General features: G+C 57.6%; 54 protein-coding genes and 1 other annotated feature (2 of these 55 cut by a window edge). Of the genes, 33 read left to right on the forward strand and 21 right to left on the reverse strand.

The features are described from left to right. The 3 genes in view from dnaN to gyrB are tightly spaced (at most 28 nt apart) and all read left to right on the forward strand, a layout consistent with a single transcriptional unit that may run on beyond the window. Window positions 1–57: the 3' end of a DNA polymerase III subunit beta gene (gene dnaN / locus ACMGGX_RS09830; protein WP_063440113.1), read on the forward strand. It extends 1044 nt beyond the left edge of the window; 57 of the gene's 1101 nt are visible here — the last part of the coding sequence; its start codon lies off the left edge, out of view; the stop codon is at window positions 55–57. Then, window positions 57–1130: a DNA replication/repair protein RecF gene (gene recF, locus ACMGGX_RS09835; protein WP_023309805.1), complete on the forward strand. Its 1074-nt coding sequence runs from the start codon at window positions 57–59 to the stop codon at window positions 1128–1130. The genes dnaN and recF overlap by 1 nt, the downstream gene beginning before the upstream one ends. Before the next feature lie 28 nt (window positions 1131–1158). Beyond that, on the forward strand, window positions 1159–3570 hold the full coding sequence (gyrB, locus tag ACMGGX_RS09840) for a DNA topoisomerase (ATP-hydrolyzing) subunit B (protein ID WP_181594078.1): 2412 nt from the start codon (window positions 1159–1161) through the stop codon (window positions 3568–3570). Window positions 3571–3604: 34 nt separating this feature from the next. Here the strand turns inward: gyrB and ACMGGX_RS09845 are convergent, their stop codons facing one another. Then, window positions 3605–4540, reverse strand: coding sequence for a LysR family transcriptional regulator (locus ACMGGX_RS09845; RefSeq protein WP_348562061.1), 936 nt, complete (start codon window positions 4538–4540; stop codon window positions 3605–3607). Between the two features lie 110 nt (window positions 4541–4650). On the opposite strand from ACMGGX_RS09845, the gene ACMGGX_RS09850 reads away from it, so the two are divergent. The 8 genes from ACMGGX_RS09850 to ACMGGX_RS09885 all read left to right on the forward strand — a co-directional run bounded on the left by ACMGGX_RS09850 (window position 4651) and on the right by ACMGGX_RS09885 (window position 12837). After that, window positions 4651–5676 (forward strand): NAD(P)-dependent alcohol dehydrogenase, encoded by a 1026-nt coding sequence (locus ACMGGX_RS09850; RefSeq protein WP_348562062.1) that lies wholly within the window; start codon window positions 4651–4653, stop codon window positions 5674–5676. A 114-nt stretch (window positions 5677–5790) separates the two neighbouring features. Then, window positions 5791–6603, forward strand: a complete 813-nt coding sequence (yidA, locus tag ACMGGX_RS09855) for a sugar-phosphatase (RefSeq protein WP_023309809.1) — start codon at window positions 5791–5793, stop codon at window positions 6601–6603. A 226-nt stretch (window positions 6604–6829) separates the two neighbouring features. Then, window positions 6830–7519, forward strand: a complete 690-nt coding sequence (gene dgoR, locus ACMGGX_RS09860) for a D-galactonate utilization transcriptional regulator DgoR (protein ID WP_003861109.1) — start codon at window positions 6830–6832, stop codon at window positions 7517–7519. Further along, window positions 7516–8394: a 2-dehydro-3-deoxygalactonokinase gene (locus ACMGGX_RS09865; RefSeq protein WP_348562063.1), complete on the forward strand. Its 879-nt coding sequence runs from the start codon at window positions 7516–7518 to the stop codon at window positions 8392–8394. Before dgoR ends, ACMGGX_RS09865 begins: the two co-directional genes overlap by 4 nt. Continuing rightward, entirely contained in the window at window positions 8378–8995 is a 618-nt protein-coding gene (locus tag ACMGGX_RS09870) for a 2-dehydro-3-deoxy-6-phosphogalactonate aldolase (RefSeq protein ID WP_325760662.1), read from the forward strand. Before ACMGGX_RS09865 ends, ACMGGX_RS09870 begins: the two co-directional genes overlap by 17 nt. Then, the gene (dgoD, locus tag ACMGGX_RS09875) at window positions 8992–10140 is read left to right on the forward strand and encodes a galactonate dehydratase (protein WP_126797243.1); all 1149 of its coding nucleotides are present in this window, start codon (window positions 8992–8994) and stop codon (window positions 10138–10140) included. The genes ACMGGX_RS09870 and dgoD overlap by 4 nt, the downstream gene beginning before the upstream one ends. 78 nt (window positions 10141–10218) lie before the next feature. Beyond that, a complete protein-coding gene (locus tag ACMGGX_RS09880; protein WP_348562064.1) occupies window positions 10219–11556 on the forward strand; it encodes an MFS transporter in 1338 nt (445 codons plus the stop codon). Window positions 11557–11607: 51 nt separating this feature from the next. After that, window positions 11608–12837, forward strand: a complete 1230-nt coding sequence (locus tag ACMGGX_RS09885; RefSeq protein WP_420298314.1) for a DUF3748 domain-containing protein — start codon at window positions 11608–11610, stop codon at window positions 12835–12837. Here ACMGGX_RS09885 and ACMGGX_RS09890 read toward each other — a convergent pair. Further along, window positions 12834–13166: a YceK/YidQ family lipoprotein gene (locus tag ACMGGX_RS09890; RefSeq protein WP_032662055.1), complete on the reverse strand. Its 333-nt coding sequence runs from the start codon at window positions 13164–13166 to the stop codon at window positions 12834–12836. The two genes, ACMGGX_RS09885 and ACMGGX_RS09890, sit on opposite strands and share 4 nt — an antisense overlap. 248 nt (window positions 13167–13414) lie before the next feature. Then, window positions 13415–13486, forward strand: a sequence feature (ROSE (Repression Of Heat Shock gene Expression) occurs in the 5'-region of heat shock genes and acts as an RNA thermometer to modulate expression.). Here ACMGGX_RS09890 and ibpA point away from each other — a divergent pair. From ibpA to ACMGGX_RS09905, 3 genes are all read left to right on the forward strand, one after another. After that, window positions 13480–13890: a small heat shock chaperone IbpA gene (ibpA, locus tag ACMGGX_RS09895; RefSeq protein WP_008500162.1), complete on the forward strand. Its 411-nt coding sequence runs from the start codon at window positions 13480–13482 to the stop codon at window positions 13888–13890. (Overlaps the previous feature by 7 nt.) Before the next feature lie 136 nt (window positions 13891–14026). Then, window positions 14027–14455, forward strand: a complete 429-nt coding sequence (gene ibpB / locus ACMGGX_RS09900; protein ID WP_032662053.1) for a small heat shock chaperone IbpB — start codon at window positions 14027–14029, stop codon at window positions 14453–14455. A 172-nt stretch (window positions 14456–14627) separates the two neighbouring features. Continuing rightward, window positions 14628–16289, forward strand: a complete 1662-nt coding sequence (locus tag ACMGGX_RS09905) for a putative transporter (protein ID WP_039260365.1) — start codon at window positions 14628–14630, stop codon at window positions 16287–16289. Here ACMGGX_RS09905 and ACMGGX_RS09910 read toward each other — a convergent pair. After that, window positions 16269–17003 carry a GntR family transcriptional regulator gene (locus tag ACMGGX_RS09910; RefSeq protein WP_348562066.1) on the reverse strand — a complete coding sequence of 245 codons (735 nt, stop codon included), beginning with the start codon at window positions 17001–17003 and terminating at the stop codon, window positions 16269–16271. The two genes, ACMGGX_RS09905 and ACMGGX_RS09910, sit on opposite strands and share 21 nt — an antisense overlap. Before the next feature lie 221 nt (window positions 17004–17224). On the opposite strand from ACMGGX_RS09910, the gene ACMGGX_RS09915 reads away from it, so the two are divergent. The 4 genes from ACMGGX_RS09915 to ACMGGX_RS09930 all read left to right on the forward strand — a co-directional run bounded on the left by ACMGGX_RS09915 (window position 17225) and on the right by ACMGGX_RS09930 (window position 20943). After that, window positions 17225–18847: an alpha-glucoside-specific PTS transporter subunit IIBC gene (locus tag ACMGGX_RS09915; RefSeq protein WP_420298315.1), complete on the forward strand. Its 1623-nt coding sequence runs from the start codon at window positions 17225–17227 to the stop codon at window positions 18845–18847. Beyond that, a complete protein-coding gene (locus ACMGGX_RS09920; protein ID WP_223535373.1) occupies window positions 18844–20166 on the forward strand; it encodes a 6-phospho-alpha-glucosidase in 1323 nt (440 codons plus the stop codon). The genes ACMGGX_RS09915 and ACMGGX_RS09920 overlap by 4 nt, the downstream gene beginning before the upstream one ends. Window positions 20167–20258: 92 nt before the next feature. Beyond that, a complete protein-coding gene (locus tag ACMGGX_RS09925; RefSeq protein ID WP_023309821.1) occupies window positions 20259–20606 on the forward strand; it encodes a YidH family protein in 348 nt (115 codons plus the stop codon). Next, window positions 20596–20943, forward strand: coding sequence for a DUF202 domain-containing protein (locus tag ACMGGX_RS09930; RefSeq protein ID WP_047059222.1), 348 nt, complete (start codon window positions 20596–20598; stop codon window positions 20941–20943). Before ACMGGX_RS09925 ends, ACMGGX_RS09930 begins: the two co-directional genes overlap by 11 nt. An 82-nt stretch (window positions 20944–21025) precedes the next feature. On the opposite strand, the gene dsdA is transcribed toward ACMGGX_RS09930, so the two are convergent. Both dsdA and dsdX read right to left on the reverse strand, forming a co-directional pair. Beyond that, window positions 21026–22312: a D-serine ammonia-lyase gene (gene dsdA / locus ACMGGX_RS09935; protein ID WP_420298316.1), complete on the reverse strand. Its 1287-nt coding sequence runs from the start codon at window positions 22310–22312 to the stop codon at window positions 21026–21028. A 17-nt stretch (window positions 22313–22329) separates the two neighbouring features. Continuing rightward, entirely contained in the window at window positions 22330–23667 is a 1338-nt protein-coding gene (gene dsdX, locus ACMGGX_RS09940; protein ID WP_023309824.1) for a D-serine transporter DsdX, read from the reverse strand. A 204-nt stretch (window positions 23668–23871) separates the two neighbouring features. Between dsdX and dsdC the strand changes: the two genes are divergently transcribed. Together dsdC and ACMGGX_RS09950 are read left to right on the forward strand one after the other, a co-directional pair. Beyond that, entirely contained in the window at window positions 23872–24798 is a 927-nt protein-coding gene (dsdC, locus tag ACMGGX_RS09945) for a DNA-binding transcriptional regulator DsdC (protein WP_069303447.1), read from the forward strand. Between the two features lie 84 nt (window positions 24799–24882). Further along, the gene (locus ACMGGX_RS09950; protein WP_348562070.1) at window positions 24883–25971 is read left to right on the forward strand and encodes a cellulase family glycosylhydrolase; all 1089 of its coding nucleotides are present in this window, start codon (window positions 24883–24885) and stop codon (window positions 25969–25971) included. Here ACMGGX_RS09950 and emrD read toward each other — a convergent pair. The 4 genes from emrD to tisB form a co-directional block, all read right to left on the reverse strand. After that, on the reverse strand, window positions 25874–27058 hold the full coding sequence (gene emrD / locus ACMGGX_RS09955) for a multidrug efflux MFS transporter EmrD (protein WP_181594087.1): 1185 nt from the start codon (window positions 27056–27058) through the stop codon (window positions 25874–25876). The two genes, ACMGGX_RS09950 and emrD, sit on opposite strands and share 98 nt — an antisense overlap. Before the next feature lie 175 nt (window positions 27059–27233). Beyond that, window positions 27234–28067, reverse strand: coding sequence for an EamA family transporter (locus tag ACMGGX_RS09960; protein WP_420298317.1), 834 nt, complete (start codon window positions 28065–28067; stop codon window positions 27234–27236). 62 nt (window positions 28068–28129) lie between these two features. After that, the gene (locus ACMGGX_RS09965; RefSeq protein ID WP_420298318.1) at window positions 28130–28576 is read right to left on the reverse strand and encodes a GNAT family N-acetyltransferase; all 447 of its coding nucleotides are present in this window, start codon (window positions 28574–28576) and stop codon (window positions 28130–28132) included. Window positions 28577–28640: 64 nt separating this feature from the next. After that, on the reverse strand, window positions 28641–28730 hold the full coding sequence (gene tisB, locus ACMGGX_RS09970) for a type I toxin-antitoxin system toxin TisB (RefSeq protein ID WP_023309830.1): 90 nt from the start codon (window positions 28728–28730) through the stop codon (window positions 28641–28643). Between the two features lie 719 nt (window positions 28731–29449). Between tisB and ACMGGX_RS09975 the strand changes: the two genes are divergently transcribed. From ACMGGX_RS09975 to ACMGGX_RS10020, 10 genes are all read left to right on the forward strand, one after another. Further along, window positions 29450–30163 (forward strand): hypothetical protein, encoded by a 714-nt coding sequence (locus ACMGGX_RS09975; RefSeq protein ID WP_420298319.1) that lies wholly within the window; start codon window positions 29450–29452, stop codon window positions 30161–30163. Between the two features lie 195 nt (window positions 30164–30358). Next, entirely contained in the window at window positions 30359–30838 is a 480-nt protein-coding gene (locus tag ACMGGX_RS09980) for an Hcp family type VI secretion system effector (RefSeq protein WP_420298320.1), read from the forward strand. A gap of 107 nt (window positions 30839–30945) precedes the next feature. Further along, window positions 30946–31044: an ilvB operon leader peptide IvbL gene (gene ivbL, locus ACMGGX_RS09985; protein WP_057979964.1), complete on the forward strand. Its 99-nt coding sequence runs from the start codon at window positions 30946–30948 to the stop codon at window positions 31042–31044. Window positions 31045–31150: 106 nt separating this feature from the next. Beyond that, the gene (gene ilvB, locus ACMGGX_RS09990) at window positions 31151–32839 is read left to right on the forward strand and encodes an acetolactate synthase large subunit (RefSeq protein ID WP_047743262.1); all 1689 of its coding nucleotides are present in this window, start codon (window positions 31151–31153) and stop codon (window positions 32837–32839) included. A 3-nt stretch (window positions 32840–32842) separates the two neighbouring features. Beyond that, window positions 32843–33130 (forward strand): acetolactate synthase small subunit, encoded by a 288-nt coding sequence (gene ilvN / locus ACMGGX_RS09995; protein WP_006808802.1) that lies wholly within the window; start codon window positions 32843–32845, stop codon window positions 33128–33130. Between the two features lie 100 nt (window positions 33131–33230). Then, window positions 33231–33824 carry a transcriptional regulator UhpA gene (gene uhpA / locus ACMGGX_RS10000; protein ID WP_014881931.1) on the forward strand — a complete coding sequence of 198 codons (594 nt, stop codon included), beginning with the start codon at window positions 33231–33233 and terminating at the stop codon, window positions 33822–33824. Then, entirely contained in the window at window positions 33821–35326 is a 1506-nt protein-coding gene (gene uhpB, locus ACMGGX_RS10005) for a signal transduction histidine-protein kinase/phosphatase UhpB (RefSeq protein WP_252047458.1), read from the forward strand. The genes uhpA and uhpB overlap by 4 nt, the downstream gene beginning before the upstream one ends. Beyond that, window positions 35319–36638, forward strand: coding sequence for an MFS transporter (locus ACMGGX_RS10010; RefSeq protein ID WP_420298321.1), 1320 nt, complete (start codon window positions 35319–35321; stop codon window positions 36636–36638). The genes uhpB and ACMGGX_RS10010 overlap by 8 nt, the downstream gene beginning before the upstream one ends. 140 nt (window positions 36639–36778) lie before the next feature. Next, on the forward strand, window positions 36779–38170 hold the full coding sequence (gene uhpT / locus ACMGGX_RS10015; RefSeq protein ID WP_023333957.1) for a hexose-6-phosphate:phosphate antiporter: 1392 nt from the start codon (window positions 36779–36781) through the stop codon (window positions 38168–38170). Window positions 38171–38348: 178 nt separating this feature from the next. Then, window positions 38349–38801, forward strand: coding sequence for a DUF1198 domain-containing protein (locus ACMGGX_RS10020; protein ID WP_021242696.1), 453 nt, complete (start codon window positions 38349–38351; stop codon window positions 38799–38801). Here ACMGGX_RS10020 and ACMGGX_RS10025 read toward each other — a convergent pair. Further along, window positions 38798–39718 (reverse strand): LysR family transcriptional regulator, encoded by a 921-nt coding sequence (locus ACMGGX_RS10025; protein WP_420298322.1) that lies wholly within the window; start codon window positions 39716–39718, stop codon window positions 38798–38800. The genes ACMGGX_RS10020 and ACMGGX_RS10025 overlap by 4 nt on opposite strands. Before the next feature lie 336 nt (window positions 39719–40054). On the opposite strand from ACMGGX_RS10025, the gene ACMGGX_RS10030 reads away from it, so the two are divergent. Next, complete coding sequence (locus tag ACMGGX_RS10030; RefSeq protein ID WP_420298323.1) at window positions 40055–41275, forward strand: MFS transporter; 1221 nt, start codon at window positions 40055–40057, stop codon at window positions 41273–41275. A 92-nt stretch (window positions 41276–41367) separates the two neighbouring features. Here ACMGGX_RS10030 and ACMGGX_RS10035 read toward each other — a convergent pair whose 3' ends face one another. Next, window positions 41368–42366: an aldo/keto reductase gene (locus ACMGGX_RS10035; protein ID WP_420298324.1), complete on the reverse strand. Its 999-nt coding sequence runs from the start codon at window positions 42364–42366 to the stop codon at window positions 41368–41370. Between the two features lie 207 nt (window positions 42367–42573). On the opposite strand from ACMGGX_RS10035, the gene nepI reads away from it, so the two are divergent. After that, window positions 42574–43764 carry a purine ribonucleoside efflux pump NepI gene (nepI, locus tag ACMGGX_RS10040; RefSeq protein WP_348562077.1) on the forward strand — a complete coding sequence of 397 codons (1191 nt, stop codon included), beginning with the start codon at window positions 42574–42576 and terminating at the stop codon, window positions 43762–43764. 114 nt (window positions 43765–43878) lie between these two features. Here the strand turns inward: nepI and ACMGGX_RS10045 are convergent, their stop codons facing one another. The 6 genes from ACMGGX_RS10045 to ACMGGX_RS10070 all read right to left on the reverse strand — a co-directional run bounded on the left by ACMGGX_RS10045 (window position 43879) and on the right by ACMGGX_RS10070 (window position 49788). Beyond that, window positions 43879–44784 (reverse strand): EamA family transporter, encoded by a 906-nt coding sequence (locus tag ACMGGX_RS10045; RefSeq protein ID WP_348562078.1) that lies wholly within the window; start codon window positions 44782–44784, stop codon window positions 43879–43881. Between the two features lie 134 nt (window positions 44785–44918). After that, window positions 44919–46298 (reverse strand): carbohydrate porin, encoded by a 1380-nt coding sequence (locus tag ACMGGX_RS10050; protein ID WP_063438947.1) that lies wholly within the window; start codon window positions 46296–46298, stop codon window positions 44919–44921. Between the two features lie 136 nt (window positions 46299–46434). After that, window positions 46435–46737, reverse strand: a complete 303-nt coding sequence (locus ACMGGX_RS10055) for a PTS lactose/cellobiose transporter subunit IIA (RefSeq protein WP_029741865.1) — start codon at window positions 46735–46737, stop codon at window positions 46435–46437. 5 nt (window positions 46738–46742) lie between these two features. Next, window positions 46743–48119: a glycoside hydrolase family 1 protein gene (locus ACMGGX_RS10060; protein WP_420298325.1), complete on the reverse strand. Its 1377-nt coding sequence runs from the start codon at window positions 48117–48119 to the stop codon at window positions 46743–46745. Between the two features lie 17 nt (window positions 48120–48136). Beyond that, window positions 48137–49462, reverse strand: coding sequence for a PTS sugar transporter subunit IIC (locus tag ACMGGX_RS10065; protein ID WP_023309840.1), 1326 nt, complete (start codon window positions 49460–49462; stop codon window positions 48137–48139). Window positions 49463–49473: 11 nt separating this feature from the next. After that, window positions 49474–49788: a PTS sugar transporter subunit IIB gene (locus tag ACMGGX_RS10070; RefSeq protein WP_014830072.1), complete on the reverse strand. Its 315-nt coding sequence runs from the start codon at window positions 49786–49788 to the stop codon at window positions 49474–49476. Between the two features lie 293 nt (window positions 49789–50081). Here ACMGGX_RS10070 and ACMGGX_RS10075 point away from each other — a divergent pair, with 293 nt between their 5' ends. Continuing rightward, window positions 50082–51032, forward strand: a complete 951-nt coding sequence (locus ACMGGX_RS10075; RefSeq protein ID WP_063438949.1) for a LacI family DNA-binding transcriptional regulator — start codon at window positions 50082–50084, stop codon at window positions 51030–51032. 47 nt (window positions 51033–51079) lie between these two features. Here the strand turns inward: ACMGGX_RS10075 and ACMGGX_RS10080 are convergent, their stop codons facing one another. The 4 genes from ACMGGX_RS10080 to ACMGGX_RS10095 all read right to left on the reverse strand — a co-directional run. Next, a complete protein-coding gene (locus tag ACMGGX_RS10080) occupies window positions 51080–51376 on the reverse strand; it encodes a YicS family protein (RefSeq protein WP_420298326.1) in 297 nt (98 codons plus the stop codon). A 120-nt stretch (window positions 51377–51496) separates the two neighbouring features. Further along, a complete protein-coding gene (locus ACMGGX_RS10085; RefSeq protein WP_420298327.1) occupies window positions 51497–52861 on the reverse strand; it encodes an efflux transporter outer membrane subunit in 1365 nt (454 codons plus the stop codon). Further along, window positions 52861–55971, reverse strand: a complete 3111-nt coding sequence (locus ACMGGX_RS10090; protein WP_420298328.1) for an efflux RND transporter permease subunit — start codon at window positions 55969–55971, stop codon at window positions 52861–52863. Before ACMGGX_RS10090 ends, ACMGGX_RS10085 begins: the two co-directional genes overlap by 1 nt. Then, window positions 55971–56350 carry the final stretch of an efflux RND transporter periplasmic adaptor subunit gene (locus ACMGGX_RS10095; RefSeq protein WP_045354681.1) on the reverse strand. It continues 742 nt past the right edge of the window, so 380 of the gene's 1122 nt are visible here — the last part of the coding sequence; the start codon falls outside the window, past its right edge; its stop codon occupies window positions 55971–55973. The genes ACMGGX_RS10090 and ACMGGX_RS10095 overlap by 1 nt, the downstream gene beginning before the upstream one ends.

The raw sequence follows: 56350 nt of genomic DNA on the forward strand, positions 1-56350 counted from the left end.
ATTGAAGATGCCGCATCACAGTCGGCTGCTTATGTTGTCATGCCAATGAGACTGTAATGTCGCTCACCCGTCTGTTGATCCGCGACTTTCGCAATATCGAAAGCGCGGATCTCGCTTTATCCCCTGGCTTTAACTTCCTGGTTGGCGCAAACGGCAGCGGCAAAACCAGCGTGCTTGAGGCCATCTATACGCTCGGCCACGGTCGGGCGTTTCGCAGCTTGCAGATTGGTCGCGTCATTCGCCACGAGCAGGAATCCTTTGTCCTGCACGGGCGTTTGCAGGGGGCGGAGCGGGAAACCGCCATCGGCCTGACCAAAGACAAGCAGGGCGACAGCAAGGTGCGCATCGACGGCACCGACGGCCATAAAGTGGCGGAGCTGGCGCTGCTGATGCCAATGCAGCTGATTACGCCGGAGGGGTTTACTTTACTCAACGGCGGCCCCAAATACAGAAGAGCATTCCTCGACTGGGGATGCTTTCACAACGAAGCCGGTTTCTTTAACGCCTGGAGCAACCTGAAGCGTCTGCTCAAGCAGCGTAACGCCGCGCTGCGCCAGGTTACCCGTTACGCCCAGCTGCGTCCGTGGGACATGGAGTTAATCCCTCTCGCGGAACAAATCAGCAACTGGCGTGCCGAATACAGCGCAGGTATCGCCGAAGACATGGCCGACACTTGCAAACAGTTTTTACCCGAGTTCTCTCTCACCTTCTCCTTCCAGCGCGGCTGGGAGAAAGAGACGGATTATGCCGAGGTGTTAGAGAGAAGCTTCGAGCGCGACCGCATGTTGACCTACACCGCGCACGGCCCGCACAAGGCGGATTTCCGCATTCGTGCCGACGGTGCACCGGTGGAAGACACGCTGTCGCGCGGGCAGCTCAAGCTCCTGATGTGTGCGCTGCGCCTGGCACAGGGAGAGTTTCTCACCCGTGAGAGCGGAAGACGCTGCCTGTACCTGATAGATGATTTTGCCTCGGAACTTGACGACGCGCGGCGCGGGCTACTTGCCAGCCGCTTAAAAGCCACGCAGTCGCAGGTTTTCGTCAGCGCCATTAGCGCTGAACACGTTATAGACATGTCGGACGAAAATTCGAAGATGTTTACCGTGGAAAAGGGTAAAATAACGGATTAACCCAAGTTGAAATGAGCGAGAAACGTTGATGTCGAATTCTTATGACTCCTCCAGTATCAAAGTCCTGAAAGGGCTGGATGCGGTGCGTAAGCGCCCGGGTATGTATATCGGCGACACGGATGACGGCACCGGTCTGCACCACATGGTATTCGAGGTGGTAGATAACGCTATCGACGAAGCGCTCGCGGGTCACTGTAAAGACATCGTGGTCACCATCCATGCGGACAACTCCGTCTCCGTCACCGATGATGGTCGCGGCATCCCAACCGGTATTCACCCGGAAGAGGGCGTCTCTGCTGCGGAAGTGATCATGACCGTGCTGCACGCAGGCGGTAAGTTCGACGATAACTCCTATAAAGTTTCCGGCGGCCTGCACGGCGTAGGCGTCTCCGTGGTTAACGCCCTGTCGCAGAAGCTGGAGCTGGTTATCCAGCGCGAAGGCAAAATCCACCGTCAGCTCTATACGCACGGCGTGCCGCAGGCACCGCTGGCCGTTACTGGCGATACCGACAAAACCGGTACCATGGTGCGTTTCTGGCCGAGCCTCGAAACCTTCACCAACGTCACCGAATTCGAGTACGACATTCTGGCGAAACGCCTGCGTGAACTGTCGTTCCTGAACTCCGGCGTCTCTATCCGCCTGCGCGACAAGCGTGACGGCAAAGAAGACCACTTCCACTACGAAGGTGGTATCAAAGCGTTCGTTGAGTATCTGAACAAGAACAAAACGCCTATTCACCCGAATATCTTCTATTTCTCCACCGAGAAAGACGGTATCGGCGTGGAAGTGGCGCTGCAGTGGAACGACGGTTTCCAGGAAAACATCTACTGCTTCACCAACAACATTCCACAGCGTGACGGCGGTACGCACCTTGCAGGCTTCCGTGCGGCGATGACCCGTACCCTGAACGCCTACATGGACAAAGAAGGCTACAGCAAGAAAGCGAAAGTCAGCGCCACCGGTGACGACGCCCGTGAAGGCCTGATTGCAGTTGTCTCCGTGAAGGTGCCGGATCCGAAGTTCTCCTCACAGACCAAAGACAAGCTGGTCTCTTCCGAGGTGAAATCGGCGGTTGAACAGCAGATGAACGAACTGCTGAGCGAATACCTGCTGGAAAACCCGTCCGACGCGAAAATCGTGGTGGGTAAAATTATCGATGCGGCGCGTGCCCGTGAAGCGGCGCGTAAAGCCCGTGAAATGACCCGTCGTAAAGGCGCGCTGGATCTCGCAGGCCTGCCGGGCAAACTGGCTGACTGCCAGGAACGCGACCCGGCGCTGTCCGAACTGTACCTCGTGGAAGGGGACTCCGCGGGCGGTTCTGCGAAGCAGGGCCGTAACCGTAAGAACCAGGCTATCCTGCCGCTGAAGGGTAAAATCCTCAACGTTGAGAAAGCCCGTTTCGACAAGATGCTCTCTTCTCAGGAAGTGGCGACCCTCATCACCGCGCTGGGCTGCGGCATCGGCCGTGATGAGTATAACCCGGACAAACTGCGTTACCACAGCATCATCATCATGACCGATGCGGACGTCGACGGCTCGCACATTCGTACGCTGCTGTTGACCTTCTTCTATCGTCAGATGCCTGAAATCGTTGAGCGTGGCCACGTCTACATTGCACAGCCGCCGCTGTACAAGGTGAAGAAAGGCAAGCAGGAACAGTACATTAAAGACGACGAAGCGATGGATCAGTACCAAATCGCGATCGCCCTTGATGGCGCGACCCTGCATGCGAACTCGCACGCCCCTGCATTGGCCGGCGAGCCGCTGGAGCGTCTGGTGTCCGAATTCAACGCCACGCAGAAAATGATTACGCGTATGGAACGCCGTTATCCGAAAACGCTGCTGAAGGAGCTGGTTTATCAGCCGACCCTGACCGAAGCCGATCTGAGCAACGAGCAGACCGTAACCCGCTGGGTGAACGCCCTGGTGACCGATCTCAACGAGAAAGAGCAGCACGGCAGCATGTGGAAATGCGATATTCAGCAGAACGCCGATAAGCAGTTCGAGCCTATTATTCGCGTGCGTACCCACGGCGTTGATACCGACTACCCGCTGGAGCACGAGTTTGTGACCGGTCCGGAATACCGCCGTATCTGCACGCTCGGCGAGACGCTGCGTGGCCTGATCGAAGACGATGCATTCATCGAACGTGGCGAACGTCGTCAGCCGGTAGCCAGCTTCGAGCAGGCGCTGGACTGGCTGGTGAAAGAGTCTCGTCGTGGTCTTGCGATCCAGCGCTATAAAGGTCTGGGTGAAATGAACCCGGAGCAGCTGTGGGAAACTACCATGGATCCGGAAAGCCGCCGCATGCTGCGCGTTACCGTTAAAGACGCGATTGCTGCAGACCAGCTGTTCACGACCCTGATGGGCGATGCGGTTGAACCACGTCGTGCCTTCATCGAAGAGAACGCCCTGAAAGCGGCGAATATCGATATCTAATCGACGTTATACCGCACGATAACTGGCCGCGCTTTTAGCGCGGCTTTTTTGTGAGCGCAGGCATATCCAGCGACATCACGGACGGTAAACGGCTCGCCAGCGTATCTATCGCTATTCTTACCCTCAGCGGCAGATGCGGCGTCTGCTGCCACACGGCATGAACGTTGAAATGCACATCCGGTGCCTGCTTTAAGAGCGGGACGAGTTTACCCTGGTGAATATCTTTGACGACCATCCAGCAGGGCAGCCATGCAATGCCGTGTCCGGCCAGCGCAGCGTCGCAGATCGCCTGCAAATCATCCATATTGAGCGACGATCGGGGCGTAAAGGTGTGCGACGTTCCTTCGTTATCCATCAGCTGCCAGGATAACACTCTGCCTGCGCTCAAATAGTTAATGGCCGTATGCTGGGATAAATCATTAACGCTTTGTGGCTGGCCTTTCTTCAGCAGATACTCCGGCGCGGCGCACAGCACCATGCGGTGTTCTCCCAGCTTTCTGGCGACCAGCACGCTGCTGTCCTGAAGCGTGCCGTTACGCACCGCCATATCAAACCCTTCCTCGACCAGATCCACCACGCGGTCGCTGAATGACATTTCCAGCTCAAGCCCGGGGTGTTCCTGAGCCAGCGCTATCAGCAGCGGGGCGACACACTGGCGACCAAACAGCACCGGCATGGAAATGCGCAGGCGACCGCTGACCTGCTGTTTCCCCGTTTCAAGCAGCGATTCCGCACTCCGAATCTCCTCCAGCGCGCGCAGGCAGCGTTCATAAAAAAGGGCGCCGTTATCGGTCAGACTCTGACTGCGGGTGGTGCGCTGAAAAAGACGTACCCCCAGCCGTTGTTCAAGGCGAGCGATGCTTTTTCCGACCGCCGAGCGTGACAAATGCAGACGAATGGCGGCCTGCGCAAAACTTCCCGCCTCAACGGCGGCCACAAAAACAGGAATATCCTTCAGCGTATCGGTCATGGATTGTATCTATTGTGGCGTCAATAAAGAGAAAACTTATCGCCACTGGCGACCTTTAGTCAACGGTAGACTGTCAGGACTAAAGCTCATCTGATGGCAGGAGAAATAAAATGACAGAGACAATGCAACGCTGGTCCATGGATGCTCTCGGGCGCGAGAACCTCAAGCTGACTCAGGCGCCCGTCCCACAGCCGGGCCCGGGTGAAGTGCGCGTAAGGGTGAATGCCGTTGCGCTTAACTATCGCGATAAAATGGTTGTTGAAGGCACAATGCCCATCCCGCTTTCCTTCCCGTTTACCCCAGCGTCTGACATGGCGGGCGTGGTGGACAGCATCGGTGAAGGCGTTACGCGCTTCCAGCCCGGCGCGCGCGTCATCTCAACCTTCTTCCCTGAGTGGATCGACGGTAAGCCGCAGGCGGACGCGCGCAATCTGCCCTATAAAACGTCCGGCGGATACTTTCAGGGCATGCTGTCCGAGTATGTGATTGTGAATGAAGGCGCGCTGGTGGCCTCCCCGGAGACTCTGGATGACGCCGAGGCCAGCACGCTGCCCTGCGCAGGGCTCACCGCCTGGTTTGCGCTGGTGGAGCGCGGCCAGCTGCGCGCCGGGCAATCGGTGCTGGTGCAGGGCACGGGCGGCGTGGCGATATTCGCCCTGCAAATCGCAAAAGCGCACGGGGCGGAGGTTTTTGTCACCTCGGGGAGTGATGAAAAACTGGAGCTGGCCAAAAAGCTGGGAGCCAGCCAGGGCATCAACCGTCTGAAAGGCGACTGGGCGGAAAACACGCTGGCGCTCACGCAGGATCGCGGCATCGACCATATTATTGAAACCGTAGGCGGAGAGAACCTGAAGCATTCCCTGCGCGCCGTTGCCGTTCACGGACGTATCTCCGTCATTGGCGTGCTGGCCGGGACGGAGATTACGCTCTCTGCTGGCGAACTGCTGCTGAAATCACCCGTCATTCAGGGGATTGGCGTGGGGCACCGCCGGGCGCTGGAAGATTTTGTCCGCGCAGTTGACGTCACGGGGCTGAAGCCGGTGATCGAGCATCGCTACCGTTTTAACGAGCTTGAACAGGCGTTTGAACACCTCGATCGCGGCGCGTTCGGTAAAATAGTTCTCACCCGCGAGTAAGCCTTTGTTCCCCGGGATAAGCGTAAAAGGGGGCTTTTGTTGCGCAATGTAGCTCTATTTTTGTGGGCTTAATCGCGTTAGCATGAGGCAGCACTCATTTATTCCGGGGAACTCATGGCTATCAAACTCATTGCAATCGACATGGACGGCACGCTGCTGCTGCCAGACCACACCATTTCTCCAGCCGTTAAAAACGCGATCGCCGCGGCGCGCGCAAAGGGCGTGAATGTGGTCCTGACCACGGGGCGTCCGTATGCGGGCGTACACAGCTACCTGAAAGAGCTGCACATGAATCAGCCGGGCGACTACTGCATCACCTATAACGGCGCGCTGGTGCAGAAAGCCGCTGACGGCAGTACGGTTGCGCAAACCGCGCTGAGCTACGATGACTATCTGTTCCTGGAAAAACTATCCCGTGAAGTGGGTTCCCACTTCCACGCGCTCGATCGCAATACGCTCTATACCGCCAACCGCGATATCAGCTACTACACGGTACATGAATCCTACGTTGCGACCATTCCGCTGGTGTTCTGTGAAGCGGAGAAAATGGACCCGGCGACGCAGTTCCTGAAAGTGATGATGATCGACGAGCCGGAGATCCTGGATAAAGCGATTGCGCGCATTCCGGCGGAGGTAAAAGAGAAGTATACCGTGCTGAAAAGTGCGCCGTACTTCCTCGAAATCCTCGATAAACGCGTCAATAAAGGCACCGGTGTCAAATCACTGGCCGATGCGCTGGGCATTAAACAGGAAGAGATCATGGCGCTGGGCGACCAGGAAAATGACATCGCGATGATCGAATTCGCCGGTATGGGCGTGGCGATGGATAACGCCATTCCATCCGTGAAAGAAGTTGCCAACTTCGTGACCAAATCCAACCTGGAAGACGGCGTTGCCTACGCGATCGAGAAGTTTGTGCTGCAGTAACGCTTATTTTTAATCATCAGCCTCGGTTATCAACCGGGGCTTTTTTTTGCGCTGAATTTATTGGGTTGTTCTTTTTGTGATCTTGATTGTAGTACAACATTAAATGATTGTACTACATTACAGCCATGGCAAAGACGAACTCCCTCACGTTTGTACTGCAAAAGTGAGGTGAAATTCAGCGGTCGCGGTAAAGTAGTGATGGACATACAGAGCACAAGGACTCTCCATGACACTCAATAAAACCGATCGCATCGTCATCACGCTGGGCACCCAGATTGTGGGTGGCAAATACGTTCCCGGTTCGCCGCTGCCGGCAGAGGCCGAACTGTGTGAGGAGTTTGAAACCTCGCGCAACATCATCCGGGAAGTATTCCGCTCGCTGATGGCGAAGCGGCTGATTGAAATGAAGCGCTATCGCGGCGCGTTTGTTGCCCCGCGTAACCAGTGGAACTATCTCGATACCGACGTGCTGCAGTGGGTGCTGGAAAATGACTACGACCCGCGGCTTATCGGCGCGATGAGCGAAGTCCGAAACCTGGTTGAACCGGCCATCGCCCGCTGGGCGGCGGAACGCGCAACTTCCGGCGATTTGGCCCAGATCGAGTCGGCTTTAAACGACATGATCGCCAATAACCAGAACCGGGAGGCGTTTAACGAGGCAGATATTCGCTACCACGAAGCGGTGCTGCAGTCGGTGCATAACCCGGTATTACAGCAGCTTAGCGTAGCGATCAGCTCGCTACAGCGAGCAGTATTTGAACGTACCTGGATGGGCGATGAGGCCAACATGCCGAAAACGCTCCAGGAACATAAAGCGCTGTTCGATGCGATACGGCATCAGGACGGCGATGCGGCAGAGCAGGCGGCACTTACCATGATTGCCAGCTCGACACGAAGGCTGAAGGAAATCACATGACATCTCGCTACATCGCAATTGACTGGGGATCGACCAATCTGCGCGCCTGGCTGTATCAGGGCGAGCAGTGCCTGGAAAGCAGGCAATCAGAAGCAGGCGTGACGCGCCTGAACGGTAAATCCCCCGAGGCGGTGTTAGCAGAGGTCACACAACGCTGGCGCGACAGCGCCACGCCGGTAGTGATGGCGGGTATGGTAGGCAGCAACGTAGGGTGGAAAATCGCCCCTTATTTGCCGGTTCCCGCCCATTTCTCGGCGATTGGCGAGCAGTTAACGTCCGTTGGCGACAATATCTGGATTATTCCCGGCTTGTGCGTTTCTCGCGACGACAACCACAACGTGATGCGCGGCGAAGAGACGCAGCTGCTTGGCGCGCGCGCGCTTTCTCCTTCTTCTGTCTACGTCATGCCCGGAACGCACTGCAAGTGGGTCCAGGCTGACGCTGAGCAAATCCACGACTTTCGCACCGTGATGACCGGCGAGCTGCACCATTTGCTGCTCAACCATTCGCTGGTCGGGGCCGGTTTGCCGGAGCAGGAAGCCTCGGCAGAGGCGTTTGCTGCCGGGCTTGAACGTGGGATCGCTTCTCCTGATGTTTTGCCGCACCTTTTTGAGGTTCGCGCCTCGCACGTGCTGGGAAATCTCCCTCGCGAGCAGGTCAGCGAGTTTCTTTCCGGCCTGCTGATTGGCGCTGAGGTTGCCAGCATGCGTGATTTCATCGCGCACGAGCAGGCCATCACCATTGTCGCAGGCGCATCGCTGACGTCGCGCTACGAGCAGGCGTTTCGCGCCGTGGGGCGCGATGTTTCAACGCTATCCGGCGACACGGCATTTCAGGCAGGAATAAGGAGCATCGCTCATGCAGTGGCAAACTGATCTTCCCCTTATCGCAATTTTGCGCGGTATCACGCCCGATGAGGCGTTAGCCCACGTCGGCGCGGTTATTGACGCCGGGTTCGACGCGGTGGAAATCCCGCTTAACTCTCCCGAGTGGGAAAAAAGCATTCCGGCCGTGGTGAAGGCCTTTGGTGATAAGGCGCTGATTGGCGCAGGCACCGTGTTACAGCCTGAGCAGGTGGATCGGCTGGCTAAGATGGGCTGCGGGCTTATCGTCACGCCCAATATTCAGCCTGAGGTGATCCGCCGTGCGGTGGGGCACGGCATGACCGTCTGCCCGGGCTGCGCCACCGCCACGGAGGCCTTTACTGCTCTCGAAGCAGGCGCACAGTCGCTCAAAATTTTCCCGTCATCGGCTTTTGGTCCGGACTACATCAAAGCGCTGAAAGCGGTATTGCCCGCCAGCGTGCCGGTCTTTGCCGTGGGCGGCGTAACGCCAGAAAACCTGGGCCAGTGGATGAGCGCTGGCTGTGTGGGCGCAGGGCTGGGCAGCGATCTTTATCGTGCCGGACAGTCCGTTGAACGTACCGCACAGCAGGCGGCAGCATTTGTGAAAGCGTATCGAGAGGCAGTGAAATGAAAATAACCAAACTCACCACGTACCGTTTACCCCCGCGCTGGATGTTCCTGAAAATCGAAACCGATGAAGGGGTTGTGGGCTGGGGCGAACCGGTGATTGAAGGGCGGGCGCGTACCGTAGAAGCGGCAGTGCACGAGCTGGGGGAATACCTGATTGGTCAGGATCCGGCGCGCATTAACGACCTTTGGCAGGTGATGTACCGCGCGGGCTTCTACCGCGGGGGGCCGATCCTGATGAGCGCCATCGCCGGCATCGACCAGGCGCTGTGGGATATCAAAGGCAAAGTGCTGAACGCGCCGGTCTGGCAATTGATGGGCGGCCTGGTGCGCGACAAAATAAAAGCCTACAGCTGGGTCGGCGGTGACCGTCCTGCGGAAGTGATTGATGGCATCACGCAGCTGCGCAACATCGGCTTCGACACTTTCAAGCTCAACGGCTGCGAAGAGATGGGCATTATCGACAGCTCGCGTGCGGTGGACCGGGCGGTGAATACCGTGGCGCAAATCCGTGAAGCCTTCGGCAACGAGATTGAGTTTGGTCTGGACTTCCACGGCCGCGTCAGCGCGCCGATGGCCAAAGTGCTGATTAAAGAGCTGGAGCCGTATCGTCCGCTGTTTATTGAAGAACCGGTGCTGGCCGAGCAGGCCGAGTACTATCCGAAACTGGCTGAACAGACCCACATTCCTATCGCGGCGGGTGAACGTATGTTCTCGCGCTTCGAGTTTAAACGCGTGCTTGAAGCGGGCGGCATTGCCATTCTGCAGCCGGACCTCTCTCACGCGGGCGGCATCACCGAATGCTACAAAATTGCCGGGATGGCCGAAGCCTACGATGTGGCGCTGGCACCGCACTGCCCGCTTGGCCCGATCGCGCTGGCTGCCTGTTTGCACGTCGACTTTGTCTCCCGCAACGCGGTGTTCCAGGAACAGAGCATGGGGATTCACTATAACAAGGGCGCGGAACTGCTCGATTTTGTGAAAAATAAAGAAGACTTCTGCATGGAAGGCGGTTTCTTTAAACCGTTAACGAAGCCGGGCCTTGGCGTAGAAATTGACGAAGCCAAAGTCATTGAGCTGAGTAAAAATGCGCCGGACTGGCGTAACCCGCTGTGGCGTCATGAGGACGGCAGCGTAGCGGAATGGTAATCGCCATCCCGTAGACCCGGTAAGCCTCCGGGCAAAAATCATACATACAAAAATATAACCCTCTGTAAATTACAGGGCATGGTGAGCGGCTTCGCTATGCCCAAAATCTGGAGACAGATTGCGATGGATATTCCAGTTACCGCTACAAAAACCGGGCGTCGCCGCTACCTGACGCTGATTATGATCTTTATTACCGTGGTCATTTGCTATGTAGACCGCGCCAACCTTGCCGTGGCATCGGCCCATATCCAGGAAGAGTTTGGCATCACCAAAGCGGAAATGGGCTACGTCTTTTCGGCGTTTGCCTGGCTGTATACGGTATGTCAGATCCCGGGCGGCTGGTTCCTTGACCGCGTGGGTTCACGTCTGACCTACTTTATCGCCATTTTCGGCTGGTCCGTGGCGACCCTGTTCCAGGGCTTTGCGACCGGGCTGATGTCGCTGATTGGCCTGCGCGCCATCACCGGGGTGTTCGAAGCGCCCGCGTTTCCCACCAACAACCGCATGGTGACCAGCTGGTTCCCGGAACACGAGCGCGCGTCCGCCGTTGGCTTTTACACCTCCGGGCAGTTTGTCGGCCTGGCGTTCCTGACGCCGCTGCTGATCTGGATCCAGGAGCTGCTGAGCTGGCACTGGGTATTCATCGTCACGGGTGGGATTGGCATTGTCTGGTCGCTGATCTGGTTCAAGGTTTACCAGCCGCCGCGTCTGACCAAAAGCATCACCAAAGCCGAGCTGGACTACATCCGCGACGGCGGTGGCCTGGTGGACGGCGATGCGCCGGTGAAAAAAGAGGCGCGCCAGCCGCTGACCAAAGCGGACTGGAAGCTGGTCTTCCATCGTAAGCTGGTGGGCGTTTATCTGGGCCAGTTCGCGGTGACCTCCACGCTGTGGTTCTTCCTTACCTGGTTCCCGAACTACCTGACCCAGGAGAAAGGCATCACGGCGCTGAAGGCGGGCTTTATGACCACCGTGCCGTTCCTCGCGGCGTTCTTCGGCGTGCTGCTCTCCGGCTGGCTGGCCGATAAGCTGGTGAAAAAGGGCTACTCGCTGGGCGTGGCGCGTAAAACGCCGATCATCTGCGGGTTGCTGATCTCCACCTGCATCATGGGCGCCAACTACACCAACGATCCGGTGTGGATTATGACCCTGATGGCGGTGGCGTTCTTCGGTAACGGTTTCGCCTCTATCACCTGGTCGCTGGTGTCGTCCCTTGCGCCGATGCGGCTGATTGGCCTGACCGGCGGCGTGTTCAACTTTGTCGGCGGGCTGGGCGGGATCACCGTACCGCTGGTCATCGGCTACCTGGCGCAGGACTACGGCTTCGGCCCGGCGCTGGTCTATATTTCTGTCGTGGCGCTGATCGGGGCACTCTCCTACATCCTGCTGGTGGGTGATGTGAAACGAGTAGGCTAATCCCTGCGGATGTTTTACCCTGATGCACTCACCGTGCATCAGGGTATCCTCATGAAACAAATCACCTTCGCTTCCCGCAACCACCAGCTGACCAACATCAATACCTGGACGCCGGACAGCCAGTGGCTGGTCTACGACGTGCGCCCGTCCGGTGCGTCGTTCACCGGTGAAACCATCGAGCGGGTCAATGTCGCGACGGGTGAGGTAGAGGTGGTATATCGCGCGACTGACGACGCGCATGTCGGCGTGGTGACCGTTCATCCTGCAGAAGAGAAATATGTCTTTATCCACGGCCCGAAAAACCCGGATGCGGACTGGCACTACGATTTTCATCATCGTCAGGGAGTGGTTGCACAAAACGGTCAGGTGAGCAACCTGGACGCGATGGATATCACAGCGCCTTACACCGCAGGCGCGCTGCGCGGCGGCAGCCACGTCCATGTCTTCAGCCCGAACGGGCGGCTCGTCAGCTTTACCTATAACGACCATGTTCTGCACGAGCGCGATCCTAAACTCGATTTACGCAACGTCGGCGTGGCTGCGCCTTACGGCCCGGTGAACCCGCGCGGAAACCATCCGCGCGAATATTCAGGTACATTCTGGAGCGTGCTGGTCAGCCGCACCACGCCTAACCCACAGCCGGGCAGCGATGAAATCAACCGCGCTTACGAAGAGGGGTGGGTGGGCAACGACAGGCTGGCGTTTATCGGCGACACCCTCTCCGCGCAGGGCGAAAAAGTACCCGAACTGTTTATCGTAAATTTGCCGGAAGACGAGCAGGGCTGGAAGCGTGCGGGCGATGCGCCGCTACAGGGCACGACGGAGACCCTGCCAGCGCCACCTGCGGGTGTGAAGCAGCGTCGTTTGACCTTTACGCATCAGAGGGCGTACCCGGGCCTGGTGAACGTGCCGCGTCACTGGGTTCGCTGTAACCCGCAGGGGACACAGATTGCGTTTCTGATGCGGGATGATAACGGCATCGTGCAGCTGTGGCTGATCTCTCCTGAGGGCGGCGAGCCGCGCCAGTTGACGCGTAACGGGAGCGATATTCAGTCTGCATTTAACTGGCATCCTTCCGGCGATCGTCTGGGGTTTGTGCTCGAAAATCGGATCGCCTGCTGCGACGCACAGACCGGAGAGGTGACGTTTTTGACGTCCGATCACGGCAACCCACCGTCTGCTGATGCGGTCGTGTTTTCCCCTGACGGGCGCGTTATTGCGTGGATGGAGGAGACAGCCGGTTTCCGTCAGCTTTGGGTGACGGAAACCGCGCAGTACTAGCGTGGAGGCATGTCAGCGGGCGGGATGACGGCGTTTGTCGCCAGATTTTCCTGCTCGCTTTTCTCTACCCGCGAGCGTACGGAGTTGTCCTTACGAAACATATCCCACGGCAGCAGAAGCGTATCCGCCACGGCCGTAAACGGCATATCCAGGATAACCAGGGATTTGGTGCCCCAGTTTGTATCGTCATCGGAGATCATCGCCGCGCTGGCGCGCGTCCCCGGATATGTTCCTTCTTTACCGCCGGTGTGAGACATCACGCTCGAACACCCGCAAAGTAACACTACCCCGCTGAACGTCGTCAGCTTTATCAGAACATTTTTCATCATCACTCAGTCATCGTTAATGGCACTGCATAGACCTGCAACTCAGGGTTATAGCGAGCCTTATCCAAAATGGATAGCCCTATAACCCCGCACTGTGGCAGCCATCGCAATTTAACCCTTTGTGCTGTTGTCCCAGTCTATGCGAGATGCAGGAAAGTGCAAAAAAAAGTGCAGCTGTCGTTCTTGAAAAGCCCGATTGCAGACCCATTTTAAGAATGTGGCCCGATAACGAACTCGCCTGATGGGTGTTCGGGGGCGCAAAGGCCTGTCCACGGTGGAAGGCTACAATTTCTCGCTGATTTCAGGAGTTTTATTTATGCGTAACTTCGATCTTTCTCCGCTATACCGTTCTGCAATTGGTTTTGACCGCCTGTTTAACCATTTAGAAAATAACCAAAGCCAGAGCAACGGCTACCCTCCATACAATGTTGAGCTGGTTGACGAAAATCACTACCGCATCGCCATTGCCGTCGCCGGTTTTGCAGAAAACGAACTGGAGATCACCGCGCAGGACAACCTGCTGGTGGTGAAAGGTTCCCATACGGCCGAGCAGAAAGAACGTACCTATCTTTATCAGGGCATCGCCGAGCGCAACTTTGAACGCAAGTTCCAGTTAGCCGAGAACATTCACGTTAAAGGCGCGAACCTGGTCAATGGCCTGCTGTTTATCGAACTGGAACGTGTGATTCCGGAAGAGAAAAAACCGCGCCGTATCGAAATTAACTAATTACGCGGGTCGCGTGAGCGGCCCACCCGGACTTGCTTGCCGTAACGGGAGCATATGTGAATCCATCAGGATTTGCAGGAACAACTGCGCACAAAATTAGACTGTGCCGAACTCGCTTCTCAGAAGGAGATTTAGTATGCGTAACTATGATTTATCCCCCCTGCTGCGTCAGTGGATTGGTTTTGACAAACTGGCTAACGCCCTGCAAAGCACCACCGAGCAACAGACGTTTCCGCCGTACAACATCGAAAAAAGCGACGATAACCACTATCGCATTACCCTTGCGCTGGCCGGTTTCCGCCAGGACGATCTGGACATCCAGCTTGAAGGCACTCGCCTGACCGTGAAGGGAACGCCGGAAAAACAAGAGACCGAGACAAAATGGCTGCATCAGGGGCTGGTTAATCAGCCGTTTAGCCTGAGCTTTACCCTGGCAGACCATATGGAAGTGTCCGGCGCAACGTTTACCAACGGTCTGCTGCATATCGACCTGATCCGCAACGTGCCGGAAGCCATCGCGCCGCAGCGTATCGCCATTAGCGAGCGGCCAGCGTTAAACAGTTAACAAGCCCGCCGAACCTGTAGGTCGGGTAAGGCGCAGCCGCCACCCGACAATACTCATAGACTGCACGAAGCCCTGCCCCGGCAGGGCTTTTTTGTGCGCCATCGCCCATACAATCGCATCCGGCTCTGAGAGAATCCTTAGCATAACTAAGGTTATGCACAGGAAGTGGATCATGAGTGATATCGCGTTAACCGTAAGCGTGTTGGCCCTGGTCGCTGTTGTTGGCCTGTGGATAGGGAATATCAAAATCCGTGGCGTCGGGTTTGGGATAGGCGGGGTGCTGTTTGGCGGCATTTTTGTCGGGCACTTCGCCGACAAGCTCGGGCTGGTCCTCAGCGCCGAAATGCTCCACTTTACCCAGGAGTTCGGCCTGATCCTCTTCGTTTATACCATCGGTATTCAGGTGGGACCGGGCTTTTTCGCCTCACTTCGGGTTTCCGGTTTACGGCTCAACCTGTTTGCCCTCGGTATTGTGGTAATGGGCGGGCTGGTCACCGCAATTCTGCACAAAATCTTCGATATCCCGCTCCCCGTGGTGCTGGGCATTTTCTCCGGGGCGGTCACAAACACGCCTGCTCTCGGTGCCGGGCAGCAAATCCTGCGCGATTTGGGTATCGAACCCGGCATTGTCGACCAGATGGGGATGAGCTACGCCATGGCCTATCCGTTTGGCATTTGCGGCATTCTGCTTTCCATGTGGCTGGTCCGCGTCCTGTTTCGCATTAACGTCGACAAAGAGGCGAAGGACCACGAAACCACCCTCACCAACGGTCATATGCCAATTAAAACCATCAACATTCGGGTCGATAACCCCAACCTGAACAATATGGCGATTCAGGACGTGCCGATCCTGAACAGCGCCAATATCATCTGCTCCCGCCTCAAGCGTGACGATATGCTGATGGTGCCCGCGCCCGGCACCGTCATTCGGCAGGGCGATCTGCTGCACCTGGTCGGCCAGCCCGGAGATTTAAACAACGCGCGGCTGGTGATTGGCCAGGAAGTGGATACCTCGCTCTCAACCCGCGGCACCGATATGCGCGTGGAACGCGTTGTGGTGACTAACGAACACGTTCTTGGCAAGAAAATACGCGATCTGCAGGTAAAAGAGCGCTACGACGTAGTGATCTCTCGCCTTAACCGTGCGGGTGTCGAGCTGGTCGCCAGCCCGGAAGCCAGCCTGCAGTTCGGGGATATCCTCAACCTGGTCGGGCGCCCGTCGTCCATCGACGCCGTGGCGGATATGGTGGGTAACGCCCAGCAAAAACTGCAGCAGGTGCAGATGCTGCCGGTATTTATCGGTATCGGGCTCGGCGTGCTGCTCGGTTCTATTCCGGTGTACGTGCCGGGCTTCCCGGTGGCGCTCAAGCTGGGCCTGGCGGGCGGGCCGCTGATTATGGCGCTGATCCTCGGGCGTATCGGCTGTATCGGGAAGCTTTACTGGTTTATGCCACCGAGCGCCAACCTGGCGCTGCGCGAGCTGGGTATCGTGCTGTTCCTGGCGGTGGTCGGGCTGAAGTCCGGCGGGGATTTTGTCGATACCCTGGTCAAGGGCGAAGGGATGAGCTGGGTTGGCTACGGCATCTTTATCACGGCGATCCCGCTGCTGACGGTGGGAATACTGGCGCGGATGTTCGCCAAAATGAACTACCTGACGCTGTGCGGGATGCTGGCGGGCTCCATGACCGATCCACCCGCGCTGGCTTTTGCCAACAACCTGCACGCCACCAGCGGTGCGGCCGCGCTCTCCTATGCCACCGTCTATCCGCTGGTGATGTTCCTGCGCATCATCACCCCGCAGCTACTGGCGGTGCTATTCTGGGGGATGAGCTAGTAAATCTTCCGGGTGGATGCGCCGCAGATGGTAGTCCACCTGGTAATCACTGGTATTTCTGAACATCACGGAATAATTGAGGAACTCGCCGCTGTCGCTGTAGGAGAGAGATGTAATTCGCAGCAGCGGCGTCTGTTCCGGCAGGTTCATATAACCGGCCAGCGTTTTATCTGCCAGCACCGGCGTCAGGCTCTCGTAGTTGCCGCTGATGGTGATCCCGCACTCCTTCTCGATGTAATCAAACTTAGACCCCTCAAGATGCGCCAGCGAGAGGTTGCGGAACAGCTTCACCGGCATAAAGCTGTCCTCCAGCATCAGCGGCTTCCCGTCCACGTAGCGCACACGCCGGGAAAAGTAGATCCGCTCATCCACCTGAATTCGCAGCTGGCTGGCGATGGCGGGCGGGGCGGGCATCACTTCAAACTGTAAGACCTTACTCTGCACCTCTTTTCCCTGCTGCCGCAGCACCTCCACCAGCCCGGTCAGGTTGGTGGTTTCGTGGTGAACGTCTTTGCGCGAGACAAAGGTTCCACTGCCGTGCCGCCGCTCAACCAGTCCCCAGCTCACCAGCAGATCGAGCGCCTTGCGGATGGTCATTCGCGCCACGCCGAACTCCTGCGCCAGCGCTTTTTCGCCGGGCAGCGGGCTGCCGATGTTGTAGTCCGACGAATTCAGCCGCAGCCGCAACCTGTCGGCAATAGATTTGTAGATCACCAGTAGACCTCTCTGCCCTTATCAGGGCTTGGATTGTGTCCTGACATGTCCATATTTACGTCAAAAAGTAGACCTGATTGGTCAAAATAAAACCATGAATGCGATCACGAATCGCAGCGGCACGCCATGTTCGCGCATCAGTAAGTTCTTATGCTCACCTCAGGCCAGCAAAAAACCATAAAGGCCTCTACCCCTACAGGTTGTTTCATGAGGATTTAAAAATGCTCAGTCAAATACAACGTTTTGGCGGTGCCATGTTTACCCCGGTGTTGCTGTTTCCGTTCGCCGGGATCGTGGTGGGAATCGCCATCATGCTTCGCAACCCGCTGTTTGTCGGCGAAGCCTTAACCGCCCCTGATCATCTTTTCGCGCAGATCGTTCACATCATTGAAGAGGGCGGCTGGGCGGTGTTTCGCAATATGCCGCTGATTTTTGCCGTTGGCTTACCGATTGGCCTGGCGAAGCAGGCGCAGGGCCGCGCCTGTCTGGCGGTGCTGATTAGCTTTCTGACCTGGAACTACTTCATTAACGCGATGGGGATGACCTGGGGCCACTTCTTCGGCGTCGACTTCTCCGCAGAACCGACGGCGGGTAGCGGGCTGGCGATGATTGCCGGCATCAAAACGCTCGATACCAGCATCATCGGTGCCATTGTGATCTCAGGCATCGTCACCGCCATCCACAACCGCTACTTCGACAAGCCGCTGCCGGTCTTTCTGGGGATTTTCCAGGGCAGCTCGTTTGTCGTTATCCTCGCGTTCTTCGTCATGATCCCCTGCGCCTGGCTGACGCTGCTGGGCTGGCCGAAAGTGCAGATGGGCATTGAGTCCCTGCAGGCGTTCCTGCGGTCCGCCGGTGCGCTGGGCGTGTGGGTGTATACCTTCCTGGAACGCATTCTGATCCCAACCGGATTGCACCACTTCGTCTACGGTCCGTTCATCTTCGGCCCGGCGGCGGTGGAAGGCGGGATTCAGGTCTACTGGGCACAGCACCTGCAGGAATTCAGCCAGAGCACCCTGCCGCTGAAAACCCTCTTCCCGGAAGGCGGATTCGCGCTGCACGGCAACTCAAAAGTGTTTGGCTCGGTCGGGATTGCGCTGGCGATCTGGTACACCGCGTCGCCGGAAAACCGCGTCAAGGTGGCGGGGCTGCTGGTGCCGGCCACGCTTACCGCCGTGCTGGTGGGCATCACTGAACCGCTCGAGTTCACCTTCCTGTTTATCTCGCCGCTGCTGTTTGCCGTCCATGCGGTGCTGGCGGCCACCATGGCAACGGTGATGTACGCCTTCGGCGTGGTCGGGAACATGGGCGGCGGCCTGCTGGACCAGTTCCTGCCGCAAAACTGGATCCCAATGTTCCATAACCACGCCTCGACGGTATTCACCCAGATCGGCATCGGCGTCTGCTTCACCGGCATCTACTTCGCGGTCTTCAAAACGCTGATCGTGCGTCTGAACCTGAAAACGCCGGGCCGGGAAGAGAGCGAAATCAAACTCTACAGCAAGGCCGACTATAAGGCGGCGCGCGGGCAAACCACCGTCCCGGCCGCGGCCAGCCAGCAGGTAGGGCAGGCCGCCGGATTCCTGCAGGCGCTCGGCGGCGCGGCCAACATCGAAAGCATCAACAACTGCGCCACCCGCTTGCGCATTGCGCTGGTGGATATGGCGAAAACCCAAAGCGATGACGTCTTCAAAGCCCTCGGCGCCCACGGCGTGGTGCGACGCGGCAACGGCATTCAGGTGATTGTCGGCCTGCACGTTCCTCAGGTGCGCGACCAGCTGGAATCGCTGATGAAAACTCCTTTAACAAATGAACAAACCATCCTGACAGAGGCTATATCATGAAAAAATTCTCAGTTGTCATTGCAGGCGGCGGCAGCACCTTTACGCCTGGTATCGTCCTGATGCTGTTAGCCAACCGTGACCGTTTCCCGCTGCGCGCGCTGAAGTTCTATGACAACGACGGCGCACGTCAGGAAACCATCGCCGAAGCGTGCAAAATCATCCTCAGGGAGCAGGCGCCCGAGATTGAATTCAGCTATACCACTGACCCTAAAGCGGCGTTTACCGATGTGGATTTCGTGATGGCGCATATCCGCGTGGGCAAATACCCGATGCGTGAAAAAGATGAAAAAATCCCGCTGCGCCACGGCGTGCTGGGCCAGGAAACCTGCGGGCCGGGCGGGATTTCCTACGGCATGCGCTCTATCGGCGGCGTGCTGGAGCTGGTGGATTATATGGAGCAGTACTCCCCGAACGCGTGGATGCTGAACTATTCCAACCCGGCGGCGATTGTCGCGGAAGCCACGCGTCGCCTGCGCCCGAACGCCAAAATCCTCAACATCTGCGATATGCCGATCGGCATTGAAGGGCGCATGGCGCAGATTGTCGGCCTGAAAAACCGCAAAGAGATGCGCGTGCGCTACTACGGTCTGAACCACTTCGGCTGGTGGACGTCGATTGAAGATCTAAACGGCAACGATCTGATGCCGAAACTGCGCGAATACGTGGCGAAAAACGGCTATGTGCCGCCTTCGGAAGATGCGCATACCGAAGCGAGCTGGAACGATACCTTTGCCAAGGCCAGAGACGTGCAGGCGCTGGATCCGGACACCATGCCGAACACCTACCTGAAGTATTACCTGTTCCCGGACTACGTGGTCGCGCACTCCAACCCGGAACGTACCCGCGCCAATGAGGTCATGGATCACCGTGAGAAGCACGTGTTCAGCGCCTGCCGGGCGATTATCGAAGCCGGTCACTCCGCCGCCGGTGAGCTGGAAATCGACGAACATGCGTCGTACATCGTCGATCTGGCGACGGCGATTGCCTTCAACACCCAGGAAAGGATGCTGCTGATTGTGCCTAACAACGGGGCCATCCATAACTTTGATGCCGACGCGATGGTGGAGATCCCGTGCCTGGTAGGCCATAACGGGCCGGAGCCGCTCACGGTGGGCGATATTCCGCACTTCCAGAAAGGGCTGATGAGCCAGCAGGTGGCGGTGGAAAAACTGGTGGTGGATGCCTGGGAGCAGCGCTCGTACCAGAAACTCTGGCAGGCGATCACCCTGTCGAAAACCGTGCCGAGCGCGTCCGTCGCGAAAGCGATTCTGGATGACCTGATCGAGGCCAATAAGGACTACTGGCCAGAGCTGCACTAATCGTCCTGACCGGCATCGCCCGATGCCGGTCTCCTTGTCCTTGTCGATTTACGCTATGCTGAAGCCTGCCCGTAGTACGACAAGGAACCCTCATGAAAATTTCCCGCCTCGGCGAAGCGCCGGACTACCGCTTCTCTCTGGCTAATGAACGCACTTTTTTAGCGTGGATCCGCACCGCGCTGGGCTTTCTTGCCGCAGGGGTGGGTCTCGATCAGCTCGCGCCGGATTTCGCCACGCCGCTGATTCGCGAAGTGCTGGCGCTGCTGCTGTGCCTGTTTGCGGGCGTGCTGGCGATTTACGGCTACCTGCGCTGGCTGCGCAATGAGAAGGCGATGCGTCTGAAGCAGGATCTGCCCTATACGCGCGGGCTGCTGATTATCAGCACGATTCTGCTGACGGTGGCGGGCGTGGTAATGGTGCTGGTGTTCTATGGCGGATAGCCGCAAAGCGCGGCGCGAAGCGGACCCCGGCCTTCAGCCGGAGCGGACGTCGCTGGCCTGGCTGCGCACGCTGCTGGGGTATGGCGCTTTGATTGCCCTGGCGATCAAGCACAACTGGCACCGCACCGGGGTGCCCTTCTGGATTTCTATTGTCGTGCTGGCGCTGGTGGCCATTATTTTATGGCGCTATACCCGCAGCCGTAACCTGATGGACGTGGCGCAGAACGATTTTGTACAGCCGAAAGCGGTGCGGGATAAGTTCCTGATCGCGCTCGCTGTTCTCTCGCTGTCGCTGCTGTTTGCGGTAACCCATATTCAACAAATTTTGAGCCTGTAAGCCCGGTGGCGGCTACGCCTTACCGGGCCTGCAACTGCCGCGAATCGTAGGCCGGGTAAGGCGCAGCCGCCACCCGGCATAATTACTTCCCTTTCGCCAGATACTTCGCCATCTCGTCTTCCGGCACCATTCCGCCGCCGGTTGCCCACACCAGGTGGGTTACGTTGGTATGCGAATGAACGCGCACCGGACCGGCCATGCCCGCCAGCGCCGACGGTTCCAGGCGAATGCCCTCCTCCTGCGCCAGCCAGCCGAGCATGTCGTACATGCTCTGATCGGAGAGCGTATAGAACCCGTCGAGCAGGCGCTCCATCGCGCGGCCCACGAAGCCGGAGGCGCGTCCTACCGCCAGACCGTCTGCCGCCGTGACGTTATCAATGCCCAGATCCTGCACCGCGATCTCATCGTGCAGGCCGGTGTAGACGCCGAGCAGCATGCACGGGGAGTGCGTTGGCTCCGCGAAGAAGCAGTGGACGTTATCGCCAAAGGCGAGCTTCAGGCCAAACGCCACGCCGCCAGGGCCGCCGCCGACGCCGCACGGCAGGTAGACGTACAGGGGATGATCGGCATCCACCACGCGGCCCTGTTCGGCAAACTGCGCCTTCAGGCGCTCGCCTGCAACGGCGTAGCCCAGGAACAAGGTGCGGGAATTTTCATCGTCAATGAAGAAACAGTTCGGATTGCTTTCCGCCGCTTTTCGTCCCTGCTCCACCGCCACGCCGTAGTCCTGCTCATATTCCACGACGATAACGCCGTGGCTGCGCAGTTTGGCTTTCTTCCACTCGCGGGCGTCGGCGGACATATGCACCGTCACCTTAAAGCCGATGCGGGCGCTCATAATGCCAATGGACATCCCAAGGTTGCCGGTTGAGCCTACCGCAATGCTGTACTGGCTGAAGAAGTCCTTAAAGCGCGGCTCCAGCAGAATGCTGTAGTCGTCTTCAACGCTCAGCAACCCGGCTTCCAGCGCCAGTTTTTCCGCATGGGTCAGCACCTCATAGATGCCGCCGCGCGCTTTAATCGAGCCGGAGATCGGCAGATGGCTGTCTTTTTTCAGCAGCAGCGTGCCGGAAATAGGCTTACCAGATTCTTTCTCCAGCCGCTTTTGCATCGCCGGGATTGCAACCAGTTCGGATTCGATAATCCCGCCCGTTGCCGCCGTTTCCGGGAAGGCTTTCGCCAGGTACGGCGCGAAGCGGTTGAGGCGCGCGTGGGCGTCGTCCACGTCGGCTTTGGTCAGCCCGACGTACGGCAACCCTTCTGCAAGCGTCGTGGTGCGCGGGTTAAGCCAGGTGGTTTCTTTCAGGGCGATCAGATCCTCAATCAGAGGAAACTGTGCGGTTAAAGTAGTGATAGTTGCGTTTTCCATAATACGTCTCTTCGCGCTCAGATAATGAAGGAAAGCAGGAATGTGCCGCCAAGTGCAAGCACCGAGGCGATAAACGTCGCCGTCGTATAGTATTTGAAGGTCTCGTTCAGGGTAGCGCCGCAGTATTGCTTCACCAACCAGAAGAGGGAATCGGTCACGATCGTGCAGCCAATGGCGCCGGAACCGATGGCAATGGTGATGATCTCCGGGCTCACGTTCGGGTAGAGCGGCAGCATCGGCGCGACTATCGCCGTGGCGCCCATCATCGCCACCGTCGCGGAGCCGACGGCGGCATGCAGCACCAGCGCCACCAGCCAGGCGAGCAGGATAGGGTGCATGTGCAGGTTCGAGAGAATATGCGCCAGCGAGTCCGCCAGTCCGCTGGTTTTCAGGATGGCGTTAAACGCGCCGCCCGCGCCGATAATCAGCAAAATGTTGGCGATAGAGCCGAAGCCGTGCTCGGTATGCGTCAGCATCGTGCCCATGCCCATATGCTGGCGTATCCCCAGCAGGTAGTAGGCGACAAACACGGCGATAAACATCGCGGTGATCGGGTTGCCGATAAACTCCAGCAGCGTATACAGCGTGCCTTCTTTTGCCATATTCAGCTCGGCAATGGTTTTCACCAGCATCAGGGCAATCGGCAGCAGCACCGTGAACAGCGTGGCGCCCAGCGACGGCAGGGTGTGCTCTTCCCGCACCTTCAGGTCTGAAAATTCCGCCGGAACCGGTTTAAACGGCAGACGGTTGCCGAGCAGTTTCAGGAACAGCGGGCCGCCGACCAGCGAGGCCATCAGGCCCACCATCAAACCGTAGACAATGACCGTTCCGACGTCCGCGCCTAATTTATTGGTCACAAACAGCGCGGCCGGATGCGGCGGCACTACGCAATGCACCGCCATCAGCGCGGTACAGAGCGGAATGGCCAGCTTGAGCAGCGACGTGTTGGTCTTTTTGGCGATGGAAAACGCCAGTGGGATCAGCAGTACCACGCCCACTTCCACAAACAGCGTAATGCCGCAAATAAGGCCCACCAGCACCATAATCACGTCCGCCGACAGCCAGCGGCAGCGCTGCAACGCGATCCCGATGCGCTCGGCCGCGCCGGAGACTTCCATCATCTTGCCGAGAATGGTACCCAGACCAATCACCGCCGCCAGGAAGCCCAGCGTACCGCCAATTCCGCTCTCGATGGCGTTCACCATATCCAGCGGGCTCATCCCCATCATCGCGCCGACGAAAAAGCTCGCCAGCAGCAGCGCGAGGAACGGGTGAAACTTCAGCTTAACGATAGTTAAAACAATCAACACAATGCTGACCAGCAGCGTTGCCACAACCCAGACCTGAGATCCCATATCTCACCTCACCCTTATGTCATCTGTGGGTATTGGACGAAAAAACGGCGTGGGCTGACAAACGATATAAATTGGCGTTCAGGTGAGCCAGATTGGATCAACTGAGTGACTGCGCTCTAGAAAGCTCACTTAATTCGTATTAGGTTCACATAAATTCACCCTTGAGCGGTATGCTGAGCGCAGAAAACCCGCGCGAGAATTGTGATGACCGATGCAAATGAAGCCAGAAACCGGCTGTTAAACGGCTGGCAGCTGTCGAAAATGTATACCTTTGAAGTGGCCGCCCGGCATGAGTCCTTCGCCCTGGCGGCGGAGGAGCTGTCGCTCAGCCCCAGCGCGGTGAGCCACCGCATCAACCTGCTGGAAGAGGAGCTGGGCATTCAGCTGTTCGTCCGCTCGCACCGTAAAGTTGAGCTGACGCAGGAGGGAAAGCGCGTTTACTGGACGCTGAAATCGTCCCTCGATACCCTGAATCAGGAGATCCTGGATATCAAAAACCAGGCGCTCTCCGGCACGCTGACGGTTTACTCCCGCCCGTCGATCGCCCAGTGCTGGCTGGTGCCCATGCTGGGGGACTTTACCCGCCGCTATCCGTCGATTTCACTCACCATCCTGACCGGCAATGATTACGTCAATATGCAGCGAACGGGCGTTGATCTGGCGCTCTATTTCGACGATACGCCGCCAAACCATCTCTCTCATCACTTCCTGATGGACGAGGAGATTTTGCCCGTCTGCTCGCCGCAGTATGCCCGCGAGCATGAGCTGCTGAAAAACCCCGATAACCTGAGCCACTGCACGCTGCTGCACGACCGTCAGGCCTGGAGTAACGATTCCGGCACGGATGAGTGGCTGAGCTGGGCGCAACACTTTGCGGTGAATATGCCGCCATCGTCGGGCATTGGTTTCGATCGTTCCGATTTGGCGATTATTGCGGCCATCAACCACGTCGGCGTCGCGATGGGCAGAAAGCGGCTGGTGCAGAAACGGCTCGAACGGGGCGAGCTTATCGCCCCGTTTGGTGAAAAGACCCTGAAATGCCATCAGCACTACTATATCTCGACGCTGTCTGGCCGGCAGTGGCCGAAAATAGACGCCTTTATCGGCTGGCTTAGAGAACTGGCAGGTTGAAGAATTATTACGCTTTCGCTCTACACGAAATGTGAAAAAGCGTGCTAAATACAGGTAATGCTTTCGATTTATCCAGGGTAAACCGTGTTAAAGCCTTTTATTGCCTGTGCATTACTGATCTCTTCCGGCTGGGCGATTGCCGCTGAGCCGCCGCTGACGGCTGCCCGTTATGCGCAGCAGCTGGGCGTCGGGATGGATGTGGACTGGGCGCGCACCGAGCGCGGCATACGCGAATTCGACCCGCTGGTGGTACGCGATTTTCGTGCAAAAGGCATTACCCACGTGCGCATTCGCGTCGCCGATGAGCCGACAGAAGCGCGGCTAATCCATCTGCGCAAGCTGGTGGAAGCCTGCGAGCAGTATGGCGTGATCCCGATTATCGCTTATCAGGCTGATGAATATAAAAACGACCCGAAAGCCGATAACGAGAAAGAGACGATCAACTGGTGGATTGCCGTGGCGCACTATTTCGGTCAGAGCTATCCGCTGCTGGGTTTTGATCTCATCTATGAGCCGGCCGACAAGCTTAACCACAATCTCGCGTCGCTAAACCGCGTGTATGAAAAAACGGTTAAAGCGATCCACGACATGGACCCGCAGCGCATGATCTTTGTTGCGCCACGCCTGCGCGCCGCGCCGGAGGATTTATCCAGCCTGAAGCTGCCCGCGCACAGTCAAAACTACCTGCTGGCGGAGTGGCATATTTTCCCGTGGGGGCCGCTGAAAAATAGCGGTAAATACCCGTGGACGTCCGGCACGGCGGCGGAGAAAGCGGCTATCCATAATCGCATTAATACCGCGCTGCGCTGGCAGCAAAAAACCGGGCACGTTAGCTGGGTCGGGGGCTGGGGTGTGGGAGAGTCAAACCACCTCACGCCAACCGCTTCGCAAATGGCGTTCTCCACCTTTATGGCCTGCGAGCTGCAAAAGGCGAAAATCCCGTATGCGTTGAACGCGGATTTCCAGTTTTACGACGGGGAAGAGGGGGCCTGGCGGCCCGCGCCGGAGCCGTTGTTGCAGGCGATGATTGCGCCCGTCTGTGAAAAGCCCGGCGAGAAGCCGGGCCATCATGCGGTTAAACCGGCTGCTCGTGATGCGGAACACGCGACGCCAGCGGCAGCCAGCACAGTAAAATCAGCAGCCCCATCAGCGTCATCAGCAGGCCCAAACTAGCCTGCCCGGTCTGCGGCATCATCGCAGAGAGCCAGGCCAGCGCGCCGGAGCCGATATTCTGCAAACCGCCCACCAGCGCGCCAGCCGTGCCTGCGAGGAACGGGAACGGCTCCATCGCGCCGCTGGTCGCCAGCGGGAACAGCATCCCAGCGCCGAAGAAGAACAGCGCTGCCGGGATGAGCAGCGTCGAGACCGTCATCACGCCAAACAGCCCCGGTATCCACATCATCAGACCCGCCAGCAGGCAGCTGATCACCGACTGCCACATCAGGGTGGAGAAACGTTTGTTCGGGCGTCCGGCAAACCACGCGCCGAAGAACGCCGCCGGGATCGGCAGAATAAACAGAATACTCACGACCATGCTGCTCAGGCCCAGCCCCGCGCCCAGCAGCACGCCGGAACAGGCTTCAAACACCGCAATGCCCGCCAGGCCGCCGATCAGCATCAGCAGGTAGCAGGTAAACGACCCGTTGCCGAACAGCGTTTTATAGCTGGTGATGAGCTTCGTGCGCGGCGCGTCCTGCGGGCGCGTTTCCGGCATCCAGCGCGCCATGCTGAAGGTGACAATGACGCACAGCACCAGCAGGAAGGCGTAGCAGGCGCGCCAGGACCACATTGTGTCCAGCAGGCCGCCAATCAGCGGGGCGAGAAGCGGGCTGACCAGAATACCCATGTTCAACAAGCTGTTGGCATGACGGAGCTGGGTGCCCTGATACATATCGCGCGGTAAGGTTCGTGCCATCACCCCACCGACGCCGGTCCCGACGCCCTGCAGGGCGCTGGCGGCAATCAGTACGGTCAGGCTGTGCGTGGTAATGGCAATCACCGTCGCCACCATGAAAATGCTCATGCCCACCAGGATCACCGGGCGACGCCCGACGCGGTCAGACAGCGGGCCGTAGAAGAGCTGCGAAACGCCATAGGTCAGCAGGTAGGCTGCCATCACGCTCTGCACCGCACCCTCGCGGACGTTCAATTCCTTTGCCATGTCGGCAATCGCCGGAATGTAGATGGTTTGCGCCATCTGACCGACGGCCACCAGTAACACCAGCATCAACAATAAGTTAACGTTCCTTTGTTTTTTCATGTCGCTGAATACTTTTGCCAAAAGAGAAAAATGAAGAATAAGTGACTGCGCATTCCCATAAATGCGCGAGGAATCTACCACAGAGAGATGACAATTTAAGCATTGTCGTGGTGAATGAAAAAACCGGGAAAGGCAGGATTTGTAAACAAGATCGGCAACTAATGTTGCCAGTGATTTACGCCATGCGCAGCAGAATAGCGCCGCCAGCAATACCCAGCGCCGCCGCGATACGCAGAGCCGCAACCTTCTCTTTTAAAAGGACAAACGCGATCAGTGCCCCAAAGAGTATGGAGGTTTCACGCAGCGCCGCGACCACCGCCAGCGGCGCCTGCGTCATTGCCCAAAGCGCCAGACCGTAAGATCCCATGGTTCCCACCCCGCCGAGCAGCCCCTTTTTCCAGTGCAGGCGCAGGTAGCCGGACGCCTCGCGCCGACGCGTCACCATCGCCCAACTCAACAGGCAGAAGCCGTTCATAAAGAAGGTCCACAGCGTATAGCCCAGCGCGGTGTCCGACAGACGCACGCCGGTGCCGTCCACCAGCGTATACCCGGCAATAAAGCAGGCGTTCAGCAGCGCCAGCCCGATCCCTTTGCGTGACCGTATGCGGCCATGCATCGCCATCGCCAGAATCGAAAGGCAAATTACCCCGATGCCGGACCAGGCGAGCCAGGAGAGACGATCGCCGAGCGCCAGCACGCCGATCAGCGCCACCAGCAGCGGGGCGGTGCCGCGCATCAGCGGATAGGTCTGGCTCATATCGGAGACCTGATAGGTTTTCGCTACCAGCACGGTGTACACAACCTGTAAGGCGCAGGAGACGATCAAAAACGGCCAGCTTGCAGCAGAAGGCTGTGGGGAAAACGGCAGTAAGACCAGAGCGATAACCGTGGCGGATCCGCTAACGCTTATGGCGGAATAGAGCTTGTCCGTTCCGGCCTTAACGATGGCGTTCCAGCTGGCATGCAGCAGCGCGGCGAAGAGCAAAATGCAAAAAACGGTGATGGTCATAGCGTATCGGATGGTGAATTGTCACTCAACTGTAACATTCACACACTAATGCTGCCAGCTGGCTACACGGCACAAAAAAGGCGGTGCGTCACCCGCGGTTCGTCCGAAACCAGCGTAAAACCCGCCTGGCGATAGAAGCCGTACGCGCTCTCCGGCGCGTGGGTATTCAGGAAATCAAACCAGATGCTGGCATCGGCCATCACCACGGTTAAAAGCTGTTTGCCAATGCCCAGCCCGCGGCACTTATCGCTGACGTAGAGATGGCGAATACGTCCGGCGCGCGGCTGCTGGCTGAACGGATCGCGGTTGAGGCCGCACACGCCGACCAGCCTGCCGTTGAGAAACGCGCCCAGCAGCTTTTCACCCGGCGCGTTAAAGCGGTTCTCACCACGCTGCCAGTTATCTTCCAGCCTGTGCAGCATGTTGAAATTCAGTGCGATACTTTCAGCCTTCAGGGCGATATACCCCGGCTCATCCGGTGTGACGGGCTCAATTAACAGACGCGACATAGCATTCCCTCGTTATTAAAGAGGGGCGGTTGCCCGCCCCTCTCAGGTGCGACTTGAACCTGAATTACCGAAGGAATTTCAGGACAGCATCAAGTAGTTGCAGTACAGCAACAATGAGTTTGAGGATAAGTATCACCATATCCACTACGCTCATACGCGTCTCCTTTTGGTTAAAAGGAGCACGATGCTGGCGTACCTTTCCGCCGCCTGTTGCCAGCACCTGGATTGACGTAACACAGTGTGCTCACTTCAGGGGTTAAGGCACTGACGGCACCATCCGTTTCAGCCAGGACTTCTTTGCGCCGGTAAAACTGCGGCCCCCTCGCTCACTGCGAACACCCTCAGTATAGATAAATACTGTATGTATGAACAGTATTTTTTGGACAAAATCCGAAACCCCATCCATACTCAAAAACGTCAAAATCCGTGCCGGAATTGCGCGTTCGTCTTCGATCGCGTATACTTTTTTCGTTGACGTAACACAGTGTGTTCTGCGGCGACCAACCGCAAAACCCTGATAAAAACCTCGCTCCGGCGGGGTTTTTTGTTTTCTGATGTGCCTCATAAAAAACTGCTGGATGAGCGAGGGTTCTGCTGCTTGGCTTCGAAGTGGGCTAGCCGGATCGCTTAAGCCGCTCTGTTTAATGGAGAGGTATTAGATTCATTTTGTAAGATAACACCACTTAATGTGTAAACTAATATAACTTACTAATACCTCTCAAGTAATTTAATTACTTCGCGTATAACAATAATAAATAAAAATGAGCTAATTTATTTTTTACGTGAATGTTTGGTTGAAATAATTTCACTTATTTGAAACTCAGCGCTTTCCAATGTATATTACAAGAGTCGCAAATATTGTATGGATACATTATGCAAGCATCTGATTATTTAAAGATGAAGTTCCAGAGTGACAGGCAGTTGGCTATTTATGGACAGCAAGGCGTTGCAGGGACATGGAGAGCATTAAAGGGGATCGGTTCTGATATTTACTCAGGAATCGAACGCGTAAGCTGGTACTCATCATGCGTAATCCCCAGCTATCACGATGTGTGTGATGAGCTTCTCTCAGAAGAAAAGAGAATGTACCTCTCAATTCTCTCGCTTTACCGTTATCGCGATGTAATAGCACGCATGCTCTATCTTTATTTTGAACGTGTTATTACCGATTCTGAAAATGGAAATGAACAAAATCGCGTTCGTAAGATGGATTCAAAAGTCACCGGACTTGTTAAAAACATACCAACAAACAAGGCCATGCGTTTAGCGATAGCATTGGGGCTGGCCAAATCCCTTTCCGAATCAGGCCTGCTCTCGGAAATCGTCGTCGAACGGCTTGCACGCCGCGTACCTAACGTTGTCATGGCGCTTCAATTGATTGGAACAGACCAGAAGTGCGCTCTTGCTGCCCGTCGCCTGAAAACACTGGATCCTCAGTATTACGCCACCCTCTATGCCGCACAACTGGAGATGCTTTACTACTTTATTGAGCCTTTCCTGTCCGAGCTCATTAAGAAAGTACAAATGGGATTCTATAAGGATTTCGATGCAATTTATGACGACTTAAAGGACAAGAGGCATGTTTAAGAGTCTGCTATCAATTCTGTTTTCGGATGTTTTATTCCCCGTTTATATTTTTGCGTGCGCCTCTTTGTTCCTGTGGTTGGTGCCTGACCACTGGGTATTACTAACATTCATTTCTATTGTTGTGTTTATTATTGTGCATCCGATAATTTTCGGCCGCTTTGATAAGTACGATTGAATTTATAAAAAGGATTTTTTATGTCAAACCCAGCTTATTTGTTTCTAACAGATGAAAATGGTTCTCCCATGGTTGGACCTTGCCTTGTGTCAGGACGTGAAGGTGCAATTGAACTCAAATCGTTCACTCATAATGTTAACATTCCAGTCAACGGGAATACCGGGAAATTGACGGGGACGCGCATACACATGCCCGTTATGTTTCAGAAGGAATTTGATCGTGTAACCCCGGTTTTATTTCGAGCGCTGAGTACAGGAAGAACGCTCCAGTCAGCCACCATTAAGATGTACCAGGTTAATGAGGCGGGTTTAGAACAGGAGTATTTTAATATCCTCCTGGAGAATGTGAAAATAACCTCAATCACACCAGACCTGTATCCCGGCGCAAACACCGGAACACACCTTGAAACGGTTCTCATACGCTACGAGAAAATCACCTGGAAGCATTGCGACGGCAATGTCATCTATAGCGATTCCTGGAATGAGCGAGCAACCTACTGAAACGTGATCCCTGGCGCATTTTTGCGCAGATGAAAATATTTCCATTGTCACGCCCGAAAACCTGTGTTTGTATAAATTCCATCAATGATTCCAAACACAGGTCCCCAATGACTTCATCCATCTTCACTTCGACCCTACTAAAAACTGCGCAACCAGCCGCAGTGGTCGTCGTGCGTGTGGTGGTGGTCGTCGGCAATGCGCCGTAGGGACTGGATCAACACACGAATCCAAAACCCCGCCGGCGCAAACCGGGCGGGGTTTTTCGTTTAGGACCCTCCCCGGAACGTCGGCCCAGAAGAAAAGGACTGGAGCATGGCAAGTTCGGGCACAACATCCACCAAGACGCGTTTTACTGGCGCGCAGCTGATCGTTCATCTGCTGGAACGGCAGGGCATCACCACGGTTGCGGGTATCCCTGGCGGCACGGTACTGCCGCTGTACGATGCGTTAAGCCAAAGCACGCAGATCCGCCACGTGCTGGCGCGCCACGAGCAGGGGGCAGGCTTTATTGCTCAGGGCATGGCGCGTACGCAGGGTAAACCCGCGGTCTGTATGGCCTGCAGCGGCCCGGGCGCAACCAACCTGGTCACCGCCATCGCCGACGCGCGTCTCGACTCCATTCCGCTGATCTGCATTACCGGCCAGGTACCGTCCTCGATGATCGGCACCGATGCGTTCCAGGAAGTGGACACCTACGGCATCTCTATCCCCATCACCAAACATAACTATTTAGTTCGCGACATCAGCGAGCTTCCTCAGGTTATCAGCGATGCGTTCCGCATTGCGCAGTCCGGCCGCCCGGGCCCGGTGTGGATAGACATTCCTAAGGATGTCCAGACCGCAGAGATCGAGATAGACGTCCTGCCGGAGCCGGGCGAGCGTGCCCCCGCGCCGGAATTCAGCGCTGAGAGCGTGCGCGACGCCGCCGCCATGATTAACGCCGCCAAACGCCCGGTGCTCTATCTGGGCGGCGGAGCGATTAACGCTGCGGATGAAATCCGCCAGTTTGCGGAAAAAGCCAACCTGCCGACCACCATGACCCTGATGGCGCTGGGCATGCTGCCTAAAGCGCACCCGCTCTCTCTCGGCATGCTGGGCATGCACGGGGCGCGCAGCACCAACTACATCCTGCAAGAGGCTGATTTGCTGATTGTTATGGGCGCGCGTTTTGATGACCGGGCGATTGGCAAAACCGAGCAGTTCTGCCCGAACGCCAAAATCATTCACGTGGATATCGACCGCGCCGAGCTGGGTAAAATCAAGCAGCCGCACGTGGCGATTCAGGGCGACGTGGCCGAGGTGCTGGCGCAGTTGATCCCGCAGACGGACGCAGCCGAGCGCGCCGACTGGCGTAAGCTGGTGGCCGATCTGCAGCGCGAGTTCCCGGGCGCCATCCCAACCGAAGGCGATCCGCTGAGCCACTACGGTCTTATCAACGCCGTGGCCGCCTGCGTGGACGACAGCGCAATTATCACCACCGACGTGGGTCAGCATCAGATGTGGACCGCCCAGGCCTACCCGCTGAACCGTCCGCGCCAGTGGCTGACCTCCGGCGGTCTGGGAACCATGGGCTTCGGCCTGCCCGCAGCCGTGGGCGCGGCGCTCGCCAACCCTGACCGCAAGGTCATCTGCTTCTCCGGCGACGGCAGCCTGATGATGAACATTCAGGAAATGGCGACCGCGGCCGAAAACCAGTTAGACGTGAAAATCATCCTGATGAACAACGAGGCGCTGGGGTTGGTGCACCAGCAGCAGAGCCTGTTCTACAAGCAGGGCGTGTTTGCCGCGACCTATCCGGGGATGATTAACTTTATGCAGATTGCCGCCGGTTTCGGCCTTCACACCTGCGATCTGAACGCCGAAGAGGATGCCCACGCGGCGCTGCAGGCGGCGATTTCTCGCCCCGGCCCGGCGCTGATCCACGTGCGTATCGACCCTGAACAAAAAGTGTATCCGATGGTGCCGCCGGGAGCGGCAAATACCGAGATGGTGGGAGAATAAGCCATGCAGAAACAACATGAAAACGTCATTCTGGAACTCACCGTCCGCAACCACCCTGGCGTCATGACCCACGTCTGCGGGCTCTTTGCCCGCCGTGCGTTTAACGTGGAAGGCATTCTTTGTCTGCCGATTCAGGGCAGCGAGCACAGCCGCATCTGGCTACTGGTCAACGACGACCAGCGTCTTGAGCAGATGATGGCGCAGATCGACAAGCTGGAAGACGTCACCAAAGTGGCGCGCAACCAATCCGATCCCACCATGTTTAACAAAATTGCGGTGTTTTTCGAATAAAGATCGCTTAAGGTAAGCGCCCTGGTCGGCCTGCAGGCGTCGCGCTTGCAGGCCGGATAAGCGCAGCGCCATCCGGCGTTTTCAGACCGCAGGAAAACACATGACCACCATCGCTCTCATCGACGACCACCTTATCGTCCGCTCCGGATTTGCCCAGCTTCTGAACCTCGAACCGGATTTTCAGGTCGTGGCCGAGTTTGGCTCCGGTCGCGAGGCGCTGGCGGGCCTGCCGGGGCGCGGGGTGCAGGTCTGTATCTGCGACATCTCGATGCCGGATCTCTCCGGGCTGGAGCTGCTAAGCCAGCTGCCGAAAGGGATGGCGACGATTATGCTGTCGGTTCACGACAGCCCGGCGCTGGTCGAGCAGGCCCTCAACGCGGGCGCGCGCGGCTTTCTCTCCAAGCGCTGTAGCCCCGACGAACTGATCGCCGCGGTGCGCACCGTCTCCACCGGCGGCTGCTATTTAACGCCGGATATCGCCATCAAGCTGGCGGCCGGACGCCAGGATCCGCTCACCAAACGCGAGCGCCAGGTTGCGGAAAAACTCGCGCAGGGGATGTCGGTAAAAGAGATTGCCGCCGAGCTGGATCTGTCCCCGAAAACCGTACACGTTCACCGCGCCAACCTGATGGAAAAACTCAACGTCAGCAACGACGTCGAGCTGGCGCGCCGCATGTTTGACAGCTGGCAATGAGTTCCGCTTTTTCACGGCTGATCGCCGTCGTCGCCAGCTTTTTTATCTTCTCCGCCGCCTGGTTTTGCCTGTGGAGCATCAGCCTGCACCTGGTGGAACGCCCGGAGCTGGCGGTGCTGCTGTTTCCCTTCGGGCTGCGTCTGGGCTTAATGCTCCAGTGTCCGCGCGCCTACTGGCCGGTTTTGCTCGGCGCAGAATGGCTGATGCTGGTCTGGCTGGCGCAGGAAGTTGCCCTCGCACACCTGCCCTTATTGATGACCGGAAGCCTGCTCACGCTTCTCCCGGTTGCCCTCATTTCCCGCTACCGCCACCAGCGCGACTGGCGCACGCTGCTGCGTCAGGGGGCGGCGCTGATGGCCGCCGCGCTGCTGCAGTCGCTTCCGTGGGTCGGCGAGAAGGAGATGCTTAACGCCCTGCTGCTGACCCTGACCGGCGGCCTGACGCTGGCCCCAACCTGCCTCGTGATCTGGCATTATCTCACCAGCACCGTCTGGCAGCCGCTCGGCCCGGCGCTGGTTTCCCAGCCGGTGAACTGGCGCGCCCGGCACCTCATCTGGTATCTGCTGCTGTTTGTGGTGAGCCTGTGGCTCCAGCTTGGCCTGCCCGCCGAGCTTTCACGCTTCACGCCGTTCTGTCTGGCGCTGCCGATTATCGCCCTGGCCTGGCACTACGGCTGGCAGGGGGCGCTGATCGCCACGCTGATGAACGCCATCGCGCTGATTGCCAGCCAGACCTGGCACGATCATCCGGTGGACCTGCTGCTTTCCCTGCTGGCTCAAAGCCTGACCGGGCTGCTGCTGGGAGCGGGTATTCAGCGCCTGCGCGAGCTGAACCAGTCCCTGCAAACCGAGCTGGCGCGCAACCGCCGTCTGGCGGAGCGTCTGCTGGAAACCGAAGAGAGCGTGCGGCAGGAGGTCGCCCGCGAGCTGCACGACGATATCGGCCAGACCATCACCGCTATCCGCACCCAGGCGGGCATTGTCCAGCGTCTGGCGGCAGAAAACGCGAGCGTGAAGCAGGGCGGAGCGCATATCGAACAGCTTTCTCTCGGCGTCTATGACTCCGTTCGTCGCCTGTTAGGACGACTGCGCCCGCGCCAGCTTGACGACCTGTCGCTGGAGCAGGCGGTGCGTTCCCTGATGCGCGAGATGGAGCTGGAAAGCCGCGGAATAGTGAGCCATCTCGACTGGCGCATTAACGAATCTACGCTCAGCGAAGGCCAGCGCGTGACGCTGTTCCGCGTCTGTCAGGAAGGGCTGAACAACATCGTCAAGCACGCCAGCGCCAGCGCGGTTACGATCCAGGGCTGGCAGCAGGACGACAGCCTGAAGCTGATAATTGAAGACGATGGCTGCGGCCTGCCGCCGGGCTCCGGCCAGCAGGGTTTTGGCCTGGCGGGCATGCGCGAGCGCGTCAAGGCGCTGGGCGGCACGCTGAACCTCTCCTGCACCCACGGGACGCGCGTCAGCGTCAGCCTGCCGCTACGGAGTTATCATGTTTAAAACCCCTGCCAGCGCCGCGCCGATTGGCGATAAAGCGGAAATCGACGCCCGCTACCGCTACTGGCGTCGCCATATCCTGATGACCATCTGGCTCGGCTACGCGCTGTTCTACTTCACCCGCAAAAGCTTCAACGCCGCCGCGCCGGAAATCCTCGCCAGCGGCGTGATGACGCGCACCGATATCGGCCTGCTGGCGACGCTGTTTTACATCACCTACGGCCTGTCGAAGTTCTTCTCCGGCATCGTCAGCGACCGCTCCAACGCGCGCTATTTTATGGGCGTTGGGCTGATCGCCACCGGGGTGGTGAACATCCTGTTTGGCTTCTCCACCTCGCTGTGGGCCTTCGCCCTGCTGTGGGCGCTGAACGCCTTCTTCCAGGGCTGGGGCGCGCCGGTCTGCGCGCGCCTGCTCACCGCCTGGTATTCGCGCAACGAGCGCGGCGGCTGGTGGGCAATCTGGAACACCGCGCATAACGTCGGCGGGGCGCTGATCCCGATGGTGGTAGGTGCGGCGGCGCTGCACTACGGCTGGCGCACGGGGATGATGATTGCCGGTGGCCTCGCGATTGTCGCCGGGCTGTTCCTCTGCTGGCGCCTGCGCGACAGGCCGCAAACCGTCGGCCTGCCTGCGGTTGGCGACTGGCGGCACGACGAGATGGAGATTGCCCAGCAGCAGGAAGGCGCGGGGCTGACCCGCAGGGAGATCCTCACCAAATACGTGCTGAAAAACCCGTACATCTGGCTGCTGTCGCTCTGCTACGTGCTGGTCTACGTGGTGCGCGCGGCGATCAACGACTGGGGCAACCTGTACATGTCCGAGACGCTCGGCGTGGATCTGGTGACCGCCAACTCTGCGGTGACGATGTTCGAGCTGGGCGGGTTTATCGGCGCGCTGGTGGCGGGCTGGGGCTCGGACAAGCTGTTCAACGGCAACCGTGGCCCGATGAACCTGATTTTCGCCGCCGGGATTTTGCTCTCCGTCGGCTCGCTGTGGCTGATGCCGTTCGCCAGCTACGTGATGCAGGCGGCGTGCTTCTTCACCACCGGCTTCTTCGTGTTTGGCCCACAGATGCTGATCGGCATGGCGGCGGCGGAGTGTTCCCACAAAGAGGCGGCAGGCGCGGCGACGGGCTTTGTCGGGCTGTTTGCCTACCTCGGCGCATCGCTCTCCGGCTGGCCGCTGGCGCGGGTGATCGACGTCTGGCACTGGAGCGGTTTCTTCGCGGTGATCGCCATCGCGGCGGGGATCTCCGCGCTGCTGCTGCTTCCCTTCCTGCACGCGCAGGCGCCGCGCGAGGTGAGCGAAGCGTGATGCGCTTCACCTTTTCGCCCCGAATGGCGCAAATCTAGGAAATTTTCCCGGTTTTACCTGGACGCTGTCTCAGGCATCTCTCCCGGCTGATTTTTACAATGCCTGCCATTCGCAGGTAAAAATCAGCTCAGGAGCAAACCATGCTGGCCTTCCTCAACCAGGTGCGCAAGCCGACCCTGGATCTGCCGCTCGACGTGCGGCGCAAGATGTGGTTCAAACCGTTCATGCAGTCCTATCTGGTGGTCTTCATCGGCTACCTGACCATGTACCTGATCCGCAAAAACTTTAACATCGCGCAGAACGACATGATCTCAACCTACGGGCTGAGCATGACGCAGCTGGGGATGATTGGCCTGGGCTTCTCCATCACCTACGGCGTGGGTAAAACCGTCGTTTCCTACTACGCGGACGGCAAAAACACCAAGCAGTTCCTGCCGTTTATGCTGATCCTCTCCGCCATCTGTATGCTCGGCTTCAGCGCCAGCATGGGCGCGGGCTCCGTCAGCCTGTTCATGATGATCGCCTTCTACGCCCTGAGTGGTTTCTTCCAGAGTACCGGCGGGTCGTGCAGCTACTCCACCATCACCAAATGGACGCCACGCCGCAAGCGGGGTTCCTACCTCGGCATGTGGAACATCTCCCACAACCTCGGCGGGGCGGGTGCGGCTGGCGTGGCGCTGTTCGGCGCAAACTACCTGTTCGACGGCCACGTGATCGGCATGTTTATCTTCCCGTCGATTATCGCCCTGATTGTCGGCTTTATCGGCCTGCGCTACGGCAGCGACTCCCCGGAATCTTACGGCCTCGGCAAAGCCGAAGAGCTGTTCGGCGAGGAGATCAGCGAAGAGGACAAAGAGACCGAAGAAAATGAGATGTCCAAATGGCAGATCTTTGTTGAGTACGTGCTGAAAAACAAAGTGATCTGGCTGCTGTGCTTCTCAAACATCTTCCTCTACGTGGTGCGTATCGGCATCGATCAGTGGTCGACCGTGTATGCCTTCCAGGAGCTGAAGCTCTCTAAAGAAGTGGCGATTCAGGGCTTCACCCTGTTCGAAGTGGGCGCCCTGGTCGGCACGCTGCTGTGGGGCTGGCTTTCGGATCTTGCCAACGGCCGTCGTGCGCTGGTGGCCTGCGTCGCGCTGGCGCTGATTATCGCCACGCTCGGCGTCTACCAGCACGCCAGCAACCAGTACGTTTATCTGGCGTCCCTGTTCGCGCTCGGCTTCCTGGTGTTTGGTCCGCAGCTGCTGATCGGCGTGGCGGCAGTCGGCTTCGTACCCAAAAAAGCGATCGGCGCCGCCGATGGGATTAAAGGCACCTTCGCCTACCTGATCGGCGACAGCTTCGCCAAGCTGGGTCTGGGGATGATCGCCGACGGCACGCCGATTTTCGGCCTCACCGGCTGGGCGGGCACCTTCGCGGCGCTGGATGCGGCGGCCATCGGCTGTATCGTCCTGATGGCGATGGTCGCGGTGCTGGAAGAACGTAAGATTCGCCGTGAGAATCGTGCGCAGAAATTAAAAACAGCCTGAGTGTGCAGGTAACTTCTTTGCCCGGTGTGTGATGCCGGGCTTTTTTATATTGACCCCGACGGCGTTAACTCCTCCTCTCCCAATTCTTCAACATCTTTTCCGTTCACTATTATGGTGCCGCCCGCTGTCGAGGCGCTGCGTTTCCCGCTATGATGAGCGGCTATTCATAGGAGAACGCATGGTCTGGATAATGCTGGCAACGCTTGCCGTGGTGTTTGTGGTGGGATTTCGCGTCCTGACCTCAGATTCCCGCCGCGCCATCAAACGTTTAAGCGAGCGTTTGGGGATCACCCCGATGCCGGTTGAGTCGATGATCGACCAGTTCGGAAAAACGCCCGGGAATGAGTTTATCCGCTACCTTGAGCGACCGGACGAGGCGCATCTGCAAAACGCGGCGCAGGTGCTGCTGATCTGGCAGGTTTGCATTGTCGACGGCAGCGAGGAGAACCTGCACGCCTGGCACCGTATGCTGCGTAAAGCCCGCCTGGCCGCGCCCATTACCGATGCGCAAATTCGTCTGGCGCTTGGCTTTATGCGCGAGATGGAGCCCGATCCGCAGGAGCTAAACGCCTTCCAGCTACGCTATAACCAGCTCTTCCTGCCGGAAGAGGGCGTGTTTTACCTGCACTAAGCCGTTTTTCCGCACAGGATATTTTGAGCGTTAAGAATCTCTTCTCTGTTTTCATTGAGGCGGGTGGCGGCATATATATCTATATTTAACCTTTTTGCCTCCGCGTCCGTGAGTTCACGGTAGCAAAGTCCTTCCTGATTAAAGGTGCATTTCGACTGAGGCAGCAGCGCAAATCCTTTCCCTCTTGCGATACGGCTCAGCATCACAAGGGTATCATCCGGCTCTTTTATCCGCTTCAGCGGCGTTTTCAGCGTTTCAAAGTAGCTTTCGCATTTGTCGTAAAATGACGGGTTGGCACTTCTGGAAAACCAGAAAATGGGAAGATCGCTAATGTCCTCCAGCGCGACTTTCTCTTTCAGGCTGGCAGGATGTAAAGAGGGCATTGCGATGAGCAACGGTTCCTGGCAGACCCAGCGGTATTGAACTATGTCTTCATGACCCGTTCCTTTTTCACCGGTCAGCACCAGATCCAGCATATTTTTAGACAGGCTTTGCAGCAGTTGGGCTGATGTCAGGTCCGGCGTTTCGACATCATCTTCCGCGTTCATTTTTTGAAGGTGGGTGTTCACGGGTTCTATGTATTCAAAATTAAGCGTCCGCGTGAGTCCGATACGCAGGTTCGTTTCAGAAGAGTGCGGGTCTTCTTTTAAGTTGCTGATGTCTTTGAGTATTTTTTCAGCCTGAACCACCAGCGCACGGCCTGCGTCAGTGAGGCTAACGTCATGCGTGCTGCGGCTGAACAACTGACGTTTCAGAACCGCTTCAAGGCATTTTATCTGACGCGTCAATGGCGGTTGAGTCATGCGTAGACGTTCGGCAGCCTTACGGAAGTTCAGTTCATGAGCGACAGCGAGAAAGCATTGTAATTGTTTGATACTGGGCAGGTTATTGCTGATTAAATGTTCTGCTGTGGCCATACGTCAGTCCTGAATGTGAAAAGGTATTTAGTCTTTTTTCGATATCGATATTACACGCTAACGCTATGAAGAAAAATCTAATTTAATAGTAATACAAAAAGTATATTACAAATTTAATAATTCCACTTATGCGCTGAATTGATAAATTAATTTCTGTTTTTCTTATTTTTATTAAAAGGATATCTCTGTTCTAAAGTCTCCCGAGGAAACTAAATACGGATCTCAGAAATATCATCGTTGACCCGAAGATATTGAGTATCCCGTTTGCGGGTAACAATATTCAACATTTATCCAATTCGTAAAAAATCTACTGATTATTATATTGAGGTGGCGATTATGGCTGTAGAACGTTTTCCGCAAGAAATGACCTTAAAGTCATGGCTTGCTTTATTTATTCTGGCTATTTCAACGTTTACGATTGTTACCACTGAACTGGCGCCAGTAGGTTTATTAACGCCTATTGCTGATGGGCTACAGTCATCGGAGTCCGCGGTGGGCATGACCGTGTCTCTTTATGCCTGGGTGGGGGCGTTAAGTGCGCTGTTTGCTTCAGTCTTTTTAGGGAATGTGTCCAGGAAGCGGCTTTTACTCGTGCTCACCATGGTGCTTCTGATCTCCAATGTTATGGCCGCAACGGTAACGAGTTACAGCATGCTGCTTAGCGCTCGCGTACTGGGTGCACTTGCGCATGGAGCATTCTGGGCGATGATCGGCACGACGGCGGTAGCCATCGTACCTGTCAGATATATTGGGGTGGCGACGTCAATCGTATTTGGAGGCGTTTCCGCAGCAAGCGTTTTTGGCGTGCCGGTATCTAACTATATTGGTATTCACTTCGGCTGGCGGCAGGCATTTTGGATGATGGCCGCGCTGAGCGTAATTGCCTTTGCGGGCATTAGCGTTCTTATTCCCCACATTACCAGTAAAAGTGCGCTTGGACTGGATGCGTTAAAGAGCGTTTTAAAATCGTCTACCTTATGGAAAATATATTTAGCAACCATGCTGGCTGTGACGGCCCATTTTGCCGCCTTTACCTATATTGAACCCTGGCTGCATACGCAGAGTTTACTGCCAAACGCCTTTATTCCTGCCGTGCTTTTTGTTTACGGTATTTCGGGTCTGGCCGGTAATCTCCTGACCGGCGTGTTGATTGATAAGTATCTTAAGTTGATGGTCTCTATATCTGTACTGTTGATATGTGCCGTGCTGTTCATCCTGGGCCTGTCAGGATCATCGCTCTCTGCTGGGCTGATATTCACCGGCATGATTATCTGGGGTGTGGCCGTGTCAGGAATATTTGTCGGCTTCCAGACGTGGATTTTACGTATGGCAGAGGATAAAACCTTCCCGGCCTCTGCAATCTACGTGTCGTTTTTCAATACTGCCATTGGTATCGGCGCATCAGCAGGTGCCTGGATAGTTTCATCATTTTCACTGCCGCTCCTGTATATCGTCGCCGCCACGGCCATCGGCCTTTCCGTTCTGCTTGTCGTATTTATCCCTGCCACGTTGACCGCAAAACAATCCCGGATGGAGAAGTCTTATGAGTCCAGTTAACGTCCGCATATAGCATGGATGAAAAATAATCATTGCCGACAACGGATAAAAAAACCGGGAATACCCGGTTTTTTTATTTTCACGATGAGGTATCAGGCATTCACGCCCTTCATACCCTCGGCAGAATAGCGATCGCCTTTAATCTCTATCCGGCGATGCAGTTTGTTCAATAATTCAATGTCACCCTTCTCAAGCACAATGTCGGCAGCGCGCGCGTTCTCGGCCAGATAGCCGGTGTGCTTAGTGCCCGGGATGGGAACCAGCCGATCGTATTGCGCTAACAGCCAGGCAAGGGCAATCTGACCTGCGGTACAGCCGTATTTCGCCGCCAGCGGGTGGATGACATCAAGCAGCTGGCGATTATGATCGAGGCTGGACTGCATAAAGCGATCGTTATTTTTACGGAAATCACCCTCTGCAAATTCGCTATTGTTCAGGTATTTTCCCGTCAGGAAGCCTCTGCCAAGAGGCGAGTAGGGCACCAGACCAATGCCTAACTCTTTCACGACCGGCAGAATGCTTTCCTCGATATCGCGTGTCCACAAAGAATATTCCGTTTGCAGCGCGGTGACAGGATGTACCGCATGGGCCCGTTGCAGCGTTGACGCCGACACTTCGCAAAGGCCGATGTGGTTAATCTTGCCCTCTTTAACCAGGGCGCGCAGACAATCCATACTCTCTTCGACCGGGGTGGCGTTACTCACCCTGTGTAGATAAAAGAGGTCGATTCGCTCCACGCCAAGCCGTTTGAGGGATTCATTACAGCAGCGGATGATATAGTCAGGCGTATTGTTGATGGTGCGGGCGTAAGACTCGTCAGGCGAGCGAGCGATGCCGCATTTCGTGGCTATTTTGAACTGCTCGCGAGTGCTTTTATCCAGCCCGGCAAGAAAATGACCGATTAGTCTTTCATTATGACCACGGCCATATAAATTTGCGGTATCAATAAACGTCACGTTCAGATCGATGAGGCTATGCAATACCTGCAGCGAGGCGTTGTCATCAGTCTGGCCATAAAATTCACTCAGACCCATGGCACCATAGCCGACGGCACTGACGGTAAGATTTTGAGATAAAATACGTGTTTTCATAGTTTCTCCTTTTCAGACGCTATGATTGTTTCACCTCAAATGTGGATACTGAATTTTCATTTTCGTTATGCTGAAAAGGTATCAGTCGACGACGCTCTCCCTCCAGGCTCATTAAAAACGACAAAAGTTGTCAAATCGTTAAATTCGTCACACTTTTGATGATAAACTGCGCGACTTTTCCGCACGTTTTTATCTTCAGGTGACGCCATGACAGAACATATCCAGCCCACGACCAGACCGCAGACCAAAGAGGTTTCACGCCCCAACTGGTCGGCCGTTTTCGCCGTGGCGTTCTGCGTCGCCTGCCTGATTACCGTTGAGTTTCTGCCGGTGAGCCTGCTGACGCCGATGGCGCAGGATCTGGGCATTTCCGAAGGCGTGGCGGGGCAGTCCGTCACCGTGACCGCGTTTGTGGCGATGTTCGCCAGCCTGTTTATTACCCAGGTGATTGGCACCATCGACCGCCGCAGGGTGGTTATTCTGTTCAGCGTGCTGCTGACGCTCTCCTGCCTGCTGGTCTCCTTCTCGGAAAGCTTCACCCTGCTGCTGCTCGGGCGCGCCTGCCTGGGGCTGGGGCTTGGCGGCTTCTGGGCGATGTCGGCCTCGCTCACCATGCGCCTAGTGCCCGCGCGGACGGTGCCAAAAGCGCTTTCCGTTATCTTCGGTGCGGTCTCTATCGCGCTGGTGATTGCCGCGCCGCTCGGCAGCTTCCTCGGTGGGATTATCGGCTGGCGTAACGTCTTCAACGCGGCGGCGGTGATGGGCCTGCTCTGTATCATTTGGGTGTGGAAAGCGCTGCCGTCCCTGCCGGGCGAAGCGGCGCACCACAAACAGAACATGTTCGCGCTGCTGAAGCGCCCCGGCGTGCTGGCGGGGATGACCGCCATCTTTATGTCCTTTGCCGGGCAGTTTGCTTTCTTTACCTACATCCGCCCGGTGTTTATGACTATGGCGGGCTTTGACGTGGACGGCCTGACGCTGGTGCTGCTGAGCTTTGGTATCGCCAGCTTTGTCGGTACCTCGCTGTCTTCGCAGTTCCTGAAACGCTCCCTGAAGGTGGCGCTGGCGGGTGCGCCGCTGGTGCTGGCGGCGAGCGCGGCGGTGCTGGTGCTGTGGGGCAGCGATAAGTGGGTGGCGTCTGCCATCGCGATTATCTGGGGCTTTGCCTTTGCGCTGGTGCCGGTGGGCTGGTCGACGTGGATCACCCGCTCGCTTGCCGATCAGGCTGAAAAAGCCGGGTCGATTCAGGTGGCGGTGATCCAGCTGGCGAACACCTGCGGCGCGGCCATTGGCGGCGTGGCGCTCGACCATTTGGGGCTGACCTCACCGCTGGTGATTTCCGGTACGCTGATGCTGCTGACCGCGCTGCTGGTGGCGGGGAAGGTTAAGGCGAAGTAAGTCAATTTCCCCCCCTCACCCCGGCCCTCTCCCCAAAGGGGCGAGGGTGAAAAGACCGCACCGAGCCGTCCCCTCTCCCCTATGGGGAGAGGGTTAGGGTGAGGGGACATCAGGCTACGCCGATGCCTTAACCCTTCTCCGCGAATCCATCGAAATCAACACCACCGACGACACAATCAATAGCGTCCCCAGCCAGTCCGGCAGGGTGAACGCCACCCCCAGCAAAATCACCGACAGCAGCGCGCTGCTCAGCGGCTCGGCGCAGCTCAGAATGCTCGCCTTCGGCCCGCCGATCATCTGTGCGCCTTTCAGATACAGGCTGAACGTCAGCGCCGTACCAATCACCACCAGGTAGAAAAACGCCAGCAGCAGGCTGCCGTCCATCACAAAGGTGGTCCCGCGTCCGGCGTAGAACGGTGCCAGCATTAGCCCGGCGATCAGCATGCTCCAGCCGACAATCGGCAGCGTGCCGTAGCGGGCGATCAGCGTTGACGGATACGTCGTGTAAAACGCGGCGGCAAACGCCGAGGCGATGCCGAAGAACAGCGCGGCAGGCGAGATGGAGAGCGAGGTCGGGTCGCCGTGAGTGACCAGCAGGAAGGTGCCGACAAGCGACGTCATGATGGCCGACAGCACAAACAGGCCGGGACGCTTTTTCCGCGCCAGGGCGAACCAGGCCACGATAATGGTCGGCGAGAGAAACTGCAGCACGGTAGCGGTCGCAGCGTTGGATTTTTCAATCGTCAGCAGGAAGGTGAGCTGCACGGTGAGCGCGCCGACCAGCGAGAAAATCAGCAGGCTGAGGGCGTCTTTGCGATGTTTGATCACCGAGAAAATCTTGTCGCCGTGTACGAAGGAGAGCGTCAGCAGGATCACGCCGGTAAACAGCAGGCGAACCATGGTCAGGTAAGGCGAAGAAATGTGGCTTTTCTCCATGATGTACTGCGCGCAAACGCCGGAACTGCCCCATAAAACGGCGGCGATCAGGACGTTTAGCATCCCTTTACGTGTGGAACCCATGTTCTCCCCTGCGATGTTAATTTTTTTCTAGCATAACATGGGATCTTGCCGGGTGGCGCTGCGCTTACCCGGCCTACAAGGTTTTGTAGGCCCGTGCAAGCGCAGCGCCGCCGGGCGAAACAAACGTCGCTGTACTAGAACCACGCCTCCCACATCGCGCCGACGTTGAAGTCGTCGAGGGTTTCGTCTTTGGTGCCGTTCACGCGCGCGGTGCGTGCGTTATCCACTTTGCCGCCGGTCACGTAGAAGCGCAGCATCGGGCGGAACTCCGGCCCCATAGCGATAGACATATTCTGCGACAGGGTCAGCTTCCAGCCCTTGTTGTCGCCGCCGTTGTCGTAATCCACGTGCTGCCAGCCCGCTTCCAGCCAGGTGGAGTGAACATCGTTCCACCAGTGCATCGGGCGCACGATGGCGTTGTAGTTCTTGCGGTTGTCGGTCTTATCGCGGCTGTTGTCGTAGTCGTGGAATGCGAGGATGTACTCCACCTGCGTGGCCTGGGTGAATTTGTACAGCCCTTCGAAGCTGGCGTAGACCGTGGTCAGATCCTCGGTTTTGTTGAACACGCTGTTGTCCGCGTTATCGGAGTAGCGGGCGATCACCTTGTTCACGCCGCTGTCGTTGGTGTGGCTGAGCACCACGCCGCCCTGCCACGCGTTCAGACGCTCGTCGCTCTCCACCGCTTTGGAGTCAAAGCCGTAGTTGGCGTACAGCTCCATGTCGATCGGGCCGAGCTTCATGCCGTGGATTTTTGAGGTCGCGGCGTAGTTGCCTTTGTCGCCCGTGCCGGAACCGCCGGTACAGGTGATGCGCGACGGGTTGGCTTCGTCTTCCATCACTTCCGGGCTACAGGATTCCACCGCCGCGACGGCGGCCACGTCGAACTGCACGCCGCCGATGTCGAAGTTCTTCACCCCGGCGCCCTGGCCGTCGTGGTTCATCCAGAAGTAATCGTTGATGCCCTGCTGTGGACGCTGGTGGAAGTCACGACCGGCCCAGAAATAGGCGTTCGGGTTGGAGGCCATAATGTTGGTCACCCCCGCGTAGGCTTTTTTCAGGTTAACTTCGTCGCCCCAGTGGTCGATCATCACGTTGATGTCCCAGATGGCGCCGTTTTCACCCTTAAAGGCCTTGGAGAGCTGGAATTCCCCGCCGTTGCCTTCGTTGCCCAGACGACCAATGGCGGACGCGCCGTTGTAGGAGCCGTCCACCGCCACGTATTTCTGATCGGCGGCCTGGAAGTGCGCGCCGTAGCGGGCGTAGCCGGTAAATTTAATCCCGAACGGGATCGCCATATCGGGAGATTGCGCCGCGCTTTGCGGCTCGGTCACCACGTCCGCTTTTTTCGCGACCGCCGCATCCATTTTGGCCTGACGTTCGGCCAGGGCTTTATCCACCGCTTTCGCCACAATGGCGTCGATTTGCTCCTGGGTGAATTCCTGCGCGAGCACGGAAATTGGGCAAAGCGCGGCGATAACCGCCATGGTTAATGGAAGTTTTTTAATCGTATTCATGGTTATCTCAATATAGTTTAATTTTATTCAGACAATAACCATCCCGCTCCGATCTGACAGAGTATGTCGCTATCATCAGAACAAGTGGATCTCTATTTAGGGTACAGAGGTATTACAGTAATTATTTCGCCATAGATTATCTCTGGTATAAATGAATAATTTCTTCGGATAATTCACGCGCTAATAAGGAGTTCATTAAATGATCCTGCGCGTGCACCATGATTAACGTCATCGGCTGGCGGCCTTCGCCCGCATCCTGCTCGATCAGTTTGGTCTGCATCTTGTGCGCCTGGCGCGCGTAGCCGTCGGCTTCGCGCAGCAGGCTTTTGGCCTCGTCAATGTTGCCCTGACGCGCCGCGTGCAGCGCTTCAAAGCACAGGCTGCGGGACTGCCCGGCGTTGACGATAATTTCCATTACGGCTTCTTCTAGTGCGATCATGATTATTACTCTTTATCAAAGCTATTATTTAACGCGGTGGCGGCAAACCACTCTCCGCTTTTCTTGATGGTGCGCTGCTGCGTCTTTAAATCGAGCTGGATAAATCCGTAGCGATTTTTATACGCGTTGCACCACGACCAGTTATCAATAAACGTCCACATATGATAGCCAAGACAATTGCACCCTTCGCTAATACCCTTATGCAGCCAGGCTAAATGTTCGGAAATAAACTCGATGCGGTATTGATCGTTAATCTGCCCGTTTTCAATAAAGCGCTGCTCGTTTTCGACGCCCATGCCGTTTTCAGAAATAAAGCAGCGAGGGTTGCCGTAATTGTCGCGCAGGTTGACCAGAATATCGTAAATACCCGGCTCGTAGATTTCCCAGCCGCGGTACGGGTTCATCTTGCGGCCCGGCATCTCGTAGCTATCAAAGAACCACTCCGGCATAAACGGCGCCTGCGGGTTCACCGCGCTGTCGCGACACTTCACGCGACGCGGCTGATAGTAGTTCACGCCGAGCAGGTCGATTTTCCCTTCCGCAATCAGGAAACCGTCTTCCGGTTTACAGGCGGGTAATTGATCGCAGGATTTCAGCAGCGCTACCAGGTCCGCCGGGTATTCCCCCCGCAGGACCGGGTCGAGGAAGCTGCGGTTAAACATCAGGTCCGCGATGTGCGCCGCCTTCACGTCCGCCGGGTTCTGCGAACGCGGGTACGACGGCGTCAGGTTCAGCACGATGCCAATCTCACCCGCGTAATGCCCGGCGCGGTAGGCCTGCACCGCCTTCGAATGGGCCAGCACGGTGTGATACGCCACGGTGGCGGCCCGGCGGAAATCCACCACGTTCGGATAGTGGAAGTCGTACAGATAACCGCCTTCCACCGGCACGATCGGCTCGTTGAAGGTAAACCAGTGCAGCACGCGATCGCCAAACAGCTCGAAGCAGATCTGCGCATAGCGGGCGTAGGCGTCCACCACGTCGCGGTTTTCCCAGCCGCCGATTTCCTGCATCGCCATCGGCATGTCGAAGTGGAACAGGGTGATAAACGGCGTGATGCCCTGTTCATTCAGCTCATCAATGACCTGATTGTAAAAATCGACCGCTTCCGGGTTCACTTCACCGATACCGTCGGGGATCAGGCGCGCCCAGCTAATCGAGGTGCGAAAGCTGTTGTGGTTCAGCTGCTTTAACAGCTGAATGTCCGTTTTCCAGTGCTGATAAAACGTGGAGGTCTGCTGCGGCCCCACGCCGTTGTGAAAACGGTTCGGCTCGCGGGCAAACCAGTAATCCCATGTGGTTTCGCCCTCTCTTGCCCCTTCGGTCTGGAGAGCGGAGCTTGCGCTGCCCCACCAGAAGTTATCGGGAAATGCGTATTTCATGACTCTTCCTCTTTGACTTAATTGCTGGCGGTCTCGGCGGCGCCGACGGTTGCCTGGGCCTTCTGCTCTTCGTTTTTGATGAGCGTACGCTCATAGGCGCGCAGGAACGGCAGGTACATCAGCGCGGACATCACCATACAGACCAGGCACATCACCACCGGGCTCAGCGCCCAGTTCGCCGCCCATGACGCGCCAATCGGTGCAGGGGTGGTCCACGGGGTTAACGACACAACCTGCGCCAGCCAGCCGAGTTTGGTTGCTGCGTACGCCAGGCAGGCGTTAACCAGCGGAACGAACACGAACGGGATAAACAGCATCGGGTTCATGATGATCGGCGCGCCGAACAGAATCGGTTCGTTGATGTTAAAGAAGCTTGGCACTACGCCCATTTTGCCGATGGTGCGCAGGTGGGTAACGCGGCTGCGCAGCAGCAGGAACGCCAGCGGCAGGGTGGAGCCTACGCCGCCAATCAGCAGGTAGTGATCCCAGAAGCCCTGCAGATAAACGTGCGGCAGCGCCGCGCCGGCCGCCAGCGCCGCCTGGTTTGCGGAGAGGTTCGCCATCCAGAACGGGTTCATGATGCCGGTGACGATCAGCGAGCCGTGAATACCGGCGAACCAGAAGATCTGGCACAGCAGTACGGAGAGCAGAATCGCGGGCAGGGAGTCAGAAGCAGACACCAGCGGCTCCAGCAGATGCATGATCGCCTGCGGGATGATCATTCCGGTCTGCGCTTCGATGAACAGGTTCAGCGGGTGCAGCGTACCGATCACCACCATCACCGGGATCAGGATCTCAAACGAGCGCGCCACGCCGGTTGGGACTTCCTTCGGCAGGCGAATGGTCACGTTGTTCTGCTTCAGCCACGCGTAGACGCGGGTGGCGTAAATGGCGGTGATCAGCGCGGTGAAGATGCCCTGGCCGGAGAGATACTGGGTCGAGATCTTGCCGTCGGCATACGGCGCGGCGACCAGCAGGAAGGCCATAAAGGCCAGCAGGCCGGACATCACCGGGTCGAGGTTGAACTGACGCCCCAGGCTTGCCCCAATCCCCACCGAAATGAAGAAGGTCATCACGCCCATGCTGAGGTTAAACGGCAGCATCAGCTGTTCGCGATAGGTCTGGGAGAAATCCAGCCAGCCGCGGGCGAAGCTGTTAGTGGTATCCGCCGAGAACGGCGGGAAGATGAACACCAGCATAAACGAGCCGATGATCATAAACGGCAGGGCGGCGGTAAAGCCGTCGCGGATGGCAATCACATACTTTTGCTGACCCAGCTTCGCTGCCAGCGGGGTAATTGACTGCTCAATCACCGCGACCATGGATTGATATAACGAACTCATGTGAACACCTTTTAGTGTGCCGCTTCGATGAGCGACAGAGCATAGTCCAGTACTTTATCGCCACGCTGCATGCCGTAGTCCATCATGTCGATGGGCTGCACCGGAATGCCTTTCGTAGCCGCCTTGTCTGAGAGTGTCTGTAACATGTATTTCACTTGCGGTCCGAGAAGGACAACCTGGTATTGCGGAAACTGCGTATCAAATTCGGAAACACCGTACGCATCAATCTTCACCGGCAAACCACGTTCTTTCGCGACATCGACCATTTTGCTGACCAACAGGCTGGTGGACATCCCGGCAGAGCAGCACAGCATAATCTTGAACATCGACAACCATCCTCTAAATGTAAAAAGTTATTGCGAGGATGATTGGACATTATACGGAAACCGGTTTCCATTCATAAAAGACAGAAGTGTGATACCCATCAAGATCCCTTACTTATGAGGCTAATTAACCGGATGTGCATCACATTATTTGGCTGTTTTGACATCATTTTGAGTGGAAACGGAAAATCGGTTTCCATGGAAAACGGAAACGGATATACTCCGTTCTGGCTATAATGTGAGCCGAAGCGGTGATGGAATTTGCAGGCGCGAGGTAAGCCTGCCAGGGGAAAGAGATGTCGACAATCAATGATGTATCACGTCTTGCCGGGGTGTCTAAAGCCACGGTATCGCGAGTGTTGAGTGGGTCGCGTGGCGTAAAGGAAGCCAGCCGTCAGGCCGTACTGAAAGCGGTGGATGAGCTGAACTACCGGCCTAACGTGATTGCCCAGTCGCTGCTGAGCCAGTCGACGGGCTGTATCGGGGTGATTTGCGCGCAGGAAAATATTAACCAGACCACCGGTTATCTCTACGCGCTGGAAAAACAGCTCAGCCAGCATCAAAAACACCTCCTGCTGCGCTTCGCGCACAGCAAAGCGGAAGTGATGCACGCCCTTGAAGAACTCTCCTGCGGGCTCTGTGACGACATCCTGGTGATTGGCGCCCGTTTCCCGCTGGACGTGGAGATGGACAACGTCATTCTGGTGGACTGCATGGAGTCTGATAATTCCAACAGCATCCAGTTCGATCACGCCTTTGCCGCCGAAACCGCCTGTAACTACCTCACCAGCCAGGGGCGTCGCCAGATTGCGCTGATCCACCCCCACGGCAGCGGTTTTGCTGACCAGGTGCTGCTCGGCTACAAGCACGCGCTGGAGAAAAATTTCCTGCCCTTTAATCGCAGCCTGGTCTTTATGGACGCGACTTCTTCGTCCGTTGCGCTGCAGGAGCTGCTTAACAACGCCAGCACCCTGAACTTCAACGCGCTGCTGGTGGCGGACGAGCAGGAAGCCCAGCGGGTGATCCCGCAGCTGCAGGCGTTTAATAAATCGGTGCCGGACGACATCATGGTCTTCAGCCTGGCCGGATCGCTACACCTGCCGGGTATTCCGGTGATCCCGGCGATTGAATATTCCATGGACGCGATGGCGGCGCGCATTGTGAGCTGGCTGACGGAGAAAACGCAGATGCTCGGGTCCTATGTTCTGCGCGGGGATTTGATCATTCCAGACGTGCGGAAGCGTTAAAAATGTTGTGTAGGCCGGGTAAGGCGCAGCCGCCACCCGGCGGGAACTCAATAATCTTCCATACAATCCACCTGACCAATCGCCCCCCAGTAGGCATCCAGGTTGTCGCGCTTCACGGCGGTGATGGCATTTTTGATCAGCAGCTGATTGGCCCCGGACGATAAAATCATCTCCTGCCAGGCTTTATCGCTCTGCTTTTTCTGTGGCGTACAGGTTTTCTTAATATCTTTAAGGACCTGCTGCTTTATTTGCGCCTCTTTCGCGGGGTCATCCTTTTCCTGAGCATGGACAAACGCGGCGAAGAGCAGACAAACCAGCAGGCAGACCAGGTGCGCAGCTTTCATCGAAACCCCCTTTAAGAGACACGTGCTTCCCATGAAATATATCGTTACATTCAGTGTAGCGACGCCAGCCGAAAGTATGAATTTTCTCTTCACCGTCTGTCATGATCGCCCCAGTAAGCGCTACTGAATACCGCCGCCCAGCGACTGCCACAGCGTGATGCGGTTTTCCAGGTCGGTTTGCTGCAGCGCAATCAGCGATTCCTGCGCCGACCACAGCGACCGCTGCGCGGTCAGTACCGTCAGATAATCGCCCGCGCCAGCCCTGTAGCTGCGCGTCGCCACGTCCAGCGTTTTTTGCTCCGCCGCGACGTATTCGCGCTGGGCGTCAAGCTGCTCGCTGAGGGTTTCTCGTCGCGCCAGCGCGTCGGCCACGTCCTTAAACGCGCTCTGGATGGCTTTCTCATAGGTGGCGATCAGCCCTTTCTTCTCCGCTTCCGCGTAGCGCAGTTGCGCCAGGTTGTTCCCGCCGCTAAACAGCGGCAGGGTGATGGACGGCGCAAACGACCAGACCTTCATCCCGTGGCTGAACAGGGAGGAGAGCGAATCGCTGCCGACGCCCGCGCTGGCGGTGAGTGAAATGGTCGGGAAGAAGTTGGCGCGCGCCGCGCCGATGTTGGCGTTGGCGCTCAGCAGGTTATGCTCGGCCTCCTGAATGTCCGGACGACGCAGCAGCGCGCTGGAGCTGACGCCCGCCGGGATCAGCGTGATGGCGTTATCGCTCAGGCTCTCCAGCGTGCCGGGCAGCAGGTTGTCCGGCACCGTATTGCCCGCCAGCAGATTAAGGGCATTTTTGTCCTGCATCACCTGCGTCCGGTAGCTCGCCACGCTGGCGCGCGCCTGCTGATACACCGCCATCGCTTCGCTGACGTCCGTGGCGGCCGCCACGCCAACGTCCTGCTGGCGCTTCACAATCTTCAGCGAGTTTGCCGCGCTCTCCATTGTGGATTTCGCCAGCGCCAGGTTGCTGTTATCCGCCGCCAGCGTCACCCAGGCCGTGGTCAGCTCGCTGACCATCGTCAGGCGCGTGTTCTGCGCGGTGAACTCGCTGGCAAGCCAGGTTTCACGCGCGGCGCGGGAGAGGCTCTGGTTGCGGCCAAACAGATCCAGCTCGAAGCTGGAGACGGCGCCGTTGGCTTCGTCGCTTGTCGCGACGCCGCTTGCCAGCGTGCGGCTGCGGGTGTGGCTCAGCTCGGCGTCCACCGTCGGGAACAGGGACGAGCGCGTTTCACCGTACTGGGCGCGGGCGGCGTCGATATCGGCAATCGCTTTTTGCACGTCGCGGTTGCTGTTAAGCGCCATCGTCACCACGCTTTTCAGCCGCGCATCGTTCATCACCTGCTGCCACTGGCTCACCACGGCGGTGGCTTCGCCGTGCGCGCCGGGCAAGGTTGCCGGGATGGGGGCGTCCGGGCGTTGATACGTTGGGTCTAACGACACACAGCCTGCGCTCAGCAGGGCTAACGCTAAAACAGATACACGAAACATTATGACCTCCGGTTCGCGTGTTTACCGGAGAACAGACGTTTCACCAGTACAAAGAATAAGGGAACGAAGAAGATCGCCAGCAGCGTCGCGGCCAGCGTTCCGCCGATAATGCCGGTACCAATCGCCACGCGGCTGTTTGCGCCTGCCCCGGTTGCCACGGCCAGCGGCGTAACCCCTGCGATAAACGCCAGCGAGGTCATGATGATCGGACGCAGGCGCGTCTGGGCGGCACGCAGGGCGGCACGCGTCAGAGAGTACCCTTCAGCGACTTTGGCTTCGGCAAACTCGACAATCAGGATCGCGTTCTTCGACGACAGGCCGATAGTGGTGAGCAGCGCCACCTGGAAGTAGACGTCGTTGTTCAGGCCGCGCAGGGAGGCGGCGACGGCCGCGCCCAGCACGCCAAGCGGGATCACCAGAATGACCGAAATCGGCACCGACCAGCTCTCATACAGCGCCGCCAGGCACAGGAACACGACCAGGATCGAGAGGGCATAGAGGGTCATCGCCTGACCGCTCGCCAGTTTTTCCTGCAACGACAAACCGCTCCACGCCCAGGTGCTGCCGGACGGCAGGCTGTTTGCCAGCTGCTCCATTTTGCCCATCGCCGTGCCGGAGCTGGCGCCGCTGGCGTTTTCGCCCTGTATCTCATACGCCGCCGAGCCGTTGTAGCGCACCAGGCTTTCCGGGCCGTACTCCCAGCGGGTGGTGGCGAAGGCGGAGAACGGCGTCATGGTGCTGTCGCTGCCGCGCACAAACCATTTGTTGAGATCCGACGGTACGGCGCGGGTGTCGCTGTCGCCCTGGATGTAGACCTTTTTCACGCGGCCGCGGTCGATAAAATCGTTCACGTAGGTCCCGCCCCAGGCGCTGGAGAGGGTGTTGGTAACGTCGCTCAGGGACAGCCCCAGCGACACGGCCTTGTTGTTATCGATATCTACCTGAAGCTGCGGCATCTGCGGCAGATCGTTGGCGCGCACGGCGTGCAGCGAGCTGTCCTGGTTGGCTTCACCAATCAGCTGGTTACGCAGCTTCAGCAGTGCGTCGCGGTCGGTGCCGCCGCTCGCCATCAGCTCAAAGGTAAAGCCGTTGCTCTGACCCAGGCCGTCCACCGCGGGCGGCGTCATGGCAAAGATGGTCGCATCGCGGATGGTGCTCAGCTCCTGCGTGGCGCGCAGGGCAATGGCCTGCGCGGTATTCTCATCGCCTTTACGTTCGGACCAGTTTTTCAGGGAGACAAACGCCATCCCGGCGTTCTGACCGCTGCCGCTGAAGCTGAAGCCTTCAATGGTGAAGATCACGTTGGTGTTGGCTTTTTCTTTCGTGAGGAACCACTCGCGCACCTGGCGGCTGACTTCGGCGGTACGCACCGTCGTCGCGCCGGCGGGCAGGGTGTACTGCACCATGATTTCACCCTGATCTTCCGTTGGCAGGAAGCTGCCCGGCAGCTTAAGCATGGCGAAGCCCATTGCACCGCAAAGCAGGGCATAGATGACCAGCATGCCGCCGGAGCGGCGCAGGGCGCGCAGCACCTTGTTCTGATAGCCGCGCTCGGTCCTGCTGTAGAAGCGGTTAAACGCGCCGAAGAAGCCCTTTTTGTGCGGCGTCGTGTGGCTCAGAATCGAGCCGCAGAGCGCGGGCGTCAGGGTCAACGCCACCACCACGGAGAGGAACATCGCTGAAATGATGGTGACCGAGAACTGACGGTAAATCACCCCGGTGGAGCCGCCGAAGAAGGCCATCGGCAGGAATACCGCAGAGAGCACCAGCGCAATGGCGACCAGCGCGCCGGAGATTTCGCCCATCGATTTCTCCGTAGCTTCCCGGGCGGGCAGGCCTTCGTCACGCATAATACGCTCGACGTTTTCCACCACCACGATGGCGTCATCCACCAAAAGCCCTATCGCCAGCACCATCGCAAACAGCGTCAGGGTGTTGATGGAGTAGCCGAACAGCGCCAGCACGCCGAAGGTGCCCAGCAGAACGACAGGCACCGCCAGCGCCGGGATCAGCGTCGCGCGGATGTTTTGCAGGAACAGGTACATCACCACCACCACGAGGATAATGGCTTCGAACAGGGTCTGAATCACGTCCTCAACGGAGATCTTGATGAACTCGGTGCTGTCTTTCGGGTAGGCCACGTCGTAGCCTTCCGGCATCGACTTTTTGAACTCGGCGATCTTGTCTTTTACCGCCGTCGCAGTGTTGAGCGCGTTCGCACCCGGTGAGAGCATGACCGCCATACCCGCCGCCGGGTGGCCGTTGAGCTTCGCGGTGGCGGTGTAGTCTTCGCTGCCCATCTCCACGCGGGCGACGTCGCTGATGCGCACCACCGCGCCGCTGGACTGGCTCTTCACGATGATGTTTTTAAACTGATCGACCGTCTGCAGGCGCGACTGGGCGCGCACGGTGGCGGTCAGCTGCTGGGAGTTCGACGAGGGCAACGCGCCGATTTTACCGGCGGAGACCTGCACGTTCTGAGCTTCAATCGCGCTCTGCACGTCGGACGGCATCAGCGAGTAGGACGCCAGCTTCGCCGGGTCGAGCCAGATGCGCATGGCGTATTCCGCCCCGAACACCTGCAGGCTCCCGACACCCTCGACGCGCGCCAGCGGGTCCTGCATATTGCTCACCAGCCAGTCGGCGATATCCGAGCTGCTGGCGGTGTCGGTTTTGTCGTACACGCCCATGATCAGCAGGAAGTTGCTCTGCGATTTCTCGACGGTAATGCCGGACTGCTGCACCTCGGTCGGCAGGCGCGATTCCGCCTGCTGAACTTTGTTCTGCACCTGTACCTGCGCGGTGTCCGGGTCGGTTCCCTGCTCGAAGGTGACGGTAATGCTTACCGACCCGTCCGAGCTGCTGGTGGAGGTGAAGTAGAGCAGGTTATCCAGCCCGGTGAGCTGCTGCTCGATCACCTGCGTCACGCTGTTTTCCAGCGTCTGCGCGGAGGCGCCGGTGTAGGTGGCCGAGATTTTGATCGACGGCGGAGCAACGTCCGGATATTGCGCCACCGGCAGCGTGCGGATCGCCAGCATCCCGGCGAGCATGATGAGAATGGCGATAACCCAGGCAAACACTGGGCGTCGCACGAAGAAACGGGAGAACATCAGGCGTTTCCTCCGCTGGCTTTCATCTCTTCGGCTTTCACTTCCTGCCCGGCGGTCACTTTGTCGGTGCCTTCCACAATCAGCTTATCGCCCGCCTTGAGGCCGCTCAGTACCAGCCATTTGTCGCCGTAGGTGTCGCCCGTCTCCAGCTGACGCTGCTCAACCTTGTTGCTGGCATTGACCACCAGCGCGGTGGCGGTGCCTTTGGCATCGCGGGTGATGCCCTGCTGCGGCGCGAGGATCGCGTCGTTCATGATGCCTTCATCCACCCTGGCGCGGACGAACATGCCCGGCAGGAGCTGATGCTGCGGGTTCGGGAAGACGGCGCGCAGCGTGACCGAGCCGGTTGATTCATCCACCGCCACTTCGGTTAACGCCA

The organism is Enterobacter sp. BNK-29 (genome assembly GCF_048684785.1).
Lineage (GTDB): Bacteria > Pseudomonadota > Gammaproteobacteria > Enterobacterales > Enterobacteriaceae > Enterobacter > Enterobacter cloacae_M.

Coding starts and splice junctions, on each gene's coding strand:
- recF (WP_023309805.1), top strand. CDS start 57: ATGTCGCTCACCCGTCTGTTGATCCGCGACTTTCGCAATATCGAAAGC.
- gyrB (WP_181594078.1), top strand. CDS start 1,159: ATGTCGAATTCTTATGACTCCTCCAGTATCAAAGTCCTGAAAGGGCTG.
- ACMGGX_RS09845 (WP_348562061.1), bottom strand. CDS start 4,540: ATGACCGATACGCTGAAGGATATTCCTGTTTTTGTGGCCGCCGTTGAG.
- ACMGGX_RS09850 (WP_348562062.1), top strand. CDS start 4,651: ATGACAGAGACAATGCAACGCTGGTCCATGGATGCTCTCGGGCGCGAG.
- yidA (WP_023309809.1), top strand. CDS start 5,791: ATGGCTATCAAACTCATTGCAATCGACATGGACGGCACGCTGCTGCTG.
- dgoR (WP_003861109.1), top strand. CDS start 6,830: ATGACACTCAATAAAACCGATCGCATCGTCATCACGCTGGGCACCCAG.
- ACMGGX_RS09865 (WP_348562063.1), top strand. CDS start 7,516: ATGACATCTCGCTACATCGCAATTGACTGGGGATCGACCAATCTGCGC.
- ACMGGX_RS09870 (WP_325760662.1), top strand. CDS start 8,378: ATGCAGTGGCAAACTGATCTTCCCCTTATCGCAATTTTGCGCGGTATC.
- dgoD (WP_126797243.1), top strand. CDS start 8,992: ATGAAAATAACCAAACTCACCACGTACCGTTTACCCCCGCGCTGGATG.
- ACMGGX_RS09880 (WP_348562064.1), top strand. CDS start 10,219: ATGGTGAGCGGCTTCGCTATGCCCAAAATCTGGAGACAGATTGCGATG.
- ACMGGX_RS09885 (WP_420298314.1), top strand. CDS start 11,608: ATGAAACAAATCACCTTCGCTTCCCGCAACCACCAGCTGACCAACATC.
- ACMGGX_RS09890 (WP_032662055.1), bottom strand. CDS start 13,166: ATGATGAAAAATGTTCTGATAAAGCTGACGACGTTCAGCGGGGTAGTG.
- ibpA (WP_008500162.1), top strand. CDS start 13,480: ATGCGTAACTTCGATCTTTCTCCGCTATACCGTTCTGCAATTGGTTTT.
- ibpB (WP_032662053.1), top strand. CDS start 14,027: ATGCGTAACTATGATTTATCCCCCCTGCTGCGTCAGTGGATTGGTTTT.
- ACMGGX_RS09905 (WP_039260365.1), top strand. CDS start 14,628: ATGAGTGATATCGCGTTAACCGTAAGCGTGTTGGCCCTGGTCGCTGTT.
- ACMGGX_RS09915 (WP_420298315.1), top strand. CDS start 17,225: ATGCTCAGTCAAATACAACGTTTTGGCGGTGCCATGTTTACCCCGGTG.
- ACMGGX_RS09920 (WP_223535373.1), top strand. CDS start 18,844: ATGAAAAAATTCTCAGTTGTCATTGCAGGCGGCGGCAGCACCTTTACG.
- ACMGGX_RS09925 (WP_023309821.1), top strand. CDS start 20,259: ATGAAAATTTCCCGCCTCGGCGAAGCGCCGGACTACCGCTTCTCTCTG.
- ACMGGX_RS09930 (WP_047059222.1), top strand. CDS start 20,596: ATGGCGGATAGCCGCAAAGCGCGGCGCGAAGCGGACCCCGGCCTTCAG.
- dsdA (WP_420298316.1), bottom strand. CDS start 22,312: ATGGAAAACGCAACTATCACTACTTTAACCGCACAGTTTCCTCTGATT.
- dsdX (WP_023309824.1), bottom strand. CDS start 23,667: ATGGGATCTCAGGTCTGGGTTGTGGCAACGCTGCTGGTCAGCATTGTG.
- dsdC (WP_069303447.1), top strand. CDS start 23,872: ATGACCGATGCAAATGAAGCCAGAAACCGGCTGTTAAACGGCTGGCAG.
- emrD (WP_181594087.1), bottom strand. CDS start 27,058: ATGAAAAAACAAAGGAACGTTAACTTATTGTTGATGCTGGTGTTACTG.
- ACMGGX_RS09960 (WP_420298317.1), bottom strand. CDS start 28,067: ATGACCATCACCGTTTTTTGCATTTTGCTCTTCGCCGCGCTGCTGCAT.
- ACMGGX_RS09965 (WP_420298318.1), bottom strand. CDS start 28,576: ATGTCGCGTCTGTTAATTGAGCCCGTCACACCGGATGAGCCGGGGTAT.
- tisB (WP_023309830.1), bottom strand. CDS start 28,730: ATGAGCGTAGTGGATATGGTGATACTTATCCTCAAACTCATTGTTGCT.
- ACMGGX_RS09975 (WP_420298319.1), top strand. CDS start 29,450: ATGCAAGCATCTGATTATTTAAAGATGAAGTTCCAGAGTGACAGGCAG.
- ACMGGX_RS09980 (WP_420298320.1), top strand. CDS start 30,359: ATGTCAAACCCAGCTTATTTGTTTCTAACAGATGAAAATGGTTCTCCC.
- ivbL (WP_057979964.1), top strand. CDS start 30,946: ATGACTTCATCCATCTTCACTTCGACCCTACTAAAAACTGCGCAACCA.
- ilvB (WP_047743262.1), top strand. CDS start 31,151: ATGGCAAGTTCGGGCACAACATCCACCAAGACGCGTTTTACTGGCGCG.
- ilvN (WP_006808802.1), top strand. CDS start 32,843: ATGCAGAAACAACATGAAAACGTCATTCTGGAACTCACCGTCCGCAAC.
- uhpA (WP_014881931.1), top strand. CDS start 33,231: ATGACCACCATCGCTCTCATCGACGACCACCTTATCGTCCGCTCCGGA.
- uhpB (WP_252047458.1), top strand. CDS start 33,821: ATGAGTTCCGCTTTTTCACGGCTGATCGCCGTCGTCGCCAGCTTTTTT.
- ACMGGX_RS10010 (WP_420298321.1), top strand. CDS start 35,319: ATGTTTAAAACCCCTGCCAGCGCCGCGCCGATTGGCGATAAAGCGGAA.
- uhpT (WP_023333957.1), top strand. CDS start 36,779: ATGCTGGCCTTCCTCAACCAGGTGCGCAAGCCGACCCTGGATCTGCCG.
- ACMGGX_RS10020 (WP_021242696.1), top strand. CDS start 38,349: ATGGTCTGGATAATGCTGGCAACGCTTGCCGTGGTGTTTGTGGTGGGA.
- ACMGGX_RS10025 (WP_420298322.1), bottom strand. CDS start 39,718: ATGGCCACAGCAGAACATTTAATCAGCAATAACCTGCCCAGTATCAAA.
- ACMGGX_RS10030 (WP_420298323.1), top strand. CDS start 40,055: ATGGCTGTAGAACGTTTTCCGCAAGAAATGACCTTAAAGTCATGGCTT.
- ACMGGX_RS10035 (WP_420298324.1), bottom strand. CDS start 42,366: ATGAAAACACGTATTTTATCTCAAAATCTTACCGTCAGTGCCGTCGGC.
- nepI (WP_348562077.1), top strand. CDS start 42,574: ATGACAGAACATATCCAGCCCACGACCAGACCGCAGACCAAAGAGGTT.
- ACMGGX_RS10045 (WP_348562078.1), bottom strand. CDS start 44,784: ATGGGTTCCACACGTAAAGGGATGCTAAACGTCCTGATCGCCGCCGTT.
- ACMGGX_RS10050 (WP_063438947.1), bottom strand. CDS start 46,298: ATGAATACGATTAAAAAACTTCCATTAACCATGGCGGTTATCGCCGCG.
- ACMGGX_RS10055 (WP_029741865.1), bottom strand. CDS start 46,737: ATGATCGCACTAGAAGAAGCCGTAATGGAAATTATCGTCAACGCCGGG.
- ACMGGX_RS10060 (WP_420298325.1), bottom strand. CDS start 48,119: ATGAAATACGCATTTCCCGATAACTTCTGGTGGGGCAGCGCAAGCTCC.
- ACMGGX_RS10065 (WP_023309840.1), bottom strand. CDS start 49,462: ATGAGTTCGTTATATCAATCCATGGTCGCGGTGATTGAGCAGTCAATT.
- ACMGGX_RS10070 (WP_014830072.1), bottom strand. CDS start 49,788: ATGTTCAAGATTATGCTGTGCTGCTCTGCCGGGATGTCCACCAGCCTG.
- ACMGGX_RS10075 (WP_063438949.1), top strand. CDS start 50,082: ATGTCGACAATCAATGATGTATCACGTCTTGCCGGGGTGTCTAAAGCC.
- ACMGGX_RS10080 (WP_420298326.1), bottom strand. CDS start 51,376: ATGAAAGCTGCGCACCTGGTCTGCCTGCTGGTTTGTCTGCTCTTCGCC.
- ACMGGX_RS10085 (WP_420298327.1), bottom strand. CDS start 52,861: ATGTTTCGTGTATCTGTTTTAGCGTTAGCCCTGCTGAGCGCAGGCTGT.
- ACMGGX_RS10090 (WP_420298328.1), bottom strand. CDS start 55,971: ATGTTCTCCCGTTTCTTCGTGCGACGCCCAGTGTTTGCCTGGGTTATC.